The organism is Roseibium limicola (genome assembly GCF_017313085.1).
In the GTDB taxonomy this organism is placed as follows: domain Bacteria; phylum Pseudomonadota; class Alphaproteobacteria; order Rhizobiales; family Stappiaceae; genus Roseibium; species Roseibium limicola.
This window is the reverse complement of sequence record NZ_JAFLNF010000004.1, coordinates 400,970-457,820: the sequence shown is the minus strand read 5'-3', so window position 1 is coordinate 457,820 and position 56,851 is coordinate 400,970. Positions and strand designations below refer to the sequence as shown.

The following is a 56,851-nucleotide window of genomic DNA, read 5'->3' as shown; positions in this document are numbered from 1 at the left end:
GTTCCTCAAACAGCGGTTCGACCCGGCCCTTCAACACATGGGCAACGCCGTAAAGCAGCACGACAATAACCACCTGATAAAGCAGCCATGGTGTCAAAAACGAGTTGAGGAGCCCGCGCCCGAGTGTTTCTGCCTGAACTAGAACGCTATCGATATCCATTCATCCAACCGCTGGTGAGCCTGGGGTCGAGACGATAGCAAGGAATGCCCGCAACAGCCATCGCCTGATATTGCCAGCGATCCTCTGCTCCTGAGACGAAGCAGCAAATCACGCTATACGCAGAGTTTCGGAAGATGGGACCCGATGCTAACCCACTCAGCCGTGAAGCTTCAACACCAGCCTGGGTGGTAAACGCAACATGCCGACGCAGAAGCGGGCGGCCGAGCGGCGGAGAGACGTCGCGACGCCAACGTGTTCCGGCTCTCCGGAAGCAACGGCTGCTGCCCTCAAGGTCACGAGACGCCTGGTGCCAATGCGCTTGACCAGGTCGAGGTCCTCCAGCTCCGGTAAAAGCCTATGGCCGCCGAGGGACGCGTAGAAGCGCCGGGTGATCAAGAGACCCTGGTTGCCGTAGGGCATGCCGAAAAACCGGGTGCGCACCGAAGCCCAGCTTTCCCATATACGTGGCCCCAGACCGAAACTCTCATAGCGAAGCTTGAAGGCTGCGGCGATGCGCTCGGCACTGCCGGCACGTTCGGCTCGCTCGATGAACGTCTGCACTTCATGATGCCAGCCCGGCTCAAGAACCGTGTCGGCGGAGAGGAACAAAAGCCATTCGCCCCGGCTGGAGGCCGCAACCCCCGCCTCAATACGACTGGAACGCGGACCTGGCGAAACGACCCAGACGCAACCGGCTGCATCGGCCACCTGTCCGGTGTGGTCGGTCGAGCCGCCGTCAACGACGACGACTTCTCGAACCACGCCGTCTGCCGCTGCAGGCACCAGAACCGCGAGGGTGTGAGCCAAGTCGGCATCACAGTTCAATGTCGGAATAATGACGCTGATCATGGTACTTTTTGTAACGAAGTTTTTTGCGTATGGCGAGTGAAACGGCTTGTTTTCTCGCAACTACAGCATAATGTTCCCATTATGTTCTCATGATTTCAGCGAGCGAGTCGACCATGCCCTCACCTGCCCATACGTCACTTTCTCGCGCTGCAGCATCAAGCATTGCGACACCACTTGTTGCCGCTCCGCTTTCCGATATCCCGACACCTTCAACCTCTGCGGACATTTCGGCAGACAGACGGCGGGGCCGGGCTGCCGGCACGAATGTAGCAGGCAGGTTCGAACGCCATTCGACCGAGACCATCGACGATGGGTGGGGAAACCTGGAGGATCTTCCTGTCTTCAAAACGGAAATCCGCGAAGAGCATGCGCGCACGATCATTACCCGCAACTCCTCACCCGACCTTTCCTTCGACCGATCGATCAATCCCTACAGGGGTTGCGAGCATGGCTGCATCTACTGCTTTGCGCGACCGAGCCATGCCTACATCGGCCTGTCGCCAGGGCTGGACTTCGAAGCTCGGCTTTTTGCCAAGCCCAATGCAGCAGAAGTTCTGGAGCGCGAGTTGTCGCGTCCCGGCTATCAGGCGAAGCCCATCGCCATCGGCACCAACACAGATCCCTATCAGCCAATTGAACGAGGCTACGCGCTGATGCGCGAGATTCTTGAGGTTCTTGACCGCTACAACCATCCTGTTGCGATTGTCACCAAATCAGCCCTTGTCGAGCGCGACGTTGACATCCTGTCGCGGATGGCGGAGCGAAACCTTGCACGGGTCGCCCTCTCCATCACCACACTCGATACAAAGCTGTGTCGCTCGATGGAACCGCGTGCCTCTGCGCCCCACAAACGTCTGGGAGCGATAAAGACGTTGTCGGACGCCGGCGTCCCGGCTTCCGTCATGATCGCACCGGTCATTCCGGCTCTGACCGATTCTGAGCTTGAGAGCATTCTGGAGGCGGCTGCCGAACATGGCGCCGAAGGCGCGGCTTTTATTCTGCTGCGCCTTCCCCGAGAAGTATCTGAACTCTTCCGTGATTGGCTGGTGCGCGAGCGGCCCGGCCAGTTCCGCCATGTGATGAGTCTGATCCGCTCGATGCGTGGCGGCAAGGATTATGACGCCAATTGGGGCGAGCGGATGCGTGGCAGCGGCCCTTACGCCGACCAGATCGCCAAGCGCTTCCAGCTGGCGACCAAGCGGCTTGAGCTGAATACCCGGCGGCACAAGCTCAGCAGTGACACCTTTATCGCCCCGCAAAAAGGTGGGGTTCAACTCGACCTGTTTTGAACGACCATCTTGCCCCAGCCGCCGTCGCTTGGCATTTTCGAAAGGATGAAAGCCCCCTCGCTCTTCGACCTGCATTTTGACGACAGCCCGAACGTCGCGCTGGAGCGCCAGCACGCGAAGCAATTCGCCGGGTTGTTGGCTGGCGTCGACGAAGCAGGACGTGGGCCATGGGCTGGGCCGGTCGTGACCGCTGCGGTGATCCTGAACTACGACGCCCTGCCGGACGGCCTGAACGACTCCAAGAAGCTGAGTGAGGCCAAGCGTGAGGATCTGTATCGGCAGATCATGTTGAGCGCCTGTGTCGGCATTGCTTCGGCCTCTCCAGATACAATCGACGAGAAGAACATTCGCGGCGCAACGTTGGACGCCATGGTGCGAGCAGTCAACGCCCTGCCGCAGACACCAAGACGCGTGATTTTCGACGGGCGCGATGTTCCCCCCGGCTTGCGCCAGGACGGTCAGCACCTGATCAAAGGGGATGGCCGCTGTCTTGCGGTCGCTGCTGCTTCCATCGTCGCCAAGGTGACACGGGACCAGATGATGGTGCAGCTTTGCGCCGAATACCCTGAATATGGCTTTGCAAAGCACAAGGGTTACGGAGTTTCGGCCCATGCCTCAGCTTTGACCCGGCACGGCCCCACCCGGCACCATCGAATGTCTTTCCGGCCGGTACGCATCGCTGCCGGAGACCTTGACTGATCCGGTCTTCCTTCCGACCTCGAACGACTTCGCGCGCTGAAATCGGCAGTATCGATGCGCCTGTTCGCGGAGGGGCAGACGCAAGACAATAAAAAAGCGGCCCGAAGGCCGCTTTTCCAATTCGCTAAAAAGTTGGACGAAGCTTAGTTCAGCTTGGTCTTCACTTCATCGATGCTCTTGGTCAGGATGCCGTCGGCAACCTTGTCCTTGACCTTTGCCGTCAGGATCTGCTCTGCGGCGGCGACGGAGACGTCGGCAGCTCTGGAGCGGACTTCGGCAATGGCCTGAGTTTCGGCCTGGGCGATCTTTTCTTCCGCTGCCTTGGTGCGACGGGCGATCATTTCTTCCAGAGCCTGGTTGGTTTCCAGGGTCAGGCGGTCAGCTTCAGTCTTGGCTTCAGCCACGATGGCCTCTGCTTCGCCTTCAGCTTCATGGCGCTTGCGCTGGTACTCGGACAGAAGGGCCTGAGCCTCTTCCCGCATACGACGGGCTTCGTCGAGTTCCTTGCGGATATCATCCGCGCGCTTGTCGAGTGAGGACCCCATTTTACCGGGAATCTTCAGCCAGACCATAAGGCCCAGGAAAAGGACGAGGCCAACTAATGCCCAAAAAGTTGCATCAAAATGCATGGAACTCGTCCCCTTAATTCAACGCTGTTTTCAGAGCCTTGGTCAGATCGGTCTTGGTCGGAGCCTTGCCCAGCAGACGCTCGATGAGAGCACTTGTGGTTTCGGTTGCGATCTCTTCGATCTTTTCCATGGCGCCGGACTTGTGTTCGGCAATCTGAGTTTCAGCAGCACTCACCTTGGCGGCAATTTCAGCTTCGGCCGATACTCGGCGGGCTTCGTTGTCGGCCTTCAGTTTCGCGCGTGTCTCGCTGGCAATGCCGTGAGCCTTGTTACGGGCTTCGGCGAGCGCCTGCTCGTAGGCGGCAATCGCTGCGTCGGTTTCCTGCTTCAGACGATTGGCTTCTGCCATATCGCCTGCAATACGGTCCTCTCGGTCCTCCAGGATACCAGCGATGCGCGGCACAGCCACGTTCTTCATGATCCAGTAGAACAGGCCGAAGGTTATGGCCAGCCACAGGATCTGAGATGCGAACGTCGCGCTGTCAAAGGGCGGGAAACCCGCGCCGTGCTCGGTCGCCGGCACATCGATCACTTCGTGAGTGCCTTCGGTGTTCGAATTGGATTGGCTTGCCATTTCCTGTCTCCACAGACCGGTTAGGCGGCGCTTAATCCGCTAGGGAAAGCGCGCCGCCACCGGAGTCGCGTCTAAACTCGCTAGGTATGTCCAGCGAAGGCTTACGCGAAAAGGAGAAGAAGGGCGATCAGCAGGGAGAAGATGCCCAGAGCTTCGGTCACGGCAAAGCCGAATACCAGGCGACCAAACTGGCCGTCAGCGGCAGACGGGTTGCGCAGTGCGCCTGCGAGGTAGTTACCGAAAATGGTGCCGAGTGCGATTGCTGCGCCACCCATGCCGAGGCATGCGATACCGGCGCCGATGTATTTTGCTGCTTCTGCTTCCATGACACGTGCTCCTAGATTGGATTTGCAGATTTTACCATGCAGCGCCCTCATGGGCGCCGCGTGACGAGTTGTTCCTTAGTGGGAAGGATGAATTGCGTCGTTCAGGTACATGCAGGTCAAGACCGTAAAGACATAGGCCTGCAGGAAGGCGACGAGAAATTCCAGACCGGTCAGGGCGACCGTCATTCCCAGCGGAAGAATTGCGCCGGCAACACCGATACCACCCATGGCACCAAGGCTGACGACGAAGCCCGCAAACACCTTCAAGGTGATGTGACCAGCGAGCATGTTCGCAAACAAACGAACAGACAGGCTGACCGGGCGGGACAGAAAGGAAATAACCTCGATCGGCGCTACAATCGGAATGAGCGCAGCCGGGACGCCGGCTGGAACGAAGAGGTTAAGGAAACGGGCACCGTGACGCATGAAACCATAGATGGTCACAGTCAGAATGACGATCATCGACAGGACGAATGTCACAATGATGTGGCTGGTCACGGTAAAGAAGTAGGGGAACATGCCGAACAGGTTCGCCACCAGGACGAACATGAACAGGGAGAAGACCAGCGGGAAGAACCGCATGCCTTCTGTTCCTGCAGAACTTCTCAGCATTCCCGCTACGAATTCGTAGGCCATTTCGGCGATCGACTGCATGCGGGTCGGGACGAGACCCCGGCCACCGGTTGCAAAGATCAGGAAAACGGAAGCCGCCGCCACGGTCGCAACCATGAACAGCGAAGAGTTAGTGAAAGATAAATCCAGCCCACCGACTTCAATCGGGAAAAGTCTCTGGATATGGAACTGATGGATCGGATCGTTCGCCACCTGTCAGCCTTCTTCGCTCGTTCTATTCACGATACGCTCAACCACCACCGCGGTGTTGGGCGCCTGGATGTCATTTGGAGCCGGTTTCATCCGTTTTGGACGTCCCCTTCGGCATCTCGCCAATTTTTCGCTCCGGTTCGGCCACATAGCCTGCCGAGCGCAAAACATTCAAGACCCCAGCAGCAAAACCCAGCAGCAAAAACACAATCAGGCCAAATGGCCCAGTGTCCAGCCACCGGTCGAGAACCCATCCGATACCGCCACCGACAACTATACCGGCAATGAACTCCGAAGAGATCTTCATTGCCTGGGCATAACCCTTGGTGTCGCTCTTCGATCGAGCCAGCGCTTCCTTTTCATCGGCAACACGGCGATCGTCCAGCTGGCGGTTCAAACGGTCTCGCCGTTCAGCAAGCTCCGCTTGCGAGAGTCCATCGTCCTGCCCGTCAGACCCGTTATTTTGTGTAGAGTTAGACATTGTTTCCCCACACTCGCGTCGTTCTGAGCCAGCGGTCGAAAGCCCCCGTAAGCCGCGCGCACCATAGTCGGCACCCCCAGCCCTGTCAAGAACAGCAAGCATCTATCTAACTATTTGAAAATAAAATGAATTTCTTATTCCAAACGGTTTTTGCTGGACCTTAGTCTTATTCCCTCAGGGCCAAGCGCCCGGCAACTCAGGCGGTTTCCAGGAATTGTTCCGCTGTTTGCAGGTCCACTGAGACAAGTTGAGAAACACCGCGTTCGGCCATAGTTACCCCGAAAAGCCGGTTCATACGCGCCATCGTGATCGGGTTGTGGGTGATCACAACAAAGCGCGTATTTGTGCGGCTTGCCATCTCATCCAGCAGGTCACAATAGCGCTCCACATTGGCATCATCCAGCGGCGCATCGACCTCATCAAGGACACAGATGGGAGCTGGATTTGTCAGAAACACTGCGAAAATCAACGCCATGGCGGTGAGTGCCTGCTCGCCGCCCGAGAGCAGCGTCATGGTCTGAGGCTTCTTACCCGGTGGTCTGGCGATGATTTCGAGGCCTGCATCGAGCGGATCTTCCGAATCAACGAGCTGCAATTCTGCGGTGCCACCACCGAACAAATGCGTGAACAAACGCTGAAAATGATCATTCACCACACTGAATGACGACAAAAGACGTTCACGTGCCTCCTTGTTGAGGTTCGATATGCCGGTTCGAAGACGGCGAATCGCTTCGATCAGATCGTCTCGCTCCGAGGTCAGCGTGCCTCTCTGTTCATCGATCTCGCGCAGCTCCTCTTCTGCGCGCAGGTTCACCCCGCCGAGACGCTCACGCTCGTTCTTCAGTCGATCTAGCTTGCGTTCCACTGCATCCGGATCGGGCAGAGGTGCCCCCTCCTTCAGACCAGCCAGCTCTGGCAGGCCTGAGACCGGCACCTCCAGATCTTCGTCGATGCGGCGCTCGATCGCCTGCTTGCGATCCCTGGCGGCCTCCAGACGCTCCTCGGCCCGAATGCGAACCTCACGGGCAGAGGCGAGGATTTCCAGCGAGGCGCGCGCCAGCCGGTCAATCTCCTGCAGGTCCGTCTCCGCCCGGATCATAGTGTCATCGGCTGCTTTCTTGGCGGCCTCGGCCTTGTCGATCTCGTTAAGCAGGGTCCGGCGCTTGAACTCGATATCTTCAGGCGCCTCCAGCAATTCGGCGCGCTCTTCCATGGCTTGGGTCTTGCGCTCGCGCAGCACCGCAATCTGATCGGCAGCCCGCGCAGCGCGGGTCTTCCAGCCATCGAATTCGCGGGCAATCGAGGTCAGCCGCCGGTCCCGCATGTCTTTTTCCCGCGCCAATCCCTCTGCAACAGCCCTTGCCTCGGCCAGAGCCGCACGTGCCTCCGCCACTTCGCTCTGCAGAGCGGCAATGCGGGTTTCAAAACCTTCGATCTCGGGAGTTGCCTCGAAGCGCTCTTCCGCTTCCATCAGGATCTCACGGGCTTCTTCCGCCTCGGCGCCCAGACGTTCTGCCCGTTCCTGCGCTGACGACTTTCGTGCCGCCAGCTGCGTCATTTGTCGTTCTGCAGTACTCAGGCTGTCACGTGCGCTGGCCAGAGCCCTCTGGCGGTCCCGGACCTGACCTCGTGCGGCCTGTTCGGCTTCTGAGGCCTGACGAACCGCAAGACCTGCCTGCTCCAGCACACCCGCGCTGGTTTCGACGCGAGACGCAGCCATATCGATGCTGTCGGTCAATTCGGCCAGTCGGTTCCTCTGCGCCAGTCGTTGGGCTGCTGGCGTCGGAGCGTCGGCAGCGACCACAAAGCCATCCCAGCGCCACAAGGCGCCATCTTTACTGACGAGGCGCTGACCGGGTTTTAAAAGCTGTTGCAAGCGCGCGCCATCCGCTGATGAAACCAGTCCGACCTGCGCCAACCGCCTGGACAGCGCAGCAGGAGCATCGACCTGAGCTGCCAAGGGGCTCGCCCCCTCGGGCAGGGCCGGATCATGTGCTCCGTCAGGCGCGGCTCCCCAATGGACCGGGGCATCGCTTTCCAGCGGGGCATCGAGATCCTCACCCAATGCTGCACCCAAAGCCGTCTCATAGCCCGGCGCTACCTTCAGGCTGTCGACCGCCGGTTGCCAGTCACCGCCCAGCGCTGCGCTCAAAATGCGCTCAAGGGTTCTCGCTTCGGTTTCCAGAGCCGACAACTGCTTTTCCGCAGCAGCCAACGGGGCGCGGGCTTCCTGCTCGTGCTGACGGGCATCCGTCGTGCGTTCTTCCGCCATTTCTACGGCGGCTTCTGCCTCGGCCAGCTCCTCGCTGGCAAGCTCCATCGCCTCACGGTGCTGATCAATGCCATCGACCTGCGAAAACTCGGTCTCGATATCCGCCAGAGCCTGCTGTGCGGCGGCGGCATCAACCGCAAGTTTTTCCGACCGTTGGCGGGTGTCGGCCACCATCCGGACCAATTGGTTGCGTTCAGCACTGACCCTCGCCTGCTCCGCAGTGAGAACCGACAGCGAGTCTTCCTTGTTGGCCAGGGCTTCCTGAACTTCCTCGACCTTCTCGCGCGCCAACTCTGTGCGCTCGCCCACGGTCTCGTTTTCTTCCATCAGCTCGGCACGTTCTTCCGCCAGCTGTTCCAGAACCTCGTCGTTCTCGGAGACCAGCGCCTGCTCACGGCGAACATCCTCATCGAGCTGAACCAGCCGACGATCCAGATCTTGCAGCTTGTCCTTGATGCGCCGCTCTTCGGAATCGAGTTCGTTGCGGGCAATCACCAGCCGTTGCAGCAAAGCCCCTGCCTTGGCGGCCTCATCGCGCAGTTCCGGCACCTTGTGGGCGGCAATGGCCTGAGTACGCGCGCCCTCTGCCTGCTGGATTGCAGCCTGATTCACTTCGCGCTGCGCTTCGCCAAACTTGGCCTCTGCGTCACTCAACGCATCGCGCGCCTCCGTCCAGCGCAGATAGAGAATGCTCGCTTCGGCGCCGCGAATTTCCGACGAGAGATTCCTGTAACGCGAGGCCTGCCGCGACTGACGGCGCAGGCTGTCCAGCTGACTGTCGATCTGCACCAGCACATCTTCCAGTCGCTCCAGGTTCTGCTCAGCCGCCCGCAGGCGCATTTCCGCTTCCTTGCGCCGGCTGTGCAGCCCGGAGATACCAGCGGCTTCTTCCAGGATCTGGCGACGCGAGGTGGGCTTTGCCGAGATCAGTTCACCGATCTGTCCCTGCCGCACCATCGCAGGAGAGCGGGCGCCGGTGGAGGCATCAGCGAAGAGCAACTGCACATCGCGAGCGCGCACATCCTTGGCGTTGATGCGGTAGTTCGACCCACTTTCCCTCTCAATCCTACGGCTGACTTCCAGCGTGTCTGCATCATTGAACGCCGTCGGGCCACTGCGATCCTGATTATCGAGGAAAAGCGTGACTTCTGCAGTGTTCCTGGCCGGGCGGTTGAGTGATCCGGAAAAGATCACATCATCCATGCCTGAGGCACGCATGTTCTTGTAGGAATTCTCGCCCATGACCCAACGCAGGGCTTCGACAAGATTGGACTTGCCACAGCCATTGGGCCCGACGACACCGGTCAGCCCCCTGCCGATGACGAATTCCATCGGATCAACGAAAGATTTGAAACCGACAACCCGGAGCTTGGAGAACTTCATGCAAGCTCTCCCCAAAGATCACTGGCAGACCTGCAGCGCCGCGGAAATGGGGGAGCGCTTGTCAGCCGCTTGCCAGCTGACAAGCGATAGAAACGTAAATCAGAAAAAACAGGGGCGGTCGGGAGTGCTCCCCCGACCGCGGAAGCAAACTCAGAGATTTTCCTCGATGATCTTGGACAGATCGTCAATCGTCAGAGCCCCGGAGTGTTTTTCGCCGTTGATAAAGAACGTCGGAGTGGAATCGACACCGAAGGTGTTTGCACCGCGTTCCCGCACCGCATTCACTGCGTCAAGCAGGCCCTGGTTTGTCAAGCACTCCTCGAAGGACTCCTGTGTAAATCCGAGCTGCTTGGAGAATTTCAGCAGGGAATTATAAGGATTGTCGGTGAAGGCCCAGCTGCGCTGCTCGTGGAACATCACGTCGATGATGTCGAAATACTTTTCTTCCGGGGAACAGCGCGCCAGCATGAAGCCTGCGGCGGCAACCTGATCGAGCGGAAACTCCCGCATGATGAAGCGCACCTTGCCGGTGTCAATGTACTGCTTCTTCAGCTCCGGATAGGTGTTCTTGTGGAAGTTGGCGCAATGGCCACACGTCATGGAGGCATATTCAACGATCGTCACAGGAGCGTCTTCAGAGCCGAGCACCTTGTCGCCCAGCGGGCCGGGCTTCAGCAGCTCGTCTGCGTCCACAGTCTGTGCCAGCGCCAATCCAGGCACGGAGGCGACAGCTGCAACCAGCGCCAGAGCGGATGCGGTTTGAAGGAAGGATCTACGAGAAACGCTCACGGGCCAATTCCTGTTGCTGTTTTTTTCCAATACCAGAGGCCAATGTCGCCTCCGTCCCCCCTGCAAACGGGCGGAATTCTCAAAGTGATGTGCCCTGTCCGGGAACAGGCGTCAACTGGAGAGCAGAATTATGGCCGTTGTTGGAAGAGCGCAATCATCTGAGGGGAAAATTGACAAGGGTTCACGGGATGGTGAAGAGACCGCCGGACCATGTCAGCCCGAATTGAAGGAAGCGGTGCTTCTCAAAGCAGCCAGCCGCTGGATACCAGACTTGTTAGCCAGCACCGGTTTTATCGTGCGCGATCACCTGTTCGCCCAACTTGCGCAGCGCCTCTCGCAGCCGGTCATTTTCAACCCCCTGCACCTGACGGTCGACGCGAGATTTTTCGTCCGTCGACAACGGCCGGGACGAGACGGGTAGCGTCCCTACTCGCTGCGTAACCGGCTTCTGGTTGATCTTGATGCGATTGACCGCTGCCCAGCCAAAGAATGCGTTGATACGCTCAATGATCTGCGGGGTTTCGTGCGACAGCATCAGTGCGGTTGGACCATCCGTATGGACCACCAGCGTTGCTGGTTCTGCAATGTCCTCGCCGTCCGCATTCTTGCGACGTGGCCAGGAAAGACGATCGGGCTGCACTCTTTTGCCATATCTCGGACCTACGATCTCAGGCCAGGCGGCGACGATGTCGACAGACGCAAACCCGCGCTTGCGGCACAATGGCGTCATCGCCTTGCCGATCAGATCCGCAAGGGTCTTGGGTTTGCTCAACGAGTGTTTGCTCGCGCGAACGTTCCCCTTGCTGTCGTCAGGGGAAGCAGGAGCAGCGTTCTCTTTAGCTGTGGCGCCTACATAAGTAATCGCACATCTCCTTTTCGAAATCAGAAGGACAGTCACTCGCGTAACCTACCGCCATCTGAAAGATCAGGTCTCTCCAACATGCTCATGAGCAATGAGCCCTTCTCCAGACTCTTCACCTTCTACATTTATTGAGTCAAAAAAAAGACCTAATTGCCGAGACCATACCGTGAACAGGTTGTGCCCAGGGTTTTCCCCAAGCCGTTTAACGCCCTGACTTGCAACATTCTTGCAGACGGGCAGTGTGCAACGATGAGCTCTTCTTCGCGCACCTCGGAACTACTTGCCTGGTATGATCGCCATGCTCGCACCCTGCCATGGCGAGTTTCTCCCAAGGCACAGGCGGCGGGTGAGCGGGCCGATCCGTATCGCATCTGGTTGTCTGAGGTCATGCTGCAGCAAACGACAGTGGCAGCCGTAAAAGACTATTATCTCAAGTTTTTGCAGCTGTGGCCTACGGTCGAAGATCTGGCCAAGGCCCCCGAAGAAGATGTGATGAAAGCCTGGGCTGGACTGGGCTACTACTCGCGCGCCCGCAATCTTAAGAAATGTGCCGAAACGGTTGAGTTCGAACTGCATGGCCGCTTCCCCGACACGGAAGAGGGGTTGTGCACCCTGCCCGGCATCGGCCCCTACACGGCGGCCGCCATTTCCGCCATTGCCTTCAACCGTCCTGCAGCGGTTGTGGACGGCAATGTGGAGCGGGTTCTGTCCCGGTTGTATGAAATCACCACGCCTCTGCCGAACGCCAAGCCAGAGATCAAGGCCGGGATGGCAAAGCTGACGCCTTTTGATCGCCCCGGAGATTTCGCCCAGGCGGTCATGGACCTCGGCGCCACCATCTGCACCCCGAAGAACCCAGCCTGTGTTCTCTGCCCATGGACAGCAAACTGCAAAGCGCGCCTGTCCGGAACAGCACAGACGCTGCCACGCAAACTGCCGAAAAAGCAAAAGCCGACACGGGCGGGAAGTGCCTTTGTGCTGCTGCGCCCCGCTGATGGCGCCGTCTTGCTCCGCCGCCGCCCGCCCAAAGGTCTGCTTGGCGGCATGACGGAAGTGCCGGGAACCGAATGGGCTGTCGACTTCGACACAGCAAGCTCTCTCGACTTTGCGCCGGTCGCAGCTGACTGGCACAAACGTCTGGCGGTGGTGAAGCACACCTTCACGCATTTCCATCTCGAGCTGACCATCTGGCGAGCCCCTGCCCCTGCCGGCTACACACCCCCTGAAGGGCACTGGTGGTCTTCACGCGACATGCTGGATGACGAGGCTTTGCCCACCGTGATGCGCAAGGCGGTGACTGCTGGAGTGGAGTAAAATCCCTCCGGCTTCCTCACCTGCACCTCCCCTGGCCCGCCCGCTATGGCTTACGCATTTCCGCCACTCATTCCGATAAGGCGAAGGTGGCGGCATGTGTTTGCCGTCAAAGCAATAATCGGTTGCATATTTCGCTTGCCTAAACCGTCAATCGAGCGCCTTTGCACAAGTCTGACTTCACCCGGCTTTTCAGGGCGCACCGCATGTTCAATCACACTCTTCCTGCCTTGCTCTCCAAAGCTGAGAGCCGGGAGATCATTCGCCTGGCAGAGGTCGCCGGGCAGACCCAGGGCGGCCTTGTCGGCGGCCAGCGGCATGACAACATCCGCCGCGCCCGGATCAGCTGGTTGAATGACCAGGGCGATGCGGCCTGGGTGATGAGCCGTATTCTGCAAGGCGTGGCAGATGCCAACCGTCAGGCTTTTCAATTCGACATCACCGACTTCAAGGAACGCCTGCAAGTCGCCTGTTATGATGAAAGCGATGAGGGCCACTACGACTGGCACTCCGACATCGGTGACGGGCCATTGGCGCGCCTGCGCAAACTGACGATTGTCGCCCAGCTGTCGGAAGCCGACACCTATGAAGGTGGCAATCTGGAGCTGGCGCTCGGCAACCATGGTCAGCCGGCCTCTCGCGACATTGGCGTGGCAACCGTTTTTGCCAGCTTCCTGCAGCACCGGGTTCAGCCTGTCAGCCGCGGCAAGCGCTATTCTCTGACCTGCTGGTGTCACGGGCCCAAATTTCGCTGAACCCGCCTGCATTTTCGCGCTTAGATGCCAGGTTCGCTCAGCCGAATTACAACCTATCGTTCATTGTAGCGTGAAAATCTTGCCCGCACATCAAAGCAGGACTGGACTTAAAACGTAGAATAGTTCTAAAGTAGCGGCATCTTGAGACCTCAAAGCGGAGGCTACTGCCATGAAGGGCAATGAAAAAGTTATCGAACGGTTGAATGAGGCCCTGTTCCTGGAACTTGGCGCAATCAACCAGTACTGGTTGCACTACCGCCTTCTTGCCGACTGGGGTTTTGCCCGGCTGGCGAAGAAGGAACGCGAAGAATCCATCGAAGAGATGCAGCACGCGGACAAGATTACCGACCGCATCATCTTCCTTCAGGGCCACCCGAACATGCAGAAGCTCGCGCCTCTGCGGATCGGCCAGGACATCAAGGAAGTTCTCGAGTGCGATCTCGCTGGCGAATATGATGCGCGCGCTTCCTACACGAAGTCCCGCGACATCTGTAACGAAGAAGGCGACTACGTCTCCATGAAGCTGTTCGAACAGCTGCTGATGGACGAAGAAGGCCACATCGACTTCCTCGAAACGCAGCTTGAGCTTCTGGAAAAGATTGGCGTCGAACGCTACGGCCAGCTCAACGCGGCTCCGGCTGACGAAGCCGAATAAGGCCCCTTAGTCGCCCCATCGACATGAAATTCAAAAACGCGACCTCCGACGAGGCCGCGTTTTTTGTTTGCCATCTATACGTTTGAGGTCGGCCGCAAGCGGCTTAGGCTGCGGCGTCGTCCCGGGACCACGCAAACTTCTGGAACGGCTTGTCGACTGGCGTGTTGGCCAGATGATTGGTGTAGTTGGACATGATCTTCTGCGAATAACCGAGGACCACTTCGAGGATGTTCTGCCGAGTGAAACCGGCATCGAGGAACGCCTGAACGTTCTGGTCGGAAACATTGCCGTGATCACGCACGAGGCTCAACGTGAAATCACGCAGGGCTTCCAAGCGGGCATTCGGAAGCGGCGCCTGATCCCGCAAGGCATTAGTGATGGCGTCATCGACGCCCATGCTTTTGGCAATGCCTGTATGGGCGGGAACGCAGTAATGGCACTCATTCTCTACATTGACTGTTTGCCAGACGACAGTGAGCTCGTCCTTGTCGAAGCTCGACTCCGTAAACAGCTGATGAACGGTCTGATAGGCTTCCAGAAGGCCCGGTGCTTCTGCCATGACGGCATGCAAGCCCGGGATCATGCCATAGGCTGTGTTGGATTTCTCCAGCAGCGGCTTACTGGCTTCAGGTGCGCTTTCCAGATCGTGCAGTGTGAATTCGGTCATGATCGATGTCCTTCTGATTTGGCGCGGACGCCGTTTCGTTGACAGGACGTATATGGCGACTTTGAGTGATCACTCAATATCATATTTGAGCGATCACTCAAACGTGAGAAAAGCAAGTTGGAAGTTCGGGAAGACAACCCGGCACAACTCCCCTATTTATAAGAAATCATGGAACGCCAACGACCTTATGACCGCGAGAAAGCGCTGGATGCCGCACTTCTGCTCTTCTGGGAGCGGGGCTATCACGCCACATCCCTGAAAGATCTCGAGGCTGCCTTGAAAATGAAGCCCGGCAGTATCTATGCGGCTTTCACCAACAAGGAGACATTGTTCTCCCTGGCGCTGAAAAGGTATTTCGAAAAGAACTACGACGAATTCCGCGCCGCAATGGAGCAGGCGTCTTCGCCGTTGGGCGGGCTCGCCGACTTCCTGCGAAGTCTCGGCACCCTGCAACAAGACAATCCGAAATGCCGGGCCTGCATGCTGGTCAAAACGCTACTCAACACCACGGCGGAGGAACCAGCCATCGCCAGTCAGGCCGGCGGTTATCTGGATCAGATGGAGGCGGAAATGGCCGCCGCCTTCCAAAAGGCAATTGATCTGGGAGAATTGCCCCAGACCGCCAATCCGCAGCGGCTGGCCCGCCGTTTTCAGTCCGACCTCACCTCGCTGAAAATCGAAGCCTATCGCGGTGTGCCGGCGGCGGACCTCATGAACTCGGCTGAAGAGCTGGCGCAAGAGCTGGAAGCCCTGCGCCAGACTTTATAGGCCGCTCTACTGGAACGCGGTTTCGGCGAAGCTTCTGAGTTTGCGGGAATGCAGGCTTTCGGGTGGCATATTACGAAGTTGTTCCAGAGCGCGAATGCCGATTTCCAGATGCTGCGAGACCTGGCGCTTGTAGAAATCCGTCGCCATGCCCGGCAGTTTCAGCTCGCCGTGCAGCGGCTTGTCGGAGATGCACAGCAGCGTCCCGTAAGGCACCCGGAAGCGGAAACCGTTGGCGGCGATCGTCGCGGATTCCATGTCCAGCGCAATGGCACGCGATTGCGAAAACCGCTGGACGATGCCCTTCTGGTCCCAGAGTTCCCAATTGCGGTTGTCGATGGAGCCGACGGTGCCCGTCCGCATGACCCGTTTCAACTCGTAGCCGTCATAGCCAGTGACCTCGGCCACGGCATCTTCCAGCGCGACCTGCACCTCGGCCAGAGGCGGGATCGGAACCCAGGTCGGCAGATCTTTGTCGAGCACGTTGTCCTCACGCACATAGCCATGGGCCAGTACGTAATCGCCGAGCTTCTGGCTGGTGCGCAGACCTGCGCAATGACCAAGCATCAGCCAGACATGCGGCCGCAGCACGGCGATATGGTCGGTGATGGTCTTGGCGTTGGAGGGGCCGACACCGATATTGACCATGGTGATGCCGGCGCTGTCCTTGCGCTTCAGATGATAGGCCGGCATTTGCGGCAATTTGGCCGGGGCGACGCCGCTGGAAGGCTCAACACCGCCGGCAAGTGTTGTCAGATTGCCCGGCTCGACGAAGGCCTCGTAACCACTGTCGGGATCCCCTAAAAGCTCGTGCGACATGCGGCAGAATTCATCAATGTAGAACTGATAGTTGGTGAAGAGCACATAGTTCTGAAAGTGCTCGGCAGCCGTCGCTGTATAATGCTGCAGGCGGTGGAGTGAATAATCTACCCGCGGAGCCGTAAAGGACGCCAGCGGCAGCACACCATTGGTGGACTCATAAGTGCCATTGGCAATGGAATCGTCCATCACCGACAGGTCCGGCAGGTCAAAGAAGTCTGCCAGCGGCAATTCCAGATTGGCCGCCGCCGCGCCGCCCTCCACGTGTGTGCCGTCATAGAAAGCGAAATGAAGCGGAATAGGCATGTCCGACGCACCAATCAAAACAGGCGTCTCATGATTCTTCATCAGCAGCGAAATCTGCACCTTGAGATAGTCACGAAACAGATCCGGCCGGGTGATGGTGGTGGCATGCTGTCCCGGACCGGAGACGAAGCCGTAGGCAAGCCGACTGTCGAGGCGCGCATGGCTCTCCGTCTCCATCCTCACTTCCGGATAAAAAGCCCGCACCCGCCCTGGCTTGTCCTTGCCCCCGATCAGGTCCTGAAACGCGTTTCTGAGAAACGCCGTGTTGGTTTCAAAGATCTCGATCAGCCGGTCGACGGCCTTGTCGGCGTCGTCAAAAGGCTCGAAGGGAAATTCAGGAGAAAGCTCTAAGGACCGGGTGGAGGCGGTTCCCCCAAAGTAGGATGCGATGCTCATTCAAGGCTCCAGATTCTTGTTGTTATCTCCATCAGCATCCTTGCCAAGAGACCTTAGGTCAATCCCGCTTTCTTGAAGTTTTTCCGACAGTTTCAACAACCCGCGCCGCCGTTTTATGTTGCCTATGCCTCGACACAAAGATAGCCGGTCAGACCGGTCTTTTGATGTTCGATCACGTGGCAATGAAAGGCCCAGTCGCCTGGATTGTCGGCCACCAGCGCCACTTCCATCGTCTCTCCTTCGCGCAGCAGGGCAGTATCCGTGAGAAGCTGCGGCAGCGGGCGCTTGTTGGAACGCAGCAGGCGGAAGGTCATGCCGTGCAGATGGATGGGATGATCGTTCGGCGTTTCATTGCGCAGCCGCAGAATATAGCTCTTGCCCTTTTTCATCACCGCCAGCGGCGCAATCGGGTCTGGCGTGTCGCCTTCCCAGGCGACACGGTTGATGGACCAGAAGGTATAGCCAAGCGTTCCACAAATGCTGGCGACCGGAGGAGCGCCTTCCGGCGACCAGCCGAAGAGGAAGTCGATCACCTCGGCATTGGCCAGGTCTGGCTCGGCAATCGGATTGAGTGGCAGCGGTTTCAGCTCACGCAAGGTGCGCCCTGCACTTGGGCCAACAGCCCGGAAGCGGGCCAGCACCTTTGGCCCTTTGGAAGTTCGCCTGGTCAGCAGAACCTCCTCACCTTCCCGATCGGGCACGCGCAAGGCAACATCGGCGCGTTGTCCCGGTGCAATCAGAATATTCGACGCGCCAATGGGGATCGGCAGCGGGTTGGAGTCCAGCGCGATGACCTTGGCATCATCCATGGCAAGCGGTGTATCGCCGGACACCAGATCATACGTGCCGACGCGGGTCACATCGGTGACCGCAAGCCGCAGCCTTGTCAGACTTCCCGCCGGAAGATCATAGACAGGCTGCTCCTGCCAATTAACCGTTGAGACCGTGCCGAGCGTTCCGCCACGTGCGGCACTTCTGGGCTTGAACAGAGAGATGAACTGTCCATCCCGCCCGAGCCGGAAATCCCTCAGGTTCAACGGCAGGTCCTGATCGAAGCCCACCGGCTCCGCTTCCTCCACTACCAGAACGCCCGTCAGGCCGCGCGCCATCTGCTCCAGGGTGTTGCAATGGGGGTGATACCAATAGGTGCCGGCGTCATGCGAGGTCAATTCATAGCGAAAGCTGTCACCCGCCTCGATCGGTCGCTGGGTGAGATAGGGCACGCCATCCATGCCATTGGGCACCCGTAGCCCATGCCAGTGGACAATCGAAGCTTCCTTCAATTTGTTGACCACATCAATGCGCGCAGTCACACCCTGCTGGAGACGAATGACCGGCGGCAAGCCACCGTCGGCAAAGCTCATCATGCCCTCGGTGACGGTCCCCGGCATGATCGCTGCGCGGTGGGGGGCGATGGGCAGGGTCAGGTCCGGTGCGGTGGCGCGGGCTGCCGTCAGCCCACCGGCGGCAGCTGCCGAGACAACAGCTCCGCCTCCGATCAACAATTCGCGGCGCGACACTATGGACATGGGGGATATCTCTGCTTTCTCATTCACGAGTTTCAGACCGAGGAGGGGCGTCCGCTGCAACTGCCGTGGCCGAGACACATGACAGTCGTTGTCCGAAACCTGATTTCCTGTCTCAGATTTATCGTAAACGCACCCTGGAGATTCAAGCTCTGTTTGTGCGGCATGGGCGCACAGACAAGTTTCGCGTCGGGCCTGGGAAAAAATCCTGAGAAAGTTTTGTCCCAGATCAGACCACCCGATTTAACCATTGATCACCGCCTTTCGAGCGGCCACCGGGAAAAAACTGCCTGTTTCCGCCGGATTTGCATGGGACACTCGGTTAACCTCCCTTAAAGCTTTTACCAATGTAAACAAACTATTGATTTAGAAGTAATTTTTGACCCAGCGACTTAACGCCTGATTTACCAAACTCGGTAACCATGACACTTGAAATTGCGTGAGGTATTGCGTCGCAATGAGAGTTCTGCGTACCGGGGTGTCCCCTGTGGCACCCCACACAAATCCTGAGCCTGCCGCGTCGAAAGATCCGGCTTGGTTCGACACCATCATGAAGGGCGACTGTGTAGCCGCCCTGAACAAGTTGCCGTCGAAATCGGTAGACTTGGTCTTCGCGGACCCGCCCTACAATCTACAGCTGGGCGGCGATCTGCACCGGCCTGATCAGTCAAAGGTGGATGCCTGTGACGATCACTGGGACCAGTTCGAAAGTTTCGAAGCCTATGATGACTTCACCCGCGCCTGGCTTCTGTCAGTCCGTCGCGTGATGAAGGACGACGGCTCACTGTATGTGATCGGCTCCTATCACAACATCTTCCGCGTTGGCGCGATCCTTCAGGATCTCGGCTTCTGGATCATGAACGACATCGTGTGGCTGAAGTCCAACCCGATGCCGAACTTCCGAGGCATGCGGTTTACCAACGCTCACGAGACCATCATCTGGGCAACCAAGTCGAAGACGGCCAAGCCGACCTTCAACTACGATGCCCTGAAGACGTTCAATGACGATCTTCAGATGCGTTCCGACTGGCACCTCCCCTTGTGTACCGGTTCAGAACGGCTGAAGGACGATCAGGGCGACAAGGTCCATCCGACCCAAAAGCCGGAGAGCCTGCTTTACCGGGTGCTTACCGCCTCGTCCAATCCGGGCGATGTAGTGCTCGACCCCTTCTTCGGCACTGGAACCACCGGCGCCGTGGCGAAAAAACTCGGCCGACACTACGTCGGTGTCGAGCGAGAACAAGACTATATCGATGCAGCCACGGCTCGCATCGCTGCGATCGACACCGCAGAGGGCGCCAGTCTGGAAATGCAGAAGGGCAAACGCGCCGAGCCGCGTATCCCTTTCGGCAATCTGCTCGAAAGCGGGATGATCGAACCGGGCGCCGAGTTGTCATCTGCCAATGGCAAGCATCTGGCCGTGGTTCGGGCGGATGGCTCTCTGAAATCCGGCGGCTTCACCGGCTCCATCCACAAGGTTGGTGCCATGGTGCAGGGGCAGACATCGTGCAATGGCTGGACCTACTGGCACATCAAGAATGGCCGCAAACTGTCACCGATTGACGACTTGCGAACCGAGATCAGATCCCGTCTGCGCGTATAAGCAGAGCAACGGGTAAACACCTCGCGATCCCCGCGGGATTAGACTGACTTAGCCCGGTTCTTTTCGAAGAGCCGGGCTTTTTTCTGTTTTCAACATGCCTCCAAACCCCAGATGCACAGGATTCCGCCAACGCTGCCGGGCATTTCTACCGCGTTAACCCCACTGTCAAAAGTCGCTACGTCAAGTACACCTACTGGTGTAGGAAGAAGGTCATTGCACCCTAGTGGACGGACTTGATGTCAGGCTGGAACTCTACAACGAAAATCTACACTTTTGCGGCTGTAGCGCTGCTCTGCCTTGTCCTCACCGTTCGCGGAATGCTGCCTGATACGCAGCATGTCTATCTGGAGACATTCGACAACAAGACCATCGATGAAGTCATTGGCGGACGGTTTGTCGAAAAGCCGACCGATCCGACATGGCGGGACCGTCACGCCAAAAAATACTGGTCCTTCTCGACCGATGGCCACCGGATGGTCTGGAAGAACACCCAGCATCCGAACAGCACGCATTTCCTTGATATTCCCTGGATCGCTTATGACGATGGCATACGCCTCTTTGCCGTGAACGGAGCCGATATCTCCGTCACCGTTAAGGCTCAAACCAGGGGCCGGGGCGGCGCGGGCGTGCTGATCGGCTCTGGAATGTCGGGCCACTATTGGCTCTTCGTCGTGGACGGAAACGGCAACTACCATCTTCTGCGCAAGATGGGCCGTAATTTACAACCGGCCACGCGCGCCCGACATCCAGCCATCAAGATGGGCGCCGACAACCGGATTTCCTACGTGCGAACCGAAGACACCCATATCTTCAGCGTCAATGGCGAGGAGGTGCTGCGCGTCCCGAATATCGAACGACGGCATGCCCTCAACGGCGTCGGAATCGGGGCCTTCGGGAAGGGCAGCTACGAATTTGACGATCTGAAGATCACTCAGTCGGAAGAAAACCTAGAATCGCTGGGACAGGCCATTCTCTCTTTCTAGGAATTTCCAAGGTCTGCTCCCCGGATGCCAGCCTCACGCCGACGGCCTTTGCCGTCGACCATGTGCGCCCGCCGCGAGACAGTTGTAGTCTGAAACCACGGTTTGCGGCATTGCATCATTTTTCGTTCCAGTGCAAAGCTGGGCACTTGCGAACAGGACCGGTCAAGGCATCGCCTGGCGCACAGAATTTTCTAGACGTGACACCACGGACGCCCCCTCATGAAGATAAACCCTCCCCTGATCGCGCTTGCGATCGGCGCCTTCGGTATTGGCGTCACCGAGTTTTCCCCGATGGGGATGTTACCGGTGATTGCCGACGATCTCGGGGTCTCTATCCCGCGCGCCGGCATGCTGGTCAGTGCCTATGCCATCGGCGTGTTGATCGGGGCGCCGCTGATGACACTGGGCTTTGCCCGGATGGGACGGCGCAGCCTTCTGCTTCTCTGCCTGGCGCTTTTCACCATCGGCAACCTGATGTCGGCATTTGCCGACAGCTACATGACCTTGCTTATCAGCCGTGTCGTCACCTCCTTCAACCATGGGGCGTTCTTCGGTGTCGGCGCAGTTGTTGCTGCCTCCATCGTTCCACCGCACAAGCGCGCCAGCGCGGTCTCAGCCATGTTCACCGGCCTGACGATTGCCACCATCGGCGGCGTGCCGCTGGCCACTCTGGTTGGTGAGACCATCGGCTGGCGGCCGGCATTTTTCGGTACTGCTGTCATTGGCCTGATCGCGATGGTCTCCCTGCGCTTCTCGCTGCCGCCGATGAAGTCGGAAGTGAAAGCCGACATGATGGCGGAGCTGAAGGTGCTGGTACGAGGCAATGTGCTTTCCGTGCTGCTGCTGACCGTGGTCTCCTCGAGCGCGATGTTTGTCGTCTTCACCTATATCGCACCGATCCTGAAGGAAGAAACCGGGGCGTCAGCTGGCTTCGTCACTGCCATGCTGGTCGTCTATGGCACCGGACTTGCCATCGGCAATCTGGTGAGTGGTCGACTGTCCGACATTTCCATGGACGGCACGTTGATCGGTTCGCTTCTCAGCGTCGCGGTGCTTCTGGTCCTGTTTTCCTTCACCATGGACATTGCCTGGGCCGTTGTGCCGATCATCTTCTTCTGGGGAATGGCCACCTTCGCTCTGGTTCCTCCCCTGCAGGTGAAGGTCGTGACAGAGGCCGCCGATGCCCCGAACCTGGCCTCGGCCATGAACCAGGGTGCTTTCAATCTGGGCAACGCCATCGGGGCGGCTCTCGGCGGGGGCGTCATCGATGCCGGCCTCGGCTATCCGGCTGTTGCACTGGCCGGTGCCGGGATGGCGCTTTCCGGGCTGATTTTTGCCCTGACCTTGCGCCAATGGGCAAAGGCAAAGGCCCGGCTTGCGGCGTCTCACGCCTGAACCAAGCCGTGATATGGACCGTCAGTTGCGCAGGTCTTTCGCCAAGGCTTCAGCGATTTGCGCAATCGCCTTGTTGCGTTGCTTGAAAGAGGCCTTGGTCTCGGTCAGATAAATCGCGATGACCACTGGGACATGGTCTTGCGGCCAGACCACGGCAATGATCGAGCGGGATCCATATCCACCAGCGCCGGTCCGGTCACCAACCTTCCAGCCCTTGGGAACCCCAGCGCGCACCAGATCGCCGGCCACCTGGTTGCCGACCAGCCAGGCCGTCATCTTGGCCGTGGTTGCCGGTTCCAGCACATTGCCGAACACCAGACGCGCCAGGGTGGATGAGGACTCCAACGGCGTGGTTGTGTCACGCTCATCTCCCGGACGGGCTTCATTCAACTCCGGTTCGGTTCGGTCCAGCCGGGACTTTTGCGCGCCGATGTCCCGCATGAAAGCGGTAAAGCCTTCAGGCCCGCCAACCGCATCCAATATGATGTTTGCCGCCGTGTTGTCACTGACCGTCATGGCCGCATTGCACAGCCCGTCCAGGGTGATGCCGAGCCCGCCGACCCGGTTTTTGGTGATAGGCGAATGGGGGACAATATCCGCGTCCTCGATCTTCACCGCACTGCGCAGATCCACCAGCTTGTGATCTGCCTTGTACAGCAGGGCCGCGCAGGCAAAGGCCTTGAAAGTGCTGTTGAAAGGAAACCGCTGATCGGCATTGTGCTGCCAGAGTTTGCTGCCCTTGGCATCAACGACCGAAACGCCGACGCGAGCCTGCAAGCTTTCTTCCACCGCTGCGACTTCACCTGGCAAAGCCCTGGCCTGAAAGCTGTCGGCGTAAACGGCTCCCGACCACAGGGCGGGGGTGGTGCAGCCGATGAAGACCGCCAAGCCCTTGCCGAAACGGGAGAGGGGAAAAGAGCGGAAAAAGCTTCTCATTGCGGTGGGGTACCTGTGGGTTGACTGGAAATGATGGCGCGGATGAAAGCGCGATGGTCACTGTTTCCTGAAAGCACCTGTCTGGCAACAGACCTTCAAGATCGGAAATGGGGCGGATCACGTTTTGGCGATCCGGGCGTCCTCTTGTGCAAACTCCCGAAACCCGCCGAAGGATCCCTGAAGGGAAAACACCATGGCCCTGTCTCTGCTGGAAATCGCCCTCGTGGCCCGGCTGATCGTGCATGGCGGGGGGAGAAACTCCCCCTCTTCCCCCGACCTCGGCAAACCCCGACCAGACGAGGATCTTGAAATGCCGACCGCCACCCCGATTGCCACCATCTCCCCCGCCAACCGCCTATTCGGCAGCGCCACGCTCAATGCTCAGCGCGACGGCTTCAATCCGGATCGTGTGCCCAGCACCTACTACATGAATGCTACCGGTGAGTTCGCGCGCCTGCGGCCGCTGCACAAGGACGGCTTTGCTTTATTGCGCCATCAGACGCGAACAGTCGGCATCTACACCGGCGACTGGGACAGCACCCGGACCTTTACCTGGAACCAGCAGAACAACGGCAATATCGTTTTCCGCGACCTGGGGAATTCTGCGGCCAACATTGCCAACGCCATCACCGCTCTGACCCAGGGCGCGACGCTGACGACCGCCCAGGTGCAGCAGCACAATGCCGCTGCAGCTCAGCAACCCCACCTGGACAAGGCCGTTGCCTATGTCACCGATGGAAGCCTCGCCGGGTGCTTTGTCGGCGGTGACCAGCAAATCACCCTGAACGAATACCATCCGATGTCGGTGGTCGACGCAAGCAGTGGAAATTCCACCAACTTTCACACCGGTCATGTGCTGCTGACTGCACCAACCGTCGCAGAGTTCTACGATCAGAACTTCCCCGGCATGTTGGTGCAACTGATGCAGCTGGGTCAGTCGCCGCAGTCCATCGCGGTGGATCTCGCTCCGCGCGGCCGGTCGATCACCGTGCCGATCATGTCCAATGTGCAGTATTTCCCGGTGAAGATGTTCCCAACACCGGAGGATCAGTCCGCCCTGGTTCGCGCCATGATCATGAGCTTCGTCTGAGTTGACCGTTCCAATGAGGGCCAATGGAGAAAACCAACGGCCAAAGCCGTGTGAGGTCTGGCGGGGAGCAGCTCTCACACGGCTTTGGCCCGGCGGCTGTCTGTTGCGCTTTACCGGAAAGCCAGAAGCGCCTTGCGGCGTTTTCCCACGGCCAGGGAAAGTTGATCGTCCACCTTCAGATCGCCAACCGAGATCTTGCGCCGCGGGTCTTCGATCACCTGAGAATTCAGCCGCACGCCACCGGCCTCGACCAGGCGCCAGGCCTCGCTTGTGGTCTGGGCAAAGCCGACGTGAACCAGCAACTGCAGCAGGCCCAAACCATCGGCCAGATGGCTCAGGTCCATATGATGGGTCGGCTCGGCCAGATCGCCCTCACCGGCAAACAGCTTGTCGCCCTGCTCGCGGGCATGGCGGGCCTCTTCCGCTCCGTGAACAATGGCCGTCACCTGGGTCGCCAGGATTTTCTTCGCCTCGTTCAGTTCTGCCCCTTCAAGTGAAGACAAGCGCAAGACTTCGCTCATCGGCAGCTCGGTGAAAAGACGCAAGAAACGCGGCACATCCGCATCAGCAGTATTGCGCCAGAACTGCCAGAAGCCGAAGGGCGAAAGATGCTCAGGGTGAAGCCAGACAGCGCCGGCAGCCGTCTTGCCCATCTTGGTGCCGGAAGCGGTGGTGATCAGCGGAACGGTCAAGCCGAAGAGCTGCTTGCCATCGCCTTTGCGCCCCAGCTCGACGCCGTTGATGATGTTGCCCCACTGGTCGGATCCACCGACCTGCAAGGCGCAGTCATGACGTCGGGACAGCTCGAGAAAATCCACCGCCTGAAGCATCATGTAGCAGAATTCCAGCACGGTCAGCGGCATCTGTGCCTCCAGCCGCGACTTGACGCTGTCGAAGGTCATCATGCGGTTGACCGTGAACTGACTGCCGAACTCACGCAGGAATTCGAGGAAGCGGAATTCGGTCAACCACTCGGCGTTGTTGACGATACGCGCCCCGTCCTCTCCACGAAAATCGATCAGCCGTTCGACCGAATGGCGAATGCCGGTGATGTTGGCGGCAATCTGCTCGTCACCGAGCAGCGGGCGGGCTTCATTGCGGAAGCTCGGATCGCCAACCTGAGAGGTGCCGCCGCCAAGCAGCAGGATCGGCTTATGACCGAGTTTCTGCAGCCAGCGCATGGTCATCAACGGCATCAAATGGCCGACATGCAGACTGGACGCCGTCGCATCAAACCCGGCGTAGGCCGTCACCTGACCATCTGCAAGCCGGGCATCGAGGGCTTCCAGATCGGTACATTGGTGCACCAATCCGCGCTCCAGCAGAACCTGCAGGGCTTCGGACTTGAGTTTCGTCGCCGGCTTTCCGGCTTCCACGATGTGCTTGGTCATTTTCGGCATTCCTGTTTCATTCGGGCTTTTGGGGCCTGTCCTGTCAGGATGCCTTTGAAACCAAAAAGCCGCCTGACGCGGCGGCTTTTGGAGGTTTCTTAAGTGAGCAAGATCCTACGTAGCCGCCGGTATGGAGGTCACATAATAAAAATACACGAATGTCGCGGTCATCTTGGTCATGGGCAGGAGTGTTGCGACAAGACGATCCTGCTGTCAAGCAGCAATTGAGCCAATCGAACCGGCGGCCGATCCGATCTTCCAATCCATTCAGCACAAACAGCGCTGCGAGGCGGGCCTGCAGCGTTGATCAGAATGTGGTTTGTCCTCGGTTGCCTACCGGCCCAAAAGGGCACGGAGTGGCGGGACGCGCCAGGCCTTGCCAGCGCTTCAGTGTTGAAACTTGTTTCTTCGGCAAAGACAGCTCGTCCCGCCCGAGAATTTTTTGAGCTCCCGCGTGACGCACTGCGGTTCCGGCTCTGTGGTGTCTCCCCTGGGAGACCAGCACCGGCAGTCGGAACAGGGAATGCATGCGCGGTCGGACTGCTTCAACCGTCTGGGCAGGAGCCTTGATCCGGAAAGCGGTTCGTTACTCCGGCTCTCCCGATCCAACCCGTCCCGCCCGTGCCAGAGGACGGTCCCCCGGCACCCGTTGTTGAGCGGGAACTGCACCAGAATACCGCTGTTTTCCGTGACGGGGATAAGTTTATTCGAACGGCGAATTTCTTCGCCTTTTCAATTGGATAAATCTCCCGACACGTGGATTTCCAATTTTCCCCATGCCTCCTGCCTCTTCTCACTCCCCTCCCCACCGCCGTCATCCTCGGGCTTGACCCGAGGATCCATGCCGTTAGATCCCGGCATACTCAGGTATCCCCGAGAGGAGGCGCAACGGCGTGGATGCCATGGTCGAGCCATGGCATGACGGAGGGGGTGGGTTGGCCCGAGACGTGAGGCGTGATGGAGAGGTGGGTTGAGAGGTGGGGTTGAGAGATTGGCACATTTCTCCCCTCCCCACCGCCGTCATCCTCGGGCTTGACCCGAGGATCCATGCCGCTACTCAGCGGCATGCTCAGGTCTCCCGAGGAAGAGAGGCAACGGCGTGGATGCCATGGTCGAGCCATGGCATGACGCAGAGGTTGGGGACGAGACAAGTGCCGACAAGAAATAACCGCGAAAATGCAAAAAGCCCGACGAGAGAGAGCCGGGCTTTTCTTGATGGTACACCGCGATTGAACTTACTCGGCGGCTTGGGCCGGGGCAGGCTTTTCCCAGGTGAGGATCGGCTTGCGGGCGGCCTTTGTCTCATCCAGCCGGCGGCGGGGTGAGAAATACGGCGCGCCGGAGAAACGGTCGGTTTGTCCGTCCTTGGCGCTCATCACCAGATCACGCAGGGTCGCGACAAAGAGATCCAGCGACGCCCGGCTTTCGGATTCCGTCGGCTCTATCAGCATTGCGCCATGCACCACCAGCGGGAAGTACATGGTCATCGGGTGATAGCCCTCGTCGATCATCGCCTTGGCGAAGTCGAGGGTGGTGACGCCGGTGTCCTTGAGGAAGCTGTCGTCGAAGAGCACTTCGTGCATGCACGGGCGCTCGCCGAACGGCAGGCTCATCAGGTCCTGCAGGCCGACGCGGACGTAGTTGGCGTTGAGCACGGCATCCTCGGAGGCTTGCTTCAGACCATCCGAGCCATGGCTCATCATGTAGGACAGCGCACGGACATACATGCCCATCTGGCCGTGGAAGGCGGTCATCCGGCCGAAGGGCTTTTCGCCGTCGGTCAGCTGGGCTTCCGCTTCCACCAGAACCGGACCATTTTCCCCATCCTTGCGGATGAAGGGCAGCGGGGCAAAGGGTGCCAGACGATCTGACAGGATCACCGGACCTGAGCCCGGACCACCACCGCCATGGGGCGTGGAGAAGGTCTTGTGCAGGTTGATGTGCATGGCATCAACGCCAAGATCCCCCGGACGCGCCTTGCCGACGATGGCGTTGAAGTTTGCGCCATCGCAGTAGAAATAGGCGTCGGCCTTGTGGATTGCCGCTGCGATTTCGACGATGTCACGCTCGAACAGCCCGCAGGTGTTCGGGTTGGTCAGCATAATCGCCGCGACATTGCCTTCGTGCTCGGCAATCGTCCGCTTGAGAGCATCGAGATCGACCGTGCCGTCATCGTCACGGGCATCGATATTGACGACCTTGTAGCCGAGAAGCGCGGCGGTTGCCGGGTTGGTGCCATGGGCACTTTCAGGCACCAGCACGATCTTCGGATCACGACCGGCCGCCGTATGCGCTGCCTTGATCGCCATCATGCCGCAGAGCTCGCCGTGAGCACCGGCCTTTGGGCTCATGGCGACGGCGGATGTGCCGGTCATGGTCATCAACCAATGGGCCAGCTGGTCGATCAGCTCGATGGCACCGGGCACCGTGGAGAGCGGCTGCAGCGGGTGAATGTCGCCAAATCCCGGCAGACGCGCCATCTTTTCATTGAGGCGCGGGTTATGCTTCATGGTGCAGGAGCCGAGCGGATAAAGCCCGCTGTCGATGGCATAGTTGTTGCGCGACAGACGCACATAATGGCGCATGGCTTCCGGCTCGGCCAGACCCGGCAGTTCCAGCGCGTCCTCGCGCTCGAAGCCGCCGAGTTCAGTCTCGAAAGCCTCCGGCATGTCGAAGTCGACGCCGGTGGTGTCAAAATGACCGAATTCGAAGATCAGCGGCTCTTCCATGTCGAGCGCACGGTTGCCGGTGAAGGTTTTGGGGGTGTAGCTCACGGCGTTTTCATTCGGCGCGCTGGGGCGTCCTTGCGAATTCATGCTCATGCCAGCACCTCCTTCAACGCTGCGACAAAGGCGTCGCGGTCTTCCTGGGTGTTGACTTCCGTGCAGGCAACGACCAGCAGGTTTTCAAGATCGGCCTGGCCCGGGATCAGGCGCGAGACCGGAACACCGGCGAGGATGCCCCTGGCCGCCAGCGCCTCGACAACCGCGTCGGCGGATTTCGGCAGCTTGACTGTGAACTCGTTGAAGTAGGCGTTGTTCAGTACCTCGACGCCAGCAACACCGCTGAGGCCCTTCTTCAAGTTCACCGCATTGGCGTGGCAGATGGTGGCCATCTGCTTCAGGCCCTTGGAGCCAAGCAACGACAGGTGAATGGTGAAGGCCAGCGAGCAGAGGCCGGAGTTGGTGCAGATGTTCGAGGTCGCCTTGTCGCGGCGGATATGCTGCTCGCGGGTCGACAGGGTCAGCACGAAGCCGCGCTTGCCGTCGGCGTCGGTGGTTTCGCCACACAGGCGGCCCGGCATCTGGCGGACGTACTTCTGACGGGTGGCGAAGAGGCCGACATAAGGACCGCCGAAGTTCAGGCCGTTGCCGATCGACTGGCCTTCGCCAACAACGATGTCGGCGCCCTGGGTGCCTGCCGGTTCCATCAGGCCGAGGGAAACCACCTCGGTGAAGACGGCGATCAGCAACGCCTTGTGGGCATGGGCCTTTTCAGCAATCGGCTTCAGATCGATCAGCTGACCGTAAAAGGACGGCGACTGAACCACGACGCAGGAGGTCTCATCGTCGATCTGGGCGAGAATGTCTTCCGTGCCCATCGGGTCGGCCGGCATCGACACCACATCGTGGGACGACAGCTCGGACAGGCCTTCGACGACTTCCCGGTACTGCGGATGCAGACCACCGGAGAGGACGGCCTTCTTCTTCTTGGTGACACGATGCGCCATCAGCACGGCTTCGGCTGTGCCGGTGGAGCCATCGTACATGGAGGCGTTGGCGACATCCATTGCCGTCAGGCGGGCGACCTGGGTCTGGAATTCAAACAGGTACTGCAGGGTGCCCTGGGTGATTTCCGGTTGATACGGCGTGTAGGACGTCAGGAACTCCGAGCGCTGGATCAGGTGGTCGACTGTCGACGGCACGTGGTGCTTGTAGGCGCCGGCGCCAACAAAGAACGGCACGGAGGAGGCCGAAACGTTCTTGCTGGCCATGGCGGAGAGCTGACGTTCCACCTGCATTTCGCTGGCGCGGCGCGGCAGATCCATCAGGCCGTTCAGCCGGGCTTTTTGCGGAATATCGGCGAAGAGATCGTCGATGCTGTCGACGCCGATCCGGGTCAGCATGTCGGCCCGATCTTGGTTGCTCAAAGGCAGGTAGCGCATCATGCGGCTCCCGGTTGGTATTTCGTTCTTTCATGCGGCTGGAAAACCCAGCCTCTCATTGTGTCGTCCCGGATAACCGTCTCCAGTCCCGGGATCGAGGGGCTCAAGGCCCAATCAAAGTCTGCCGGCCCACCGGTCCCGGATCTTCGCTTGCGCGGCGTCGGGGATGACGGGCGTGAGGCAGTGCCCCTCGTCGCGTCATGCTCGGGCATGTCCCGAGCATCCAGTGTCAAGCTTCTGCCCCGCCCCGGAAGGCTGGATCCTCGGCACGAGGCCGAGGATGACGGAGGCAAAGGCCGAGGATGACCAAAGCGAGGGGCTCGCCCCCGCTCCTACCCATCCTTCGTCCTCCTCCCCTCCCGCGTCATCCCGGGCTTGACCCGGGATCGGTGAGCCGAGGCAACGATACTCTTCCACCTCGCCGGCCCCGGAGCTCCGCTTGCACAGCGTCCGGGATGACGGGCGTGAGGCAGTGCCTTCAGCCTACCAGTTTCACCGGATGCTCGGCGACGATGATGTCGCATTTCACCGAGTTGGCGATGAAACACAGGTCATGGGCCTGATGATGCAACTGGCTCAACAGAGCCGCATCGGGAGCGTCGGATCCTTCGACAGTCAGAACCGGATTAAGGGTCACTCGGGTAATCCCCATCCGCTTGGGATGGCTGTCAACGTCGATCACTTGCATCAGCGCTTCGGCTGCATCCTGATACGTCACAACCCGGACGCCCTTGCGCCGGGCAATATCGAGGAAGGTCAACATGTGGCAGGAGGCAATCGCAGCGATGAAGGCTTCTTCCGGATCGACCGCCGCTTCCAGCGAATGCGGCAGCGGCACGACAGACGGCGATGCGGAGGCCGGCACCTCGATACCGCCGTCAAAGCGCCAGACGTGAGCACGGGAATAGCGGCCCTTGTCGAGCTCACCCTCCAGCTTCCAGCTGACTTCAGCGGTATAAAGGTGATCGGCCATCAGATCAGAGGCCTGCGACGTAGGACTTGTAGGCCGCTTCGTCCATCAGGTCGGACAGCTGATCCTTGTTGGTGATGGTCAGCTTGATGAACCAGGCAGTACCTTCCGGATCTTCGTTGACCTTGGCCGGCTCATCGGCCAGCGCATCGTTGGCTTCAGCCACATCACCGTCGATCGGTGCGTAGACTTCAGAAGCCGCCTTGACGGATTCCACCACGGCAGCTTCGTCGCCCTGGGCCAGTGTCTTACCGACTTCCGGCAACTCGACGAAGACCACATCGCCAAGCTGGCTCTGGGCATAGTCGGTGACGCCAACAGTGGCGGTGTCGCCTTCAACGGCAATCCACTCGTGGTCTTTGGTGTAATAGGTGGTCATTGGGTGCGTCCCTGGTCTCTGGAAATCATCAAGTTTTTGGTTTGCGGTAGTAGCGGTTTGGCACGAAGGGCATCTCAATGACTTCCGCCGGCAGTGCCTTGCCGCGTACGATCAGTTCAAGTTTGGTGCCTGGCTTGGAATGCTCGGTTGCCACATAACCCATGGCGATCGGTGCACCGAGGGTCGGGGCAAAGCCACCGGAGGTCAGTGTGCCGACAGGGCCACCCTCGGGAAGGCGAATTTCAGCGCCTTCCCGGGCAGGCGCACGGCCTTCCAGCTTCAGGCCGATGCGAATGCGGCCCGGACCGTCTTTCAGCTCGCTCTGGATGCGCTCGGCACCGGGGAAGCCACCTTCCTCGCGGCGTCGTTTCTGCATGCAGAATGTGATGTTGCCTTCCACCGGAGAGGTGCTCTGGTCGATGTCGTGACCGTAGAGGCACAGGCCAGCTTCCAGACGCAGACTGTCGCGAGCGCCAAGGCCAATCGGCGACACCCGGTCATCTGCCAGCAGCGCGCGGGCAATGGCCTCTGCGGCGCCGGCCGGCACGGACATTTCCACACCATCCTCACCGGTGTATCCGGCGCGGGCCATGTGAACGGCAATGCCGTCGAATTCCATCGGTGCGGCAGACATGAAGCCAAGCTCGGCCGCAGCCGGTGCATGGGCAGCGACGGCCTCCACAGCCAGCGGCCCCTGCACGGCGATCAGTGCGCGGTCTTCGATGATCTGAAGCGTGACGTTATCGGGCAGGTTGGCGGCGATATGGGCGTAGTCGCCGTCCTTGCAGGCGGCATTGACCACCAGCATCAGCGTGCCATCCTGCGCCGGATCGAGCGGGCGAGACACCATCAAATCGTCGATGATGCCGCCTTCGTCGTTCAGCAGCACGGTGTAGCGCTGACGCCCAAATCCAAGCTCGACAAAATTGGAGGGGGTCAGGGCTTCCAGCGCCTTGGCGGTGGTTGCGTGATCGGGGCCGATCAGCAGGGCCTGACCCATGTGGGACACATCGAACAGGCCGGCGCTGTCGCGAGTGGCCTTGTGTTCGGTCATGATCCCGGAGGGGTATTGCACGGGCATGTCATAACCCGCGAAAGGCACCATACGGGCCCCCAGCTCCACGTGGAGATCATACAAAGGGGTTTTCTTCAGGTCGCCTGCAACTGTTGCGTCGGCCATCCAGGATCCTCAAACATTAGAGTCACACGGTCCCAGACATCTCATGACACTCATGATGACATCCGTCCGTGCCCCCTCTGTCCGAGATACCTGAGAGATTTCCCGGAAGGTTCGCCATCAAGGCGCGTCAGACCGGTTACTCCTTCGGTGAGCCGTTTCAGCCCGGTGCATTTGCACCAGGTCGAAAAACTGCTTTCCAGAGCGTTGTGTCCCAGCGGTCCTTTTGCCTGAGAGTTTCCGGGGCGGTTGCTCCTTCGGCGCCGGTGTTTTTCACCCGGCCTCTCCCGCTAGGGTTTTTCGAACCGTTTGCCGCAAGACAATGTGCCGCGAGACAGACGCTCCGATGGCCCGGGAACGACCCGAACCTGAACCGGGAGGATTTTTCCCTGCCCCCGGCCCCTTGTCAATATCAATGAGGCCGCGCTTTAGCGCTTGGCGGTCGCCTTCTCGTCGAATCCAACAAGAATCTGCATTTCCGCATTGCGTGGCACGACGAAACTGCTCTCAACCATGGTCCAGGCCTCGCTCGGAGCACCCGCACCGATTGTTACCGGCACACTGATCAACTCAGACGTCAGCGGCTTGACGCCCTCCTCGCCGGTGGTGATCACGATGCGAACTGGAAGCAGCACTTCGCCACCCGGCCAGGCCGGGCCGGGGGTGACATACCCGGAAACGCCGACCTTGATCCGTGCCTGATCGACGCCTTCACGCGTACAGCCACGTGCCCAATCCTGGACAGTTGCCTGGTAGCGCAGGCCCTTCGGCTCATCTTGCTTGCCCCGTTCATAAGACATGATCAGATGCGCGCCGGGCTGAAGGCGGATCGAGGGACAGTAAATGTCGGACGACAGGGCTTCCGGATCGATTTCCAGCGGCGCCTGGCCACCGGAGATGATCTTCGTCACCGTGCTGCGTCCATCGGTCCCGGCTTGCGCCCCAGCCTGCGGTCCGGTTTGAACCTCAGACCTGTCACCCAGGCAGCCGCCAAGGGCCAACGCCAATCCGGCAACACCCAGCAGCGCACTTTTGCGCAGAAAAGGTGTCAGTGTTTCAAAGCCTTTACCCATCACCGGCCGATCACTCCCTACACATATCCGGCAAGGGTCATAGCAGGTCCAAAACCGCTTGGCGAGTGCGGGAGACGCCTGGAGGTTATGATGAGCGCCACCAAAGCGGGCTTTGCAAATCCCCACGCTTTAAAAGCCTGCCCGGTTTGAACCTTGACACAGGCCGGGGAGATCCCCTTATTGCGCATGAGACATAGGCAAAAGGACAGGCATGATTTCCGCCACGACTTCCAAGCCGCCCCTGACGGTTCACCTCTGCGCACCGCGCGGATTTTGCGCCGGTGTCGACCGGGCAATCCAGATCGTCGAACTGGCGCTGAAGAAATTCGGCCAGCCGGTCTACGTGCGCCATGAGATCGTTCACAACAAATACGTGGTCGACGGGCTGAAGGCCAAGGGCGCCGTGTTTGTCGAGGAACTGGGCGAGATCCCGGCAGATCATGCGGACCGCCCGGTGATCTTTTCCGCCCACGGCGTGCCGAAATCCGTGCCAGCGGATGCCCAGGCGCGCAACATGTTCTTTCTGGATGCCACCTGCCCGCTCGTTTCAAAGGTGCATAAGGAAGCCGAGATCCATTTCCGGCGCGAGCGCGAGATCGTGCTGATCGGCCATGCCGGCCATCCTGAAGTAATCGGCACCATGGGCCAGCTGCCCGAAGGCACCGTCAGTCTGATTGAAACCGAAGCTGACGCACGGGCTTTCCAGCCGAAGACTGACCAGCCGCTTGCCTTCATCACCCAGACCACCTTGTCGGTGGACGATACGGCCGGCATCGTTGCCGTCCTGCAGGAGCGCTTTCCGCAGATCGTCGCTCCGCACAAGGAAGACATCTGCTACGCCACGACCAACCGGCAAGAAGCCGTAAAGGAAGTCGCGCCGCGCGTCGATGCAATGATCGTGGTTGGCGCTCCGAACTCCTCCAACTCACAGCGTCTGCGCGAAGTGGGAGAGCGCTCCGGATGCCGGGTCTCGCACCTGATCCAGCGGGCCAGCGAGATCGACTGGGCCGCATTCGAGGGCATCTCCACCCTCGGCCTCACAGCCGGTGCCTCTGCGCCGGAGACATTGGTGGAAGAAATCATCGCCGCCTTTGGCGAACGCTATGACGTGACGGTGGAAATCGTCCGCACGGCGGAAGAAACCATCGCCTTCAACCTCCCCCGCGAATTGCGCGAGCTGCGCGACGCGGCCGAGTAGGATAAATGGCAGTATACACCGACGTTGCGGACGAAGAGCTGGCCGCCTTCATCGAGCTTTATGATGTGGGCCGTCTTCTCTCTTTCAAGGGCATTGCCGAGGGCGTGGAGAACTCCAACTTCCTCGTCCATACCGAAAAAGCCAACTTCATCCTGACCCTGTATGAAAAGCGGGTGAACAAGGACGATTTGCCGTTCTTCCTCAACCTGATGCAGCATCTGGCAGCATCAGGGCTAAGCTGCCCCACCCCTGTCGTTATGAAATCCGGCGCCACGCTGGGCGAGCTGGCCGGTCGGCCCGCAGCCATGGTGACCTTCCTGGAAGGCATGTGGGTGAAGCGCCCCAAGCCGCTGCATTGCGCCGGACTGGGGGCAGGGCTCGCTGCTCTGCATGTGGCTGGCAGCGACTTCACGATGACACGCCAGAACGCGCTCTCGGTGTCTGGCTGGCGGCCCTTGCTTGACCAATGCGCCGGACGCGCAGATGAAGTGAAGCCAGGCCTGCAGGCCACCATCCAGACCGCCCTGTCGAAGCTTGAAGCCGACTGGCCGAAAGACCTGCCCAGTGGCGTCATTCATGCCGACCTTTTTCCCGACAACGTGTTCTTTCTGGGCGAAGAGCTTTCCGGTCTGATCGACTTCTATTTCGCCTGCACCGATTCCTTCGCCTATGACATCGCGATCTGCCTCAACGCCTGGTGCTTTGAAGCCGACCATTCGTTCAATGTCACCAAGGCGCGTGCTCTGCTTGATGCCTATCAGAAGGTGCGGCCTTTGACGGACGCCGAGACGACGGCCCTGCCCCTGCTCGCCCGCGGCGCCTCCATGCGGTTCCTGCTCAGCCGCCTGTACGATTGGCTGAACGTGCCGCCGGGTGCCCTGGTCACGCCGAAAGACCCGATGGAATACCTGAAGAAGCTGCAGTTTCACGAAGACGCCAAGACCGTCGCCGCATATGGGCTGGATCTATGACCGACAGCAACCGGGTAACGATTTACACCGACGGCGCCTGTTCGGGTAATCCCGGTCCGGGTGGCTGGGGGGCGGTGATGCGCTTTGGCGAACACGAGAAGGATCTCTGTGGCGGCGCGGCCGACACGACCAATAACCGCATGGAGCTGACCGCTGCGATCGAATCCCTGAATGCCCTGACACGCTCGTGCACTGTCGACCTTTACACCGACAGCACCTATGTGCGCAGCGGCATCAAGGAATGGATGTTCGGCTGGAAAAAGAAGAACTGGAAGACTGCTGCCAACAAGCCGGTGAAGAACGCCGACCTGTGGAAGGAGCTGGATGCTGCGCGCAACCGGCATGATGTCACCTGGCATTGGGTCAAGGGGCATGCCGGCCATCCGGAAAACGAGCGTGCAGACGAGTTGGCGCGCAAGGGCATGGCCCCGTTCAAGCCCGGTTACGTGGCGGAGTCCGACGCGTGAACGACTGGGCCAATCCACGCGCCAACAGCCAGACAGACCACATCAAAAACGTGCTGATCATCGCCAATCCGACCAGTGGTGGCTACGACCCGCGCCGGATCGAGCTGATCGAGGACTATCTTGCCCAGGCTGGATGCAAGGTCGAAATCCGGCTGACCACCCACGCCGGCGAGATCGAACAGATTGCCTCTGACCCGCGTCTCGCCGTCGATGTGCTGGTGATTGCCGGAGGCGACGGATCGGTCAACGAAGCGCTGACCGGCTTTCAGGTCAACGCTGCGCCGCCGGACCTTGCCGTCATTCCTGCCGGCACGGCGAATGTCCTGGCGCATGAACTCGGCCTGCCGAAACGCCCGCTGGCAATTGCCCGCTCGATCCTCGCGCACCGCACAAAGCCGCTGCACTTCGGTCTCGCCAACGGCCACCCGTTCGTCCTGATGGCGTCGGCCGGCATGGACGCTGATGTGGTGCACGCCTTGCCGCTGGCGCTGAAGCGCAAATTCGGCAAGCTCGCCTATGTACTGACCGCCATCAAGATCGGCCTGACCCGTCGCTCGTCGGAAATGACAGTGGAGGTCGATGGCAAGTCGCTGACCGGCAAGCTGATCGTCGCCACCAATGGCCGCTTCTATGGCGGGCCCTTCGTCGTCTGCCCGGACGCCTCCGTCACCACATCAGGCCTGCATGTTCTGGTGCTGCAGAAGGACGATCCGATTTCCGCCCTGCGCTTCGGCATCGCCCTGCTGCTGGGTCGCGTCCACAAGGCGCGCGGCGTCACTGTGACAGCTTTCGAGAAGGCGAAAATCCTCGCCAAGGCACCAACTGCCGTGCAAATCGACGGCGATCCCTACGGCGCCACACCCGTCGCCCTGGAAGCCGGCGCTCACGGCTACACGATCGTCGTTCCATAAGCGTTTTGATTGTTCATCAGGACCGCGCTTCCCCGCCAGCCCCGCCGTTTATCCATTCCCTCTCCCCCCCACCGCCGTCATCGGACTTGTTCCACTGCTGTTTGGGGATCCATGCCGATACGCCGCTCCACACGCGCAGGCTCCCTGAGGCGAGACGCAACGGCGTGGATGCCATGATCAAGTCATGGCATGACGCGGAGGGGTGGGAACCGTCTGCGCTGTCCCGGACCTCACCTCCGAGCCACTGCCTGGCCCTTTTATCCACTCCCCTCACCACACCCACCGCCGTCATCCTCGGGCTCGACCCGAGGATCCATGCCGTTTCACAGCCACACGCACAGGCTTTTTGATGCCGAAAGGAAATGGCATGGATGCTACTGCTTCGCCGTCGTCATCCCGCACGCAGCGTGAGCGCAGATGCGGGAGCGGTGAGCCGGGGTGTCGCTAGTTGTGTGCGATCTTTGAGGGTCTCTCGGCTCTCCGATCCCGGCTCAACGCTGCGCTTGGCCGGGATGACGATGGCAGGGGTGATGCCACTGCCTGGCCGTTTATCCACTCCCCTCACCACTCCCACCGCCGTCATCCTCAGGCTCGACCCGAGGATCCATACCGATACAGCGCCACGCGCTCAGGCTTCTCGTGCCGACGGGGAACGGCATGGATGCCATGGTCGAGCTATGGCATGACGGAGAGGTGGGAGTGTGGCGAAGGGGTTGGGGCAAGACGGATGGGTCGGAGGATAACTCAGCCGGTGGCTTCGAGGTTCTTGATGCCGGCGCGGAGGTATTTGGTGGCCTCGTCAGAATCCATGGCCTGACCGAAGTGATAGCCCTGGGCGTATTCACAGCCAAGCTGCAGCAGTTCCAGCGCATCGCCTTCGCTTTCGGCCCCTTCCGCCACCACCGACATGCCGAGATCGTGGCCCATGGCAACGATGGAGCGCAGCAGGACCGGGCGGATGGCCCGGCTGTCCGGCTTGACGAAGGACTGATCGATCTTGATCGTGTCGAACGGGAAGCGCTGCAGATAGGCCAGAGAGGAATGGCCGGTGCCGAAGTCATCGAGAGACAGACCCGCGCCGAGATCCTTCAGCCGCTCCAGAACCCGGGCAGAATATTCCGGGTTGGCCATGACCATGCTCTCGGTCAGTTCCAGTTTCAACGTGCCGGGCGTCACGGCGGTGCGTGACAGCACAGCTTTCACTTCGTTGATCAGATCATGCTTTAGAAGCTGGCGCGAGGACAGGTTGATGCTGACAAACAAGGGATGCGGGAACGGGAAATCGCTCTGCCAGCGGGCGAGTTGCTGCGCGCCCTTTTCCAGCATGTAGGTGCCCAGCTCGTTGATCAGGCCGGATTGCTCGGCAACGGGAATGAACTCCGCCGGAGAAATGCGACCGCGCTTCGGATGGGTCCAGCGGGCCAGTACCTCGAAGCCGGCAATCGACTGGTCTTCCAGCCGAATGATCGGCTGGAAGTAGACGCCCAGGGAGTTCGACTTGATAGCGTCGCGGAGTTCGCTTTCCAGCTCGACCACGTTCTTGCCCAGCGGGCGCAGGATTGGCCGGAAGACCTCCTGACGATCGCCGCCAAGTCGTTTGGCATGGTTCAGAGCAATCTCGGCGTTGGTGACCATGTCTTCCTGGCTCTGGCTTTCGCCCTCGAACAGGGAAATGCCGACGGAACAGGTGAGGAAAATCTCTCGGTCGCCGAAGGTTATAGGAGCACGGACACCCTTGCGCAGAGAATCGGCCAAGGCAACGATCCGATCCGGCTCGCTTTCAGACAGAAGCACCAGACCGAACTGATCGCCGTTCAGACGCGACAGGGCGTCCTGCGGGCCGATCAGGCGACTCAAACGGCGCGCCACGGTGAGCAGAATGCTGTCGCCAGCGGAAATGCCGATGCTGTCATTGACCTGCTTGAAGCGGTCTAGGTTGATGACCAGAACCGTAGGCTTGCCCGAATTATCGGCCTTGGTGCGCGAGATCGCCGCCCGCAGCCGGTCCATGAACAATTCACGGTTCGGCAAGCCGGTCAGATTGTCATGAACCGCATCATGCAGCAGACGTTCCTCGGCAGTGCGCTCCTCGGTGATGTCCAGAAGCGTTCCGACGCAGCGAATGACTTCGCCATCAGAACCGACGATTGGCCGGGCGCGCAGGCGGAACCAGCGGAAATGACCATCTTCGGCGCGCAGGCGAAAGTTCTGCGCGATCTTGCCACGACGCTGGTCGATGACCGCGTCGAGGGTGGCGCGAAAACGGTCCCGGTCCTGCGGGTGCAGCACTTCCAGCCAGTTGCGGGCCGGGCCGTCCAGCGTGCCGTGCTTGAGGGCCAGCAGATCCTCAACATCATGGCCGGTGTAGATGCGGTCCCGATCGACATCCCAGTCCCAGATCAGATCGCCGGAGCCGGTCATGGCCAGGGCGCGGCGCTCGACGTCCGAAATCAGCCCTTGTGCGATGGCACCTCCGGCAAAGGCATGCTGCATCACCGTGAAACCGATCAGCAGAACGATCAGCACAAGCCCTCCACCGAGTGCCGGTTGGACGATGTCGTTGGCGAGATAACCCGTTACAGTCATGGCGGCGCCGACCAGCCAGGTGATCAACAGGAACCACGTGGGGATCAGCATGATCGCCCTGTCATAGCCCTTGAAGGCGAGCACCAGAATGGTGGCAAAGCCAAGAACACCGATCACGCCGAGAGACAGCCGTGCGATCCCGGCTGCGACCGATGGATCCCAGACCGCGACACCCAAAAGCCCGAGCAGCAGGACGAGGGTCGTCAGCGCCAGGTGAGAATAGTGAATGTTCCAGCGGTTGAGATTGAGATAGGCGTAAAGGAAGATGATCAGACTGGCAGCCAGCATCACTTCCGCGCTGGCGCGGTAGAGCTGGTCCTGGCCCTGCACCAGATCGAAAACTCGGCTCCAGAAGCCGAAGTCGATGCACAGATAAGCCAGAACCGACCAGGCAAGCGCTGCAGTCGCCGGGAACATCACCGTGCCCTTGACCACGAACAATATGGTCAGGAACAGCGCCAGAAGCCCGGAAATTCCGAGAATGATCCCACGATAAAGCGTGTAGGAATTCAGGGTTTCCTTGTAGACATCCGGCTCCCAGAGACGCAGCTGCGGCAGCTCCGGCGAGGTCAGCTCCGCCACAAAGGTGACGACTGAGCCCGGGTCAAGCGTGATGCGGAAAACGTCGGCTTCGAGGTTCTTCTCGCGTACAGGGGAGATGCCCTGGCTGGGCGTCAGGAAGGCGATGCGCGACGACCCCAGATCGGGCCAGAACAGGCGCGAGCCAACCAGCTGGAAAAATGGGGCCACCAACAACCGGTCGATCTGCTCATCACTGGTGTTGGCGAGAGCAAAGACGGCCCAGTTGCTGTTTTGGCCACTGCGCGACGACACCTCGATGCGGCGCACGATCCCATCCGCGCCGGGCGCGGTGGAGACCTGCAGCCGGGTGCCGGCCTCGATATGCATTTCAATGGCTTTGGTAAGCTCCAGAGCCTCCACATCCAGCGGGACCGGAATGGGTTCAACGGCTTGCGCTGACGTTAACGCAGCCAGCAGCAGAAAAGCACCGGCAACAAAACGGACTATGGCGCGCTCAAGGCTCTGCGGGATCAGTCGAGACATGAGCGAAGAACTAGCGGTTTGGTACACATGTCACAAGATGTCTTTCAACTTGCCCCCGACAGAGTGGGAGCTTTCCCAGATCGTCTTCAGGTGATCATCCTGCAGGCAAGCGAACAAGATATGATCCTGCCACGCCCCGTTGATCAACAGATAGTTGCGCGCATAGCCTTCCTTTTGGAAGCCGGCCTTGCGCAGCAGGTGAATGGATGTGCCGTTGCTGGGCAGGCAGGCTGCCTCAACCCGGTGAAGGCGCAATGTGTCGAAACAATATGGCAGAAGAAGGCGCATGGCGGCACTCATGTGGCCACGGCCCGCATGGCTGGCGCCCATCCAGTAACCGATGGTCGCAGCCTGACTGACCCCCCGGCGGATGTTCGACACGGTGACGCCCCCCAGCAACTGGTCGGTCTGGGCTGAAAAGACAAAGAGCGGCAGCGTGCGCCCGTCCCGCCACTCCTGGTCGTAGCGACGCAGACGGCGGCGAAAGGCAGCGCGGGTCAGATCGTCTGCGGGCCAGATCGGCTCCCACGGACGCAGAAACTCCCGACTTTCCTCGCGCAGTTTGCACCAAATCGGAAAGTCGCCCATGACGGGCGGACGCAGGTAGTGGCTTTTCGACCCTATGCGGGGCTCTCTGTCCAGTGCCTGTGACGAGCGCAGAAACACCATTGCCCCGGTCCCGAATTACATGCTTGCGGCCTGAAGCGAAGCAGGTTCCGCCAACTCTGCTCCAATTTCCTCAGCACTCATCAGCGAAGCCACAGGCCCAACGGCACACAGGGTGGGCGTGCTGCCAAGGAAGGTCTCGTTGGCGACGCGACGGATGTCTTCAGCAGTCACCGCCTCGATCTTGTCGGAGACTTCCTCAAGCGTGAGGATGCGGCCATGCACCAGAATCTGGCGGGCCAGCTGTCCGGCACGTGCCGCCGGGCTTTCCAGCGCCATCATCAAACCGGCGCGGATCTGCGCGCGTGAACGAGCCACTTCTTCCTCGGTGATGCTCTCGCCCGCCTGGCGCAGTTCCTTGAGGATAACCGGCATCAGGGCTGCGATCTCATTCTCGCTGGTCGCAGCATGCAGACCAAAAAGGCCGGTGTCGGAAAACGCCCAGTGGAAGGTGTAGATGGCATAGCACAGACCGAGCTTTTCACGGATTTCCTGAAACAGCCGGGACGACATGCCGCCGCCGAGCACAGAGGCCAGGATCTGAATGGCGTAATAATCCTTGGAGCGGTAGGGCCGTCCCTCGAAGCCGATGAGGATCTGCGCCTCCATCAGATCCTTCGTCAGACGCTGCTCGCCCCCCTTGTAGTTTGCAGTGCTTTCAGAGGAGGCCGGCTCCGGATTGATCTTGCCGAATTTCTCTTCCGCCATCGCGACCAGTGCTTCGTGGTCGACAGCGCCTGCGGCTGCCAGCACCATGTCCGGACCGCGGTAGCGTTCACTCATGTAGCTTTTCAGCGCATCGCCGGAAAAGCCGATCACCGTTTCCGGCGTACCGAGGATTGGACGACCCAGCGGCTGGTCCGGCCAAGCGGCCTCCTGAAACAGATCGAAGGCCCGGTCTTCCGGGCTGTCGTGGGCGGCCCCGATCTCCTGCAGGATCACCTGCTTTTCGCGAACCAGCTCTTCCTGATCGCAAATGGAGTTCTGCAGGATATCCGCCAGCAGGTCGACGGCCAGAGGCACGTCTTCCGCCAGAACGCGGGCATAGAAGTTGGTGTGTTCGATGCTGGTGGAGGCATTCAACTCACCTCCCACGGCCTCGATCTCTTCGGCGATCTGGCGGGCCGTCCGGCTCAAGGTTCCCTTGAAGGCCATATGCTCCAGCAAATGCGTGATGCCGTTTTGATCAAGTGTTTCCGTGCGCGACCCGGTCCGCACCCAGACCCCGAGCGCTGCCGTCTTCAGGGACGGCATTCGGTCGGTCACAACCGTCATGCCGTTTGAAAGCTTGGTCGTGCGAACCTGCATATTTACACCCCGCTGCGGACCGCTCTCGCGTGGTCCTCAATGTGGTTCTCAACTGCCGACTGTTCAGCAGAGAGAATTGTCTGACGCTCATCGGCGCTCATCATCGGCTGCAATTCCGGCGGCAATTCCGGCCGTTCGCCGCAAGCCGCTTCAACTGCATCCGGGAATTTGGCCGGATGGGCTGTTCCCAGCACCACCATCGGCGTCGATCCGTCATCATGAGCCTTGGCTACATGAACGGCAATAGCCGTATGCGGATCAAGCAGATAGCTGCTGGTCTTCAATGTGTCTTCGATGATCGAGGCTGTTTCTTCCTCGGTGCAGCGCCCAGCTGAAAAGCTGGAGCGGATGGCACCGAGAGCCGGCTCCTCAATGGTGAAGCTGCCCGACTGGCCGAGCTGGTTCATCATCCGGCGCACCGCGTCCGCATCGCGGCCCGTGGCTTCCGACAGAAGCCGCTCAAAATTGGATGAGATCTGGATGTCCATAGAGGGCGCCGTCGTGGCGGTGACACCGCGCATCTCATAGCGTCCTGTGTCCATGGTGCGTGCCAGAATGTCGTTGATGTTGGTCGCAACCACCAGCTTGTCGATCGGCAGGCCCATCTTCTTGGCGGCGAAGCCTGCAAAAATATCACCGAAATTACCGGTCGGCACGGTGAAGCTGACCTTGCGCTGCGGGCTGCCAAGGGCGGCACCTGCGACGAAGTAATAGACGATCTGCGCCAGAATGCGGGCCCAGTTGATCGAGTTGACCCCGGACAGGCCGACCCGGTCGCGGAAGGCAAAGTTGTTGAACATGCCCTTCACGATGGACTGGCAATCATCAAAGTTGCCGCTCAGGGCGAGGGCGTGAACATTGTCTTCCGTCGGCGTGGTCATCTGCCGGCGCTGAACCGGAGAGACACGTCCTTCGGGGAAGAGAATGAAGACATCCGTGCGGGTGGAACCGCGGAAGGCCTCGATGGCTGCGCCGCCGGTGTCGCCGGATGTGGCGCCAACGATGGTGGCGCGCATGTTCCGCTTTTCCAGTACATGGTCCATCAAACGGCCGAGCAACTGCATCGCCACGTCCTTGAAGGCCAGGGTCGGACCGTGGAAGAGCTCCAGAACGAACTGGTTCGGTGCGATCTGCACCAGCGGTGTCACCGCCTGATGGCGGAAGCCCGAATAGGCGTCCGTGATCATCGCCATCAGATCATCATCGGCAATCTCGCCATCGACGAAAGGCTGGATCACTGCGAAGGCTACGTCCTCATAGGACTTGCCAGCAAAGGAGGCGATGGTTTCAGGAGACAACTGCGGCCAGGTCTCTGGCAGATAGAGACCGCCATCACGTGCAAGACCCTGCAGAAGCACATCGCAAAAACCGAGTACCGGAGCCTCCCCACGCGTACTATAATACTTCACTGACCGCTGCCTCCGCTTTCGCGTTTCCTGTTTATTCTCGACGCCAGTCGAGCGCTGGCGTTGCTGGTTAGCCGGGATTACCACAGTTCCGTGGCCTACGACAGAATTTTACCGTGTTTTTTTACCCTAAGCCACTGGCGCACAAGCCTGCATCACGCATGGCCGGCATCGCCGAAGAGCATTGCAGGATCAATGCCTATGGACTGCAAGGCCCGCTGCCACTTGTTGTCGAAGGCGGGGTCGAAAACCAGATCGCGACTGGCAGCACCTGTCAGCCAGCCGTTGGCCTGGATCTCGCTTTCCAGTTGCCCCGGTGCCCAGCCCGAGTAGCCGAGTGCCAGCATCGCCTGCTCCGGTCCGGTGCCGTCGGCCATGGCCTTCAGGATCTCCAGGGTCGCTGTCAGGCAGATGCCGTCGCGGATCGGCAGGGTCGAACGGTCGAGCACGTAATCATCGGAATGCAGCACAAAGCCACGCTCCACTTCCACCGGCCCCCCCTTGTGGACGTTCATCTCGCGCAGGCTGTGGGGCAGATGAATACCCTGCTCGTCCTGCAGGATGTTGAGCTGAATCAGCAAGCCTTCCAGGCTGAGGTGACGGGCCACCTGGTTGATGACCAATCCCATGGCGCCCTGCTCCGTGTGGGAACAAATGTAAATTACGGAATGCTCGAACCGGCCATCCTCCATATTGGGCATGGCGATCAAAAACTGTCCTTCGAGCGAATCGGTCATTCAACAAGTATCCCGAACTAACAAGCAGATAGGCGCTGAAACTGGGGCGTTTACCACGGTTCGCCGCTCAGCCCTTCGCGTCATCAGGCAGATTAGCGCGACTTTCGCCGATTGTTAACGGCTGGGAGTTGTTTTGAGCCTATGCACGTCTCCAGAGGCACGGAACAACACCGGTTCCTGCTCGAAATCACGCAGATATGAGACCGCCGCGAGCTGAACAGCAGATGACCCGAGGCCTGTTTCGCGCTAGCACTCATTGCCATGATGACTTTTCAAAGCTTCCAGCACCCAACTTCAGCGCTTGCTCCGCTGAGCCGCCGCGCCCGATGTGTGCGGGCCATCGCCATCTGCGCCCTGCTGACAGAGCTGGCCCTGTCCCCAGCGGCCAGATCAGCCAGAGCGGCCTCCAGTGACTGGCACGACGGACAGGGCGGCGGCGTGCGGCTGATTTCCAGCGGCCCTGCTCAGGCTGACAGCCCTGACAAGCCTGGCGCGGCTTATCTGGCGGGGCTGGAGTTCTCGCTGGAGCCGGGCTGGCACACCTATTGGCGCTCCCCCGGCGAGGCGGGCATTGCGCCGCAGATCGACTTTTCCGGGTCGACCAACCTGAAGTCGGTGGAGGTGCTTTATCCGGTACCGGAACGCTACAATGACGGCTATTCGACCACCGCCGTCTACCACGGAGAGGTCGTGCTGCCGCTTCGCATCACCGCGCAGGACCCGACAGCGCCCTTGCGGCTGCAGGCAAGCCTGTTCTTCGGGGTCTGCAAGGAAATCTGCGTGCCGCGCGACGCAGGGCTGACGCTTGACCTGTCAGCGCAAGATACCCCGGACAGGGTGAGCAACCTGCTGATCGAGCGTGATTTGCAGCGCGTGCCCCAAAAGACCTCTCCGGCCGCGCCGCAACTGTCCATCGTCGTGGCGCAGACCAGTGACAAGACAGATCGGCTGCAGATCGTTGCCGACAGCACGCTCAGTCCCGACAAGACCGCTGCGACAGAGCTGTTTGCGGTCGGTCCGGAAGGCTCCTACAACGGCCTGCCGACGCTGATCTCCCGTAAAAATGGCAAAACGGTCTGGCAGCTTTCGACCAAAGGCCTGAAACGCCAGGCGGACGGCGGCAGCCAGCTGAGCCTTGTGGTCCAGCGCGGCGAACAGGCCTGGGTCAGCGAACACCCGCTGTCACCCGACCAGCTTGCCCCCCTGAAATGACTGGATTTGTCCGTCACCCCGCCCAAAGCAAATGTGAGTGCCACAGACCGGCACTTATGCGGCGTGGACAGATCGTTTTCATCCCCCCCTCGACGCGGCGCGCCGAAACGCTTATTGGCTTTGAGGGAGACGTCCTCACTCCGCATATCGCGGGACAATCAGGAGACAGACATCATGAGCATCAAGGTCGGCGACACGCTTCCCGAGGCAACCTTCAAGATCAAGACCGCAGACGGCCCGGCCGAACTGACAACCAAAGAGCTTTTCGAAGGCAAGACCGTTGTTCTGTTTGGTGTGCCAGGTGCTTTCACCCCGACATGCCACATGAACCATCTGCCGGGCTTCGTTGAGCATGCAGACACGATCAAGGCGAAGGGCGTCGACACCATCGCGGTGCTGGCAGCCAACGATCTCTTCGTCATGGACGCATGGTCGAAATCCACCAAGGCCGACGCCCTGACGTTCCTCTCTGATCCCTCCGCCGATTTCATCAAGGCTATTGGCCTTGGTCTCGACGCTCCGATCTTCGGTGCCACCCGCTCCCAGCGTTTCGCGCTGATCGCCAAGGACGGCGAAATCACCTTCCTCAGCGTCGAAGATGCACCCGGCGACCTGAAGTCCACCGGCGCGGCCTCCATCCTGGAAGCCCTCTGAGTTCTTCAAGCTTGAGCAAAGACAGGACAAAGGCGCGGATTTTTCTGCGCCTTTTTTGTTTGTTTTTTGCGATGCGTGACGTCCCTCCCTCACCTCTCCTCTCCTCACCTCACCTCACCTCACCTCGCCTCACCTCACCTCCCCACCTGCCTCATCCTCGGACTTAATCCGAGGATCCATGCCGATACAGCCCTACATACTCAGCCCGCACCGGGACGCGAAGGAAAGGCATGGATGCCATGATTAAGTCATGGCGTGACGGAGACGCAAAAGGCGCTGTTCCGGACTTGAGCCGGGAGCTGTCGCCGCGCTCGTCGGGTTGCCAAAAGACAGGGGAGACGTCAGGTCAGGCGTCGTCGTCGGGACTGGTTTGGCGGAACACCGTCAGGGCGTAGGTGAAGAAAACCCCAACTAAAGTTGCCGCCAGACCGAACCATGTCAGGGCATAGCCGAGGTGGTCGTTCTTGAAGCGAACAACGGTTTCGCCTGCCTGGGGCAAGCCGTTCAGGCCGGAGAATGCGCCGTCCAGATCGACGCTGAACGGCGCACGTTTCTGGCTCGGTACCTTCAGCGTCTTTGACATGTGGATGGTGTCGCGAGCAAACCAGACCATGTTGTCAGTGTCAGCAGCTGGCGTCGTCCAATTTGGCTGCTCCGACAGACGCAACAAGCCGGTGATCGTGATCTGGGTTTCCGGATTAGGCTCCTCGACGAACATCTCGCGCTCGATGCGCCAGATTTCCTGTGGCAGGAACCCTCGGTTGATCATCAGCGTCCAGCCACCACTGGTGCGGAACGGGCTATAGACCATGTAGCCCGGCCCTTGAAACCGACCCTTGGCGTCTTCTCCGAGTGATGTAAAATAATAGGCATTCCCAGCGAGGAAGTGACCGGTCACCGACACGTGGCGATAGTCAATCTCGAATGGATCCAGGGTCGGCCAGGCATCGGGGCCAGGGGCCGGCACAGGCGCGGCGGCAAGATCCGTTTCCACCTTGGCAATCAGAGCTGTTTTCCAGGCGAGCCGGTCGAGTTGCCAGAGGCCGAGATTGAGAAGGACGCCGAGTGCCAAGGCAGCCACGGCCGCCGGCACCAGCAGACGGCGCAGAGGGGACTGGCTTTGCAGCTCGGATTGCGGGATCAGGTCAGACATGTTGACTTCAGTTCTTCTTGATGGACGGTGCTGCAAATGGTGCGATCAATCGTCCGTATCCAGGCGGCCCTCACGGGCGGAATGACGGAATTGCTGCGCAATCATCAGGCCCTTCAGGGGGCGCAGACTGCCACCTGCCAGAATGCAGGTCAGCGGCAGCCAAATGATCAGGTGTAGCCATATTGGCGGCTGAAAAGTGAACTCGACCCACAACACCAGCGCGACGACGATGAAGCCAACCAGCAGCGTGACGAAAACGGCAGGACCATCACCAGCGTCGGCAAAGTCATAGTTCAACCCGCAGTTGGAGCACCGCTCGCGCAGGCCGAGAAAACCCTTGAACAATTTGCCTTCGCCACACTGTGGGCACGAACCGGACAGACCCGCCTTCACAGGATTGACCGTGGGGAAGTGTGCCTTGTCAGTCATTGTCTATCCTGTGATTTGAAGATGTTCGGAAACGGCAAACTACCCCCGCAGAGAGCCTGATGCAAAACGCCCGAGCCGTTTCCCGGCCCGGGCGTCCATTTGTCTCAGACGTTAGGTCGTCAATCAGTGAGCCGGCGTCCCGGCGCCCCAGATATAGATGGCGACGAATAGGAACAGCCAGACAACGTCAACGAAGTGCCAGTACCAGGCAGCTGCTTCGAAGCCGAAGTGCTTTTCCTTGGTGAAGTCACCACCGAGGGCACGGAACAGGCAGACCGCCAGGAAGATGGTGCCCACGACAACGTGGAAGCCATGGAACCCGGTCGCCATGAAGAAGGTCGCCCCATAGATGTTGCCCGCAAAGCCAAAGGCAGCATGAGAATACTCGTAGACCTGGCAGATGGTGAAGACCACGCCAAGCATGACCGACAGCACCAATCCCCACTTCAGGCCTTCACGGTCATCATGCAGAAGCGCATGGTGAGCCCATGTCACCGTTGTGCCGGAACACAGCAGGATCAGCGTGTTGAGCAACGGCAGGTGCCAAGGATCAAACGTTGCGATGCCCGCAGGCGGCCAATGACCGCCAGTCACATCGGCACGGACGTAATTGATGGCTTCACCAGCATAAAGCGCTGCGTCGAAGTAGGCCCAGAACCAGGCAACGAAGAACATCACTTCAGAGGCGATGAACAACAGCATGCCATAACGCAGATGCAGCGACACGACGCGGGTGTGATGGCCCTGATGCGCTTCGCGGATGGTATCGCGCCACCAGCCGAACATGACATAGAGAACAATCACCAGACCGATGGCAAAGATGCCCCAGCCGGTAAGGTTCAGACCGAAGAGAACAAACTCTTCGCCTTTGCCGAGCTTCATGAAGGCGATACCGCCGATTGCCATAAGAAAGGCGCCGATGGACGCCAGGAACGGCCACGGGCTCGGATCAACCAAGTGGTAGTCGTGATTTTTGCTATGTGCCTCAGCCATCGGCAAGCTCCCCAGGGACAAAATGATCCTGTCGTCTCAAGGACGGCAGGTCAGAGATTCGATTGAGCGGCCGGTTCATCCCCCCGAGCCGCAACAGGTTGTTCCGGTTCTTCAACCGGAAAGAAAGTATAGGAAAGGGTAATTTCCCGTACGTGTTTCAGATCCGGATCGTTGTTCATATCCGGATCAACAAAGAAAACCACAGGCATTTCGACGGTTTCACCCGCCTCCAGCGCCTGCTCGGTAAAGCAGAAACACTCAAGCTTGTTGAAGTAAGCACCCGCTTCCAGCGGTGTGACGTTGAACACAGACGTGCCGACAGTACGTCGGGATCCGGTGTTTGTCGCCACATAGGACATCTGACGGGTTTCGCCCATCTTCATTTCCATCTGCCTGTGCTCAGGCGCGAACTTCCAGCTCAGCGTATGATTCACGTTGCCATCGAAACGAACGATGATCTTGCGATCGATCACATGATCGGCCTCTTGCGTCGCGACCTGGGTCGTTCCGCCGAAACCGGTCACGCGACAAAACATGTTGTAGAGAGGCACCGCTGCGTAGGACGCTCCCACCATCGACACGAAGATGCTCGCGCAGACAAAGCCGACGCGGCGATTTCGCCGCTGCGACGCCTTCAGCCGGTCCATGTCATCATTGGGTGTCGGAGTGGTCATCGTGCTTCTCTAAAATCCTTAAAGGGCGCGGTTCATGATCTCTGGTCCCATCTTGACGATGGTCACCACATAGAACAGCACAACCAGGCCCGCCAAGGTCACCGCAATGGCGATGGACCTGGAGCGACGACGCTTCTTCTGGTCCTCGCTCAGCTCAATCCCGGCGGTCTTGTCGGCGGAGGTCTTGTCGGCGGACATGGGCATCACATTCCAGAAATCAGGCTTTCGGCCAACAACAGCGCGAAAACCAAGAACAGGTAGAAGAGGGAGAAGGTGAAGAGCCTGACCGCAGACTTGCGGGCAGCATCACCTTCACGATTGCGCCAGACGTCGGCAGCCAGCACCAGAAAGATTGCACCGAGCGTAGCAGAAGCTGCACCGTAGAACACGCCGGCAAAGCCGAGCAGATAAGGTGCAACGCCGATCGGCGCGAGCAGGATCGAATAGATCAGGATCTGGTGACGGGTCGCCGTCTCGCCAGCGACCACAGGCAGCATCGGTACGCCGGCAGCGCGGTAGTCACCGCATTTGAACAGCGCCAACGCCCAGAAATGCGGAGGGGTCCACATGAAGATGATCATGAACAGGACCGCGCTTTCCAGGTTGACATCACCGGTCACGCACGACCACGCCACCATGGGCGGGAAAGCGCCTGCCGCGCCACCGATAACGATGTTCTGCGGAGTCAAACGCTTCAGCCACATGGTGTAGATAACCACATAGAAGAAGATGGTGAAGGCCAGGAAAGCGGCGGCAAACCAGTTGACCACCAGGCCAAGGATCAACACCGATCCAGCGGCCAGGGTCATGCCGAATGTGAAAGCTTCCTGCGGCGTGATCTTGCCAGCCGGAATAGGACGCTTGGCTGTGCGTGTCATGACGGCGTCAATGTCGGCGTCATACCACATATTCAGGGCACCAGAGGCACCGGCACCAATTGCGATGCAAAGGATGGACACAAGCCCAAGCACCGGATGCATGTCACCTGGAGCCAGCATCATGCCAACGAAAGCCGTGAAGATCACCAGCGACATGACCCGGGGTTTCAGCAGGGCAACATAGTCGGCAACCGACCCGTGCCCGCCGTCCCAGACGAGGCTGTCTGCTGTGAGTGTATCCTGGCGCTCGACGAGCGACATGGGCGCATCCTTGATTTGTAACTAACGCGTTGTCTTGACGGTCTGACCAGCGAAGCCGGCCGCTCCGCAACCCTGCCTCCCCGGCGGGATCCTGGAGCAACCACCGCACCGAAAAATCGGAGCGGTGGTCTTGTCTTGTCACCCGGCCCTCTCCCGGACCGGGGCGAAGCCTTGTCGCTTACTTGATGCGCGGCAGGGTTTCGAACTGGTGGAACGGCGGCGGAGAGGTCAATGTCCACTCCAGGGTCGTTGCGCCCTCGCCCCACGGGTTGTTGCCGGCAACACGCTTCTTCATGAAGGCCTCAACGATACCGAAGAGGAACACCAGCACCGCAAAGGCCGAGATGTAGGAGCCGATGGAGGACACAAAGTTCCAGCCCTCAAACGCATCCGGATAATCGGCATAGCGACGCGGCATGCCGTTCATGCCCAGGAAGTGCTGCGGGAAGAACACCAGGTTCACACCGATGAAGGTGATCCAGAAGTGTGCCTTGCCGATCGTCTCATTGTACATGTAGCCGAACATTTTCGGGAACCAGTAGTACCAGCCCGCGAAGATGGCGAAGACCGCACCCAGCGACAGAACGTAGTGGAAGTGAGCCACAACGTAGTAGGTGTCGTGAAGCGCGCGATCGAGACCGGCGTTGGCCAGCTGCACACCTGTCACACCACCAACGGTGAACAGGAAGATGAAGCCGATGGCCCACACCATGGGTGTGCGGAAGGTAATCGATCCGCCCCACATGGTCGCAATCCACGAGAAGATCTTCACGCCCGTTGGTACCGCAATGACCATTGTGGCCGCCACGAAGTAGGCCTGGGTCTCGGTGGACATGCCGACCGTATACATGTGGTGAGCCCACACGATGAAGCCGACCACGCCGATGGCAACCATGGCATAGGCCATTCCGAGATAACCGAAGATCGGCTTGCGCGAGAAGGTGGAGATGATGTGGCTGACGATGCCGAAGCCTGGGAGGATCAGGATATACACTTCCGGGTGACCGAAGAACCAGAACAGATGCTGGAACAGGATCGGATCACCACCACCGGCCGGGTCGAAGAACGACGTGCCGAAGTTACGATCCGTCAGCAACATGGTGATGGCGCCTGCCAGAACCGGCAGGGACAGCAGAAGCAGGAATGCCGTGATAAGAACCGCCCAGGCGAAGAGCGGCATCTTATGCATGGTCATGCCCGGGGCACGCATGTTGAAGATGGTCGTGATGAAGTTGATCGCACCGAGGATCGAGGAAGCGCCGGCCACGTGAAGGGCCAGGATCGCCAGATCCATCGACGGGCCAGGCTGCCCCGATGTCGACAGTGGCGGGTAGATCGTCCAGCCACCACCGGATCCGGAGTAGCCGGTCGGTCCATCAACGAACAGCGACAGCAGCAACAGCAAAAATGCCGGCGGCAGCAGCCAGAACGAGATGTTGTTCATCCGCGGGAAGGCCATGTCCGGCGCACCGATCATGATCGGCACGAAGAAGTTGGCAAAACCGCCGATCAGCGCCGGCATGACCATGAAGAAGATCATGACCAGGCCATGGGCCGTCGTGAACACGTTGAACGTATGCGGATTGGAGAAAATCTGCATCCCCGGTTCTTGCAATTCCATACGGATACCGACGCTGAGCGCCCCGCCGATAATTCCCGCTATGATTGCAAAGATGAGGTACAGGATACCAATATCCTTGTGGTTGGTCGAATAGACCCACCGTACCCACCCTGTCGGGTGGTCATGTGCCGCATGTGCTTCGCTGGCAGCCATGAAGTGCTCCCTCTTTAAACCTGGCAGAGCCGCACCGGGAGATTTTCCCCGGCGTCGGTCTGCAGCCCGTAATCCGTCAGCTTAGTTATTAGCGACGGTGATTTCTTCGATAGTGCCAGTAGCCACTTTCTCTTCCGCCTGGATGGCGGCGAGAAGCTGCTTGTTGGCCGCTTCCAGATCTTCCTGCGCGGTTTCCGACCAGGCAGCGAACTGCTCGGCGGTCACAACACGGATCGCAATCGGCATGAAGGCATGGTTCAAGCCGCAAAGCTCTGAACACTGACCATAGTACATCCCGGTGTTGCGCGCCCGGAACCAGGTCTCGTTAAGACGACCAGGCATCGCATCGATCTTCACGCCGAAAGCCGGCATGGCAAAAGCATGGATCACATCTTCCGAGGCCACCTGAACACGAACGGTGGTGTCAACAGGCACAACCATTTCATTGTCCACGGCGAGCAAGCGAGGCACCTGATCCAGCGTCTGACCACGCGCTTCGGCAACCGCAGCACGGTCGTCCTCAGGGATCATGATGGAGTCCATGTAGAGACCATTCATGTTCTCGTCGGTGTACTCGTATCCCCAGTACCACTGGTAGCCGATTGCCTTGACCGTCATATCGTACTCCGGAATTTCCAGCTCCTTGTAGAGCAGACGGAAAGACGGGATTGCGATGATGATCAAGATAAGAATTGGCGCAATGGTCCAAACCACCTCGATCAAGGTGTTGTGGGACGTGCGCGACGGAACCGGATTGGCCTTCGCATTAAATTTCAAAATGACGATGAACAGCAGTGCCAATACGAACACGACAACGATTGCCATGATCCAGACCATCATGCCGTTGAACCAATGGATATCTTCCATCACATCCGTGGCAGCGTCCTGTAGACCGATCATCCAGGGGTGGAAACCAACCTCCTGGGCCAGAGCAGCTGTCGAAGCTCCGGCGAATGCAGCCGCCCCAGCGGCTGTTTTGATGAGACGCTTGAAGTAAGCCTTCACGTCCGCGCTCCCTTCCCTCAAGCCGCCGAACTACCGACGGCACTCGCAATGCAAATATTCTTCACCCGGCCAATCCGACGAGACCCTGGCGGCACCCCCTCAGGTGCTCCCGCCCAGACTCTCGCTTTACACGAATCCACCGGTGCGATTTCGGCGCATCATACTCTGACGAAACCAGATAACGCGACGCCACAGAAAGACGAAGCGGCGATGTGCCGCACCCGCTTTCAACAATAACCCGGGGCACAAAAACCACAAGAAGGGCTGGCCCGCAACGGATTTCCGAGGATTTCGCATTGGACAACCGTTCCACATCGGTTGATCCCAATCAATGACTTGTATTTTTGCCAATATTTACCCCCAGCCTACTCTCCGGGCTTTGGCCGGGGTGGAAAGCGTTCCTGCGTTCGTGCACTCTTGCCGACAGAAAACAAATTTGATTCGCCAAGGTTTTCGGAGCGGCGCAGGAGCCCGTCCGGACTTTGTGCCAGGAGGATATCCCCTTTGCCACGCCGCTTGATCCGCAGCCTGCCCCGTCTGGCGACCCTTCTTCCCTTCTCCATTTGCCTCGCCTTCGCGGGAGCGAGCCTTTCCAGCGCGCCCGCTGCGGCGCAAGGCGAAGTGAAAGCCGTCCATGGTGACTGGCAGATGCGATGCGACACCCCCCCTGGTGCCAGCGGCGAGCAATGCGCGCTGATCCAGAACGTAACGGCAGAAGACCGGGAAAACGTTGGGCTCTCGGTCATCATCCTGAAGACCGCTGACAAGCAGGCAAAGATCTTGCGCGTTTTGGCACCACTTGGGGTGCTGCTGCCCTCCGGGCTGGGCCTGCGGGTGGATGATGCGGACATCGGCCGCGCCGGCTTCGTGCGCTGTGTCAGCAACGGCTGTATCGCCGAGGTCATCCTGGATGACGAACTGATCAGCAAGCTGAAGGGTGGCGACCTCGCGACCTTCATCATCTTCCAGACACCGGAAGAGGGAATAGGCATTCCGATCTCCCTGAAAGGCTTCTCCGCCGGCTTTGACGCTCTGCCAGGCAGCTGATCACATAATCCGATCTCATGACTGACAAATGCTTCGATATTCCGGCGCGATCTTTTCGCGCCGCAAGCCCTTTATCGTAGCTAGACCTTGGCCGCATCCTGCCCCTTGACGGGGGCGACCACAGGATCGTCCGACGTTTCCACCGATGGCACCACAGCTCTGTCCGTGATCCGGCGCCGCGGTGTGATGCCGTGCAATCGGTCAGAACCAGCCAGAATGCCATCCTTCAACTGAATAGCCAGCCGTTCTTCGTCCCGGCGGCGGACATCTTCCTCGATCTCCTCGATCCGCTCGGGCGGAATGCCGAGGCTTTCCAGTGCTGCCTTGCCAAAGGCCAGCGACGATTCGAACGTTTCGCGGATCTGATAGTCCACGCCCTGCCGCTCCAGTTCGAGCGCATGGGCTCGATCGGTCGCACGGCAGAAGATCAACGCCTGCGGAAAGCCGTCACGCACCACTTCGACGGCCCGGCCCATCACCCGGTCGTCTTCAACACACATGGCAATCAGCGCGGCCTTGCCCGCACCCGCTGCTGCCATCACATCCGGCCGCGTGGCATCGCCATAGTAAACCTTGTAGCCAAGCCGACGGGCATAGGCGATGCGCTCAGGTGTTACATCGATGGCCCGAACTTCCAGGCCTTCTGCCGTCAGGATCTGCGCCACCATCATGCCGAAGCGCCCGAAACCGACGACAAGCACCGTTGGCGTCGCTTCCTCGAAGGTTTCGATCATCGGGTTTTCAACGCCCCGCGCCTTCAGTCGGGCCGCAACATAATCCAGCAGCAGGCAGGCCAGCGGCGTCAGCAGCATCGAGAGAATGACGATGGAATTGAGCAGGTTCGCGGTCTGATAGGGCATCACCCGATTGCTGACCGCCGCCGTGAACAACACGAAGGCGAATTCGCCCCCCTGAGGCAGGGTGACCGCAATACGCATGGCATCGGAATTGCTCGACCCACTGCCCCGCGTCAACGCCCAAAGGAAAATGCCCTTGATCAGCATCACCCCGGTCACCCCCATGATAATGAGGGCAATGTTGTCGACCAGCAGCACGAAGTCGAGCGACATGCCGATGGCAGCAAAGAACAATCCCATCAGCAGCGAGCGAAACGGCTCGATATCGGCTTCCAGAACATGTTTGAAACTGGATTCCGCCAGAAGCACACCGGCAAGAAAGGCGCCCAGCGCCATCGACACACCCACCGCATGCATCAGGCCGGCACTTCCCAGCGCCACCAGAAGGGCTGCGGCAAGCATCACTTCGCGTGCATGGCTGGCAGCCAGAATGGCGAATAGCGGAGATGCCAGATAGCGACCAGCCACCACCACCGCCCCAATGGCAGCAACAATCGTCAGCACTTCCATCCAGACGGCGGGCCCTGCCTCGCCATTGCTGAAGGGCGTCAGAATGGTGACCATCGCCAGCAGCGGCACGATGGCGATGTCCTGCAGCAGCAAAATCGAAAAGGCCCGTTGGCCATAAGGCGCGGACAGCTGCCCACGCTCCTGCAGGATCTGCAGGGCAAAGGCAGTAGAGGACAGAGCAAGCCCGAAACCGGCCACCAGAGCTGTGCGAACGGAATAGCCCGTATAATAGAAGGCAGCGTAGAGACTTAAGCCGGTAAACAGCACCTGGGCGGTGCCAAGACCGAAAATATCACGCTTCATCCGCCAGAGTTTTTGGGGATCAAGTTCCAGACCGATGACAAACAGCAGCAGCACAACGCCAAGCTCAGCAACGGGCAGCATCTCCTCTCCCGAGGCCATGACGCCAAAGCCAAACGGTCCGATGGCCGCACCGGCTGCGAGATAGCCAACGACGGAACCCAGCCCCAGCCGTTTTGCCAGCGGCACAGCGACCACCGTTGCGGCAAGCAGAACCAGGGCCTCACTCAGGAATGGGGGGGCGCCGTCTGCTGACATGTCTAACCTTCCGCTCCCTTTAATGAATTCCCTC

General features: G+C 59.7%; 53 protein-coding genes and 2 riboswitches (1 of these 55 only partly in view). Of the genes, 17 read left to right on the top strand and 36 right to left on the bottom strand.

The window, feature by feature from the left end:
- Window positions 1-160: the beginning of a mechanosensitive ion channel family protein gene (locus J0X15_RS11960; protein WP_206940941.1), read on the bottom strand. The gene continues 1,148 nt to the left of window position 1, outside the view; the window shows 160 of its 1,308 coding nt (coding positions 1-160); the start codon lies at window positions 158-160; its stop codon lies off the left edge, out of view.
- 156 nt (window positions 161-316) lie between these two features.
- Window positions 317-1,009 carry a glycosyltransferase gene (locus J0X15_RS11955; protein WP_206940940.1) on the bottom strand — a complete coding sequence of 231 codons (693 nt, stop codon included), beginning with the start codon at window positions 1,007-1,009 and terminating at the stop codon, window positions 317-319.
- Window positions 1,010-1,122: 113 nt separating this feature from the next.
- On the opposite strand from J0X15_RS11955, the gene J0X15_RS11950 reads away from it, so the two are divergent.
- Both J0X15_RS11950 and J0X15_RS11945 read left to right on the top strand, forming a co-directional pair.
- Window positions 1,123-2,298, top strand: a complete 1,176-nt coding sequence (locus J0X15_RS11950) for a PA0069 family radical SAM protein (protein ID WP_206940939.1) — start codon at window positions 1,123-1,125, stop codon at window positions 2,296-2,298.
- Between the two features lie 45 nt (window positions 2,299-2,343).
- On the top strand, window positions 2,344-2,997 hold the full coding sequence (locus J0X15_RS11945) for a ribonuclease HII (RefSeq protein ID WP_206941062.1): 654 nt from the start codon (window positions 2,344-2,346) through the stop codon (window positions 2,995-2,997).
- Window positions 2,998-3,140: 143 nt separating this feature from the next.
- Here J0X15_RS11945 and J0X15_RS11940 read toward each other — a convergent pair whose 3' ends face one another.
- From J0X15_RS11940 to J0X15_RS11905, 8 genes are all read right to left on the bottom strand, one after another.
- Window positions 3,141-3,626 carry a F0F1 ATP synthase subunit B gene (locus tag J0X15_RS11940; protein ID WP_206940937.1) on the bottom strand — a complete coding sequence of 162 codons (486 nt, stop codon included), beginning with the start codon at window positions 3,624-3,626 and terminating at the stop codon, window positions 3,141-3,143.
- 13 nt (window positions 3,627-3,639) lie between these two features.
- A complete protein-coding gene (locus J0X15_RS11935) occupies window positions 3,640-4,200 on the bottom strand; it encodes a F0F1 ATP synthase subunit B (RefSeq protein WP_206940935.1) in 561 nt (186 codons plus the stop codon).
- A 101-nt stretch (window positions 4,201-4,301) separates the two neighbouring features.
- On the bottom strand, window positions 4,302-4,526 hold the full coding sequence (locus J0X15_RS11930; protein ID WP_206940933.1) for a F0F1 ATP synthase subunit C: 225 nt from the start codon (window positions 4,524-4,526) through the stop codon (window positions 4,302-4,304).
- A gap of 75 nt (window positions 4,527-4,601) precedes the next feature.
- Complete coding sequence (locus J0X15_RS11925; protein ID WP_206940931.1) at window positions 4,602-5,351, bottom strand: F0F1 ATP synthase subunit A; 750 nt, start codon at window positions 5,349-5,351, stop codon at window positions 4,602-4,604.
- A 70-nt stretch (window positions 5,352-5,421) separates the two neighbouring features.
- Window positions 5,422-5,829: an AtpZ/AtpI family protein gene (locus J0X15_RS11920; protein ID WP_206940929.1), complete on the bottom strand. Its 408-nt coding sequence runs from the start codon at window positions 5,827-5,829 to the stop codon at window positions 5,422-5,424.
- Window positions 5,830-6,025: 196 nt separating this feature from the next.
- Window positions 6,026-9,484, bottom strand: a complete 3,459-nt coding sequence (locus J0X15_RS11915) for a chromosome segregation SMC family protein (protein ID WP_206940927.1) — start codon at window positions 9,482-9,484, stop codon at window positions 6,026-6,028.
- Window positions 9,485-9,634: 150 nt separating this feature from the next.
- Window positions 9,635-10,273 (bottom strand): DsbA family protein, encoded by a 639-nt coding sequence (locus J0X15_RS11910; protein WP_206940925.1) that lies wholly within the window; start codon window positions 10,271-10,273, stop codon window positions 9,635-9,637.
- Window positions 10,274-10,547: 274 nt separating this feature from the next.
- Complete coding sequence (locus tag J0X15_RS11905; protein WP_209015271.1) at window positions 10,548-11,045, bottom strand: DUF721 domain-containing protein; 498 nt, start codon at window positions 11,043-11,045, stop codon at window positions 10,548-10,550.
- A 339-nt stretch (window positions 11,046-11,384) separates the two neighbouring features.
- On the opposite strand from J0X15_RS11905, the gene mutY reads away from it, so the two are divergent.
- The 3 genes from mutY (at window position 11,385) to bfr (ending at window position 13,856) form a co-directional block, all read left to right on the top strand.
- Entirely contained in the window at window positions 11,385-12,449 is a 1,065-nt protein-coding gene (gene mutY, locus J0X15_RS11900) for an A/G-specific adenine glycosylase (RefSeq protein WP_206940922.1), read from the top strand.
- 203 nt (window positions 12,450-12,652) lie between these two features.
- Window positions 12,653-13,201, top strand: coding sequence for a 2OG-Fe(II) oxygenase (locus J0X15_RS11895; protein ID WP_206940919.1), 549 nt, complete (start codon window positions 12,653-12,655; stop codon window positions 13,199-13,201).
- Between the two features lie 169 nt (window positions 13,202-13,370).
- Window positions 13,371-13,856, top strand: a complete 486-nt coding sequence (gene bfr / locus J0X15_RS11890; RefSeq protein WP_206940918.1) for a bacterioferritin — start codon at window positions 13,371-13,373, stop codon at window positions 13,854-13,856.
- Between the two features lie 103 nt (window positions 13,857-13,959).
- On the opposite strand, the gene J0X15_RS11885 is transcribed toward bfr, so the two are convergent.
- Window positions 13,960-14,523, bottom strand: coding sequence for a carboxymuconolactone decarboxylase family protein (locus tag J0X15_RS11885; RefSeq protein ID WP_206940916.1), 564 nt, complete (start codon window positions 14,521-14,523; stop codon window positions 13,960-13,962).
- Window positions 14,524-14,691: 168 nt separating this feature from the next.
- On the opposite strand from J0X15_RS11885, the gene J0X15_RS11880 reads away from it, so the two are divergent.
- Window positions 14,692-15,291, top strand: coding sequence for a TetR/AcrR family transcriptional regulator (locus J0X15_RS11880; protein WP_206940914.1), 600 nt, complete (start codon window positions 14,692-14,694; stop codon window positions 15,289-15,291).
- A 6-nt stretch (window positions 15,292-15,297) separates the two neighbouring features.
- On the opposite strand, the gene J0X15_RS11875 is transcribed toward J0X15_RS11880, so the two are convergent.
- On the bottom strand, window positions 15,298-16,809 hold the full coding sequence (locus J0X15_RS11875) for an AMP nucleosidase (protein ID WP_206940912.1): 1,512 nt from the start codon (window positions 16,807-16,809) through the stop codon (window positions 15,298-15,300).
- A 122-nt stretch (window positions 16,810-16,931) separates the two neighbouring features.
- Entirely contained in the window at window positions 16,932-18,338 is a 1,407-nt protein-coding gene (locus tag J0X15_RS11870) for a multicopper oxidase family protein (protein WP_206940910.1), read from the bottom strand.
- 454 nt (window positions 18,339-18,792) lie between these two features.
- Between J0X15_RS11870 and J0X15_RS11865 the strand changes: the two genes are divergently transcribed.
- The 3 genes from J0X15_RS11865 to J0X15_RS11855 all read left to right on the top strand — a co-directional run bounded on the left by J0X15_RS11865 (window position 18,793) and on the right by J0X15_RS11855 (window position 22,316).
- Window positions 18,793-19,938, top strand: a complete 1,146-nt coding sequence (locus J0X15_RS11865) for a site-specific DNA-methyltransferase (RefSeq protein ID WP_206940908.1) — start codon at window positions 18,793-18,795, stop codon at window positions 19,936-19,938.
- 236 nt (window positions 19,939-20,174) lie between these two features.
- Entirely contained in the window at window positions 20,175-20,921 is a 747-nt protein-coding gene (locus J0X15_RS11860) for a hypothetical protein (protein WP_206940906.1), read from the top strand.
- Window positions 20,922-21,140: 219 nt separating this feature from the next.
- Window positions 21,141-22,316, top strand: a complete 1,176-nt coding sequence (locus tag J0X15_RS11855) for an MFS transporter (protein ID WP_206940904.1) — start codon at window positions 21,141-21,143, stop codon at window positions 22,314-22,316.
- A 21-nt stretch (window positions 22,317-22,337) separates the two neighbouring features.
- On the opposite strand, the gene bla is transcribed toward J0X15_RS11855, so the two are convergent.
- Complete coding sequence (gene bla, locus J0X15_RS11850) at window positions 22,338-23,252, bottom strand: class A beta-lactamase (RefSeq protein WP_206940902.1); 915 nt, start codon at window positions 23,250-23,252, stop codon at window positions 22,338-22,340.
- A gap of 193 nt (window positions 23,253-23,445) precedes the next feature.
- On the opposite strand from bla, the gene J0X15_RS11845 reads away from it, so the two are divergent.
- The gene (locus J0X15_RS11845; protein WP_206940900.1) at window positions 23,446-24,342 is read left to right on the top strand and encodes a hypothetical protein; all 897 of its coding nucleotides are present in this window, start codon (window positions 23,446-23,448) and stop codon (window positions 24,340-24,342) included.
- Between the two features lie 110 nt (window positions 24,343-24,452).
- On the opposite strand, the gene tyrS is transcribed toward J0X15_RS11845, so the two are convergent.
- From tyrS to J0X15_RS11805, 8 genes are all read right to left on the bottom strand, one after another.
- Window positions 24,453-25,733 carry a tyrosine--tRNA ligase gene (tyrS, locus tag J0X15_RS11840; protein WP_206940898.1) on the bottom strand — a complete coding sequence of 427 codons (1,281 nt, stop codon included), beginning with the start codon at window positions 25,731-25,733 and terminating at the stop codon, window positions 24,453-24,455.
- 863 nt (window positions 25,734-26,596) lie between these two features.
- Window positions 26,597-26,800 (bottom strand): hypothetical protein, encoded by a 204-nt coding sequence (locus tag J0X15_RS11835; protein WP_206940896.1) that lies wholly within the window; start codon window positions 26,798-26,800, stop codon window positions 26,597-26,599.
- Between the two features lie 168 nt (window positions 26,801-26,968).
- Complete coding sequence (gcvPB, locus tag J0X15_RS11830) at window positions 26,969-28,555, bottom strand: aminomethyl-transferring glycine dehydrogenase subunit GcvPB (protein WP_206940894.1); 1,587 nt, start codon at window positions 28,553-28,555, stop codon at window positions 26,969-26,971.
- Window positions 28,552-29,898, bottom strand: a complete 1,347-nt coding sequence (gene gcvPA / locus J0X15_RS11825) for an aminomethyl-transferring glycine dehydrogenase subunit GcvPA (protein ID WP_206941058.1) — start codon at window positions 29,896-29,898, stop codon at window positions 28,552-28,554. The genes gcvPB and gcvPA overlap by 4 nt, the downstream gene beginning before the upstream one ends.
- A gap of 478 nt (window positions 29,899-30,376) precedes the next feature.
- Window positions 30,377-30,871: an OsmC family protein gene (locus J0X15_RS11820; protein WP_206940892.1), complete on the bottom strand. Its 495-nt coding sequence runs from the start codon at window positions 30,869-30,871 to the stop codon at window positions 30,377-30,379.
- A gap of 4 nt (window positions 30,872-30,875) precedes the next feature.
- Complete coding sequence (gene gcvH / locus J0X15_RS11815; protein ID WP_206940890.1) at window positions 30,876-31,247, bottom strand: glycine cleavage system protein GcvH; 372 nt, start codon at window positions 31,245-31,247, stop codon at window positions 30,876-30,878.
- Between the two features lie 28 nt (window positions 31,248-31,275).
- A complete protein-coding gene (gcvT, locus tag J0X15_RS11810; protein WP_206940888.1) occupies window positions 31,276-32,427 on the bottom strand; it encodes a glycine cleavage system aminomethyltransferase GcvT in 1,152 nt (383 codons plus the stop codon).
- 75 nt (window positions 32,428-32,502) lie between these two features.
- A riboswitch (glycine riboswitch) is annotated at window positions 32,503-32,629 on the bottom strand.
- A gap of 3 nt (window positions 32,630-32,632) precedes the next feature.
- A riboswitch (glycine riboswitch) is annotated at window positions 32,633-32,724 on the bottom strand.
- Between the two features lie 128 nt (window positions 32,725-32,852).
- Entirely contained in the window at window positions 32,853-33,497 is a 645-nt protein-coding gene (locus J0X15_RS11805; RefSeq protein ID WP_206940887.1) for a hypothetical protein, read from the bottom strand.
- Window positions 33,498-33,708: 211 nt separating this feature from the next.
- On the opposite strand from J0X15_RS11805, the gene ispH reads away from it, so the two are divergent.
- The 4 genes from ispH to J0X15_RS11785 are packed head-to-tail and all read left to right on the top strand — an operon-like array spanning window position 33,709 to window position 37,044.
- Window positions 33,709-34,695 carry a 4-hydroxy-3-methylbut-2-enyl diphosphate reductase gene (ispH, locus tag J0X15_RS11800; protein ID WP_206940886.1) on the top strand — a complete coding sequence of 329 codons (987 nt, stop codon included), beginning with the start codon at window positions 33,709-33,711 and terminating at the stop codon, window positions 34,693-34,695.
- 5 nt (window positions 34,696-34,700) lie between these two features.
- The gene (locus J0X15_RS11795) at window positions 34,701-35,666 is read left to right on the top strand and encodes a homoserine kinase (RefSeq protein WP_206940884.1); all 966 of its coding nucleotides are present in this window, start codon (window positions 34,701-34,703) and stop codon (window positions 35,664-35,666) included.
- Window positions 35,663-36,133, top strand: coding sequence for a ribonuclease HI (rnhA, locus tag J0X15_RS11790; protein ID WP_206940881.1), 471 nt, complete (start codon window positions 35,663-35,665; stop codon window positions 36,131-36,133). Before J0X15_RS11795 ends, rnhA begins: the two co-directional genes overlap by 4 nt.
- Window positions 36,130-37,044 (top strand): diacylglycerol/lipid kinase family protein, encoded by a 915-nt coding sequence (locus tag J0X15_RS11785; RefSeq protein ID WP_209015270.1) that lies wholly within the window; start codon window positions 36,130-36,132, stop codon window positions 37,042-37,044. Before rnhA ends, J0X15_RS11785 begins: the two co-directional genes overlap by 4 nt.
- A gap of 744 nt (window positions 37,045-37,788) precedes the next feature.
- Here the strand turns inward: J0X15_RS11785 and J0X15_RS11780 are convergent.
- From J0X15_RS11780 to J0X15_RS11760, 5 genes are all read right to left on the bottom strand, one after another.
- Entirely contained in the window at window positions 37,789-40,695 is a 2,907-nt protein-coding gene (locus tag J0X15_RS11780; protein ID WP_206940879.1) for an EAL domain-containing protein, read from the bottom strand.
- 30 nt (window positions 40,696-40,725) lie between these two features.
- Complete coding sequence (locus J0X15_RS11775) at window positions 40,726-41,364, bottom strand: GNAT family N-acetyltransferase (RefSeq protein WP_209015269.1); 639 nt, start codon at window positions 41,362-41,364, stop codon at window positions 40,726-40,728.
- A 15-nt stretch (window positions 41,365-41,379) separates the two neighbouring features.
- Entirely contained in the window at window positions 41,380-42,669 is a 1,290-nt protein-coding gene (locus J0X15_RS11770) for a M16 family metallopeptidase (protein ID WP_206940877.1), read from the bottom strand.
- 2 nt (window positions 42,670-42,671) lie between these two features.
- Complete coding sequence (gene thrC / locus J0X15_RS11765; protein ID WP_206940875.1) at window positions 42,672-44,078, bottom strand: threonine synthase; 1,407 nt, start codon at window positions 44,076-44,078, stop codon at window positions 42,672-42,674.
- Between the two features lie 152 nt (window positions 44,079-44,230).
- A complete protein-coding gene (locus J0X15_RS11760; protein WP_206940873.1) occupies window positions 44,231-44,812 on the bottom strand; it encodes a YqgE/AlgH family protein in 582 nt (193 codons plus the stop codon).
- Window positions 44,813-45,073: 261 nt separating this feature from the next.
- On the opposite strand from J0X15_RS11760, the gene J0X15_RS11755 reads away from it, so the two are divergent.
- A complete protein-coding gene (locus J0X15_RS11755) occupies window positions 45,074-46,024 on the top strand; it encodes a protein-disulfide reductase DsbD domain-containing protein (RefSeq protein WP_206940871.1) in 951 nt (316 codons plus the stop codon).
- Between the two features lie 174 nt (window positions 46,025-46,198).
- On the top strand, window positions 46,199-46,678 hold the full coding sequence (locus J0X15_RS11750; RefSeq protein WP_206940869.1) for a peroxiredoxin: 480 nt from the start codon (window positions 46,199-46,201) through the stop codon (window positions 46,676-46,678).
- A 346-nt stretch (window positions 46,679-47,024) separates the two neighbouring features.
- Here the strand turns inward: J0X15_RS11750 and J0X15_RS11745 are convergent, their stop codons facing one another.
- The 8 genes from J0X15_RS11745 to coxB form a co-directional block, all read right to left on the bottom strand.
- A complete protein-coding gene (locus tag J0X15_RS11745; protein ID WP_206940867.1) occupies window positions 47,025-47,831 on the bottom strand; it encodes an SURF1 family protein in 807 nt (268 codons plus the stop codon).
- Window positions 47,832-47,876: 45 nt separating this feature from the next.
- The gene (locus J0X15_RS11740; RefSeq protein ID WP_206940865.1) at window positions 47,877-48,260 is read right to left on the bottom strand and encodes a DUF983 domain-containing protein; all 384 of its coding nucleotides are present in this window, start codon (window positions 48,258-48,260) and stop codon (window positions 47,877-47,879) included.
- A 123-nt stretch (window positions 48,261-48,383) separates the two neighbouring features.
- Window positions 48,384-49,253: a cytochrome c oxidase subunit 3 gene (locus tag J0X15_RS11735; RefSeq protein WP_206940863.1), complete on the bottom strand. Its 870-nt coding sequence runs from the start codon at window positions 49,251-49,253 to the stop codon at window positions 48,384-48,386.
- 50 nt (window positions 49,254-49,303) lie between these two features.
- Window positions 49,304-49,927 carry a cytochrome c oxidase assembly protein gene (locus J0X15_RS11730; RefSeq protein WP_231710380.1) on the bottom strand — a complete coding sequence of 208 codons (624 nt, stop codon included), beginning with the start codon at window positions 49,925-49,927 and terminating at the stop codon, window positions 49,304-49,306.
- Between the two features lie 18 nt (window positions 49,928-49,945).
- Window positions 49,946-50,125, bottom strand: a complete 180-nt coding sequence (locus J0X15_RS11725; protein ID WP_206940861.1) for a hypothetical protein — start codon at window positions 50,123-50,125, stop codon at window positions 49,946-49,948.
- Between the two features lie 5 nt (window positions 50,126-50,130).
- Complete coding sequence (locus J0X15_RS11720; RefSeq protein WP_206940859.1) at window positions 50,131-51,066, bottom strand: heme o synthase; 936 nt, start codon at window positions 51,064-51,066, stop codon at window positions 50,131-50,133.
- Window positions 51,067-51,244: 178 nt separating this feature from the next.
- Complete coding sequence (gene ctaD, locus J0X15_RS11715; protein ID WP_206940857.1) at window positions 51,245-52,840, bottom strand: cytochrome c oxidase subunit I; 1,596 nt, start codon at window positions 52,838-52,840, stop codon at window positions 51,245-51,247.
- An 81-nt stretch (window positions 52,841-52,921) separates the two neighbouring features.
- On the bottom strand, window positions 52,922-53,845 hold the full coding sequence (gene coxB / locus J0X15_RS11710; RefSeq protein WP_206940855.1) for a cytochrome c oxidase subunit II: 924 nt from the start codon (window positions 53,843-53,845) through the stop codon (window positions 52,922-52,924).
- 504 nt (window positions 53,846-54,349) lie between these two features.
- Here coxB and J0X15_RS11705 point away from each other — a divergent pair.
- Window positions 54,350-54,892 (top strand): invasion associated locus B family protein, encoded by a 543-nt coding sequence (locus J0X15_RS11705; RefSeq protein WP_408015340.1) that lies wholly within the window; start codon window positions 54,350-54,352, stop codon window positions 54,890-54,892.
- Between the two features lie 80 nt (window positions 54,893-54,972).
- On the opposite strand, the gene J0X15_RS11700 is transcribed toward J0X15_RS11705, so the two are convergent.
- Complete coding sequence (locus J0X15_RS11700; RefSeq protein ID WP_206940853.1) at window positions 54,973-56,817, bottom strand: monovalent cation:proton antiporter-2 (CPA2) family protein; 1,845 nt, start codon at window positions 56,815-56,817, stop codon at window positions 54,973-54,975.
- Between the last annotated feature and the right edge of the window lie 34 nt (window positions 56,818-56,851).

What these genes read in the sequence shown, in the direction of transcription:
- rnhA (WP_206940881.1), top strand. Translation starts at nt 35,663, where the DNA reads ATGACCGACAGCAACCGGGTAACGATTTACACCGACGGCGCCTGTTCG.
- ispH (WP_206940886.1), top strand. Translation starts at nt 33,709, where the DNA reads ATGATTTCCGCCACGACTTCCAAGCCGCCCCTGACGGTTCACCTCTGC.
- ctaD (WP_206940857.1), bottom strand. Translation starts at nt 52,840, where the DNA reads ATGGCTGCCAGCGAAGCACATGCGGCACATGACCACCCGACAGGGTGG.
- J0X15_RS11945 (WP_206941062.1), top strand. Translation starts at nt 2,344, where the DNA reads ATGAAAGCCCCCTCGCTCTTCGACCTGCATTTTGACGACAGCCCGAAC.
- J0X15_RS11875 (WP_206940912.1), bottom strand. Translation starts at nt 16,809, where the DNA reads ATGAGCATCGCATCCTACTTTGGGGGAACCGCCTCCACCCGGTCCTTA.
- J0X15_RS11860 (WP_206940906.1), top strand. Translation starts at nt 20,175, where the DNA reads ATGTCAGGCTGGAACTCTACAACGAAAATCTACACTTTTGCGGCTGTA.
- J0X15_RS11740 (WP_206940865.1), bottom strand. Translation starts at nt 48,260, where the DNA reads ATGACTGACAAGGCACACTTCCCCACGGTCAATCCTGTGAAGGCGGGT.
- J0X15_RS11775 (WP_209015269.1), bottom strand. Translation starts at nt 41,364, where the DNA reads ATGGTGTTTCTGCGCTCGTCACAGGCACTGGACAGAGAGCCCCGCATA.
- J0X15_RS11730 (WP_231710380.1), bottom strand. Translation starts at nt 49,927, where the DNA reads ATGACCACTCCGACACCCAATGATGACATGGACCGGCTGAAGGCGTCG.
- J0X15_RS11755 (WP_206940871.1), top strand. Translation starts at nt 45,074, where the DNA reads ATGATGACTTTTCAAAGCTTCCAGCACCCAACTTCAGCGCTTGCTCCG.
- J0X15_RS11770 (WP_206940877.1), bottom strand. Translation starts at nt 42,669, where the DNA reads ATGCAGGTTCGCACGACCAAGCTTTCAAACGGCATGACGGTTGTGACC.
- J0X15_RS11880 (WP_206940914.1), top strand. Translation starts at nt 14,692, where the DNA reads ATGGAACGCCAACGACCTTATGACCGCGAGAAAGCGCTGGATGCCGCA.
- J0X15_RS11955 (WP_206940940.1), bottom strand. Translation starts at nt 1,009, where the DNA reads ATGATCAGCGTCATTATTCCGACATTGAACTGTGATGCCGACTTGGCT.
- gcvPB (WP_206940894.1), bottom strand. Translation starts at nt 28,555, where the DNA reads ATGAGCATGAATTCGCAAGGACGCCCCAGCGCGCCGAATGAAAACGCC.
- J0X15_RS11915 (WP_206940927.1), bottom strand. Translation starts at nt 9,484, where the DNA reads ATGAAGTTCTCCAAGCTCCGGGTTGTCGGTTTCAAATCTTTCGTTGAT.
- J0X15_RS11920 (WP_206940929.1), bottom strand. Translation starts at nt 5,829, where the DNA reads ATGTCTAACTCTACACAAAATAACGGGTCTGACGGGCAGGACGATGGA.
- J0X15_RS11895 (WP_206940919.1), top strand. Translation starts at nt 12,653, where the DNA reads ATGTTCAATCACACTCTTCCTGCCTTGCTCTCCAAAGCTGAGAGCCGG.
- J0X15_RS11865 (WP_206940908.1), top strand. Translation starts at nt 18,793, where the DNA reads ATGAGAGTTCTGCGTACCGGGGTGTCCCCTGTGGCACCCCACACAAAT.
- J0X15_RS11820 (WP_206940892.1), bottom strand. Translation starts at nt 30,871, where the DNA reads ATGGCCGATCACCTTTATACCGCTGAAGTCAGCTGGAAGCTGGAGGGT.
- J0X15_RS11805 (WP_206940887.1), bottom strand. Translation starts at nt 33,497, where the DNA reads ATGGGTAAAGGCTTTGAAACACTGACACCTTTTCTGCGCAAAAGTGCG.
- bla (WP_206940902.1), bottom strand. Translation starts at nt 23,252, where the DNA reads ATGAGAAGCTTTTTCCGCTCTTTTCCCCTCTCCCGTTTCGGCAAGGGC.
- J0X15_RS11950 (WP_206940939.1), top strand. Translation starts at nt 1,123, where the DNA reads ATGCCCTCACCTGCCCATACGTCACTTTCTCGCGCTGCAGCATCAAGC.
- J0X15_RS11725 (WP_206940861.1), bottom strand. Translation starts at nt 50,125, where the DNA reads ATGTCCGCCGACAAGACCTCCGCCGACAAGACCGCCGGGATTGAGCTG.
- J0X15_RS11935 (WP_206940935.1), bottom strand. Translation starts at nt 4,200, where the DNA reads ATGGCAAGCCAATCCAATTCGAACACCGAAGGCACTCACGAAGTGATC.
- J0X15_RS11855 (WP_206940904.1), top strand. Translation starts at nt 21,141, where the DNA reads ATGAAGATAAACCCTCCCCTGATCGCGCTTGCGATCGGCGCCTTCGGT.
- J0X15_RS11940 (WP_206940937.1), bottom strand. Translation starts at nt 3,626, where the DNA reads ATGCATTTTGATGCAACTTTTTGGGCATTAGTTGGCCTCGTCCTTTTC.
- J0X15_RS11835 (WP_206940896.1), bottom strand. Translation starts at nt 26,800, where the DNA reads ATGCCGCTGAGTAGCGGCATGGATCCTCGGGTCAAGCCCGAGGATGAC.
- J0X15_RS11930 (WP_206940933.1), bottom strand. Translation starts at nt 4,526, where the DNA reads ATGGAAGCAGAAGCAGCAAAATACATCGGCGCCGGTATCGCATGCCTC.
- gcvT (WP_206940888.1), bottom strand. Translation starts at nt 32,427, where the DNA reads ATGGCCGACGCAACAGTTGCAGGCGACCTGAAGAAAACCCCTTTGTAT.
- J0X15_RS11735 (WP_206940863.1), bottom strand. Translation starts at nt 49,253, where the DNA reads ATGGCTGAGGCACATAGCAAAAATCACGACTACCACTTGGTTGATCCG.
- J0X15_RS11845 (WP_206940900.1), top strand. Translation starts at nt 23,446, where the DNA reads ATGGCCCTGTCTCTGCTGGAAATCGCCCTCGTGGCCCGGCTGATCGTG.
- tyrS (WP_206940898.1), bottom strand. Translation starts at nt 25,733, where the DNA reads ATGACCAAGCACATCGTGGAAGCCGGAAAGCCGGCGACGAAACTCAAG.
- J0X15_RS11750 (WP_206940869.1), top strand. Translation starts at nt 46,199, where the DNA reads ATGAGCATCAAGGTCGGCGACACGCTTCCCGAGGCAACCTTCAAGATC.
- gcvH (WP_206940890.1), bottom strand. Translation starts at nt 31,247, where the DNA reads ATGACCACCTATTACACCAAAGACCACGAGTGGATTGCCGTTGAAGGC.
- J0X15_RS11795 (WP_206940884.1), top strand. Translation starts at nt 34,701, where the DNA reads ATGGCAGTATACACCGACGTTGCGGACGAAGAGCTGGCCGCCTTCATC.
- J0X15_RS11780 (WP_206940879.1), bottom strand. Translation starts at nt 40,695, where the DNA reads ATGTCTCGACTGATCCCGCAGAGCCTTGAGCGCGCCATAGTCCGTTTT.
- J0X15_RS11760 (WP_206940873.1), bottom strand. Translation starts at nt 44,812, where the DNA reads ATGACCGATTCGCTCGAAGGACAGTTTTTGATCGCCATGCCCAATATG.
- J0X15_RS11885 (WP_206940916.1), bottom strand. Translation starts at nt 14,523, where the DNA reads ATGACCGAATTCACACTGCACGATCTGGAAAGCGCACCTGAAGCCAGT.
- J0X15_RS11745 (WP_206940867.1), bottom strand. Translation starts at nt 47,831, where the DNA reads ATGTCTGACCTGATCCCGCAATCCGAGCTGCAAAGCCAGTCCCCTCTG.
- J0X15_RS11720 (WP_206940859.1), bottom strand. Translation starts at nt 51,066, where the DNA reads ATGTCGCTCGTCGAGCGCCAGGATACACTCACAGCAGACAGCCTCGTC.
- mutY (WP_206940922.1), top strand. Translation starts at nt 11,385, where the DNA reads ATGAGCTCTTCTTCGCGCACCTCGGAACTACTTGCCTGGTATGATCGC.
- bfr (WP_206940918.1), top strand. Translation starts at nt 13,371, where the DNA reads ATGAAGGGCAATGAAAAAGTTATCGAACGGTTGAATGAGGCCCTGTTC.
- J0X15_RS11700 (WP_206940853.1), bottom strand. Translation starts at nt 56,817, where the DNA reads ATGTCAGCAGACGGCGCCCCCCCATTCCTGAGTGAGGCCCTGGTTCTG.
- gcvPA (WP_206941058.1), bottom strand. Translation starts at nt 29,898, where the DNA reads ATGCGCTACCTGCCTTTGAGCAACCAAGATCGGGCCGACATGCTGACC.
- J0X15_RS11870 (WP_206940910.1), bottom strand. Translation starts at nt 18,338, where the DNA reads ATGTCCATAGTGTCGCGCCGCGAATTGTTGATCGGAGGCGGAGCTGTT.